Genomic DNA, 57,671 nt, shown 5'->3' with positions numbered 1-57,671 from the left:
CGATTCAAGCGCCGCGACCGGACCGATCGCGATATTTTGCACGGCCCCGCTTAACGTCGTTACCGTCAGCGTCGGGTCTAGCGTCTGGGGCACTTGAAGCGCCACGAGCAGCAGCGTCACCAAGACGGCCGACGGCAAGAAAATCCGGGTGTGCGATTTCACGAAATCCTCGAAGAAGTTCCCGATCGTCTCGCCCTTGCTCGTGATGCCCCGCACGAACGCGATCGCCACCGAGAAACCCGTGGCCGCCGACGTGAACATCATCATGATAATGACGGCCATCTGGGTGAAGTAGGACAGGCCCGACTCCCCGCTGTAATGCTGCAAGTTCGTATTCGTGATGAAGCTAATGATCGTATTAAAAGAAAGCGTCTGCTCCATGTTGTCGATGCCGCTCGGGTTGAACGGCAAGTATTTTTGCAATCGCAGGACCAGGTAACCGACCGCCACGAGCACGATATTCGTCAGCAGGAAGCTCAGCGCGTATTTTTTCCACGTCATCCCGCTTCTGTTCTTCAGTCCGATCAGCCAATAGATGAGTCTTTCGAACGGTCCGAAAATACGGTCCAGCCGGTTAGGTTCGTTGGAGAATACGTGATAGACGTAACTCCCGACCGGTTTCACCAGCAGCGCGAGCACCGCCAGAACGATGACGATTTGCAACAGGCCCATAGCCCTTCCTCCTCTAGAACTTCTCCGGATTTACCAAAGCGTATATTAAATAGATAAAGACGACTGCCGTGAAAATCGATACGACGATCATTGGCGATCCCCCCCCGATCCGTCGGCGATCCGGCTGCACCAAGCCAAAAATCCGTAGAACAACGCAAAGGTTCCCGCCAATAGCAACACCATATACAGATCAAGCATGGAATAGCCTCCTTACGATTTGACGATCAGGTCATCGGTAATGAGAAATGCGTAGTCCCGAGCGTTACTATGAATGACGTAGTTGACGCCCAGTCCTTTGTAGACGTGCCTCGGATTGTGGCTCCCCGTAACGACGTAGATCGGCTTGGACGTCCAGCTGCGGCAGATCTGCGCGTACCTGCAACAGAGGGTCAGGCTTTTCTCGAACAAATACACTTTGCCGACCGGCACCTCCGGAATCATCCAGGAGTCTTCCTTCGTCGTATTGACGACGATAACGCGCTCCGCGCCGAGCGCCATGATTCTCTCGTATTCGGACGCGTTGTTGACGATGGCCGCGAAAGGGATCCGTTTATGCTTCAGCATTTTCATGAATCGCTCGCCGGCTACGTTCGGGGCAGATACCAAGACGATATCCCGGTCACCCATCTTTCTACTCCTCCTGTCTTCGTACCCGGAGGAAGCAACGAAAAAAGCCGCGGGAAGAGGGACTCTTCTCGCGGCTTCGGGCATGGCGAAATATAACCGTGCCGTCACGATAAGTTGCCTCTCTCGGAACGCTTGCGAGGTTAGCTGCCGGATTCGGGCGTGAGAGTCGCCCTACCCGAAGCCGCGAACGGCTCCGGGATTCACCCCATGGACGCGCGGTCGGCGCAATCCGTTGGTTCCCCCGCTTCCCGGTTATTCCGGGAATTCAGCGAATCGTATGCATACGAGCAAACACGCCTTCAGCGTCCCATGACGCCGAAGTAGCTTTGCGTAGGTTATTCGGAAATGGATAAGCGTGAAACGAATCCATACTGAATAACAGAAAAACCGCAGAGGACGATTCGATAGAAGCTAAGCGCATCTGGGCGCTTGCCCGCTTGAATCGCGATTCCCCTGCGGCCGTTACGGTCACAAGTTCATCATCCTCTCTCCATGGCGGCATGCCGATCCCGAAAAGAAAGACCGGTTGCACGCTCTACGCTTACGAGGTTAGCTGTCGGATTCGGGCGGTGAGAGTCGCCCTACCCGGCGGGCCGCATCCTTGGTGCGGCGGCGCCGGGATTCACCCCGGACGGCGGATTCCCGGCTCTCACACCGGTCGTCCGCCATCGATGGTTCCCCCGTTTTCCGTATATTCACGGAAACTCAGCGATTACGAATGGAACAATATCCAATTGGCCAAGCAAACACGCCTCCGACGTCCTCTGACGATAGAGAAGCTTTGCGAAGGTTATTCGGAATGGAATAAGGAGAATCTTATTCACTCACGAATAACTGAATCGAATATTACGCCTGCCGCCATCCGTTGTAAAGGAATACCAGCATGTGCTATTTCGCCGCTTTTCGCCTCGCGACGCAATTGTACCGCTTACAAGATCGACGATCTTTACAATGCTCCTTCCAGCTCTCTATCTCTTCCGTTTTCGAAAATATCGCAATAGCCCAAATGCGCACATCCCATAGTCGCAAGCGATTACCCCGCTAGCCCCTTCCCATTTCTGGATTCCGCCTTCTCCGCTATGATATGATACGAAGGGACATAGAGAGGACAAGGGGGACTTGTAATGAGCACTTCGCGTTATCGCTTGACCCTTACGCTTCTCGCGCTCGTCGCGCTTTTGCTCGTCGCGACCGGTTGCGGAGGCAACAACAAATCCAACGAAGGCGGCAATGCCGCCGCCACACAGGAGGCTTCCCCGATGAACGGAGTAGACACTAGCGGCGATAACCCGATCGTAACGATCGAGATGGACAGCGGCAAGACGATCAAAGTCGAGCTGTATCCGAAAGTCGCGCCGAACACCGTCAACAACTTTATCTCGCTCGTCAAAAAAGGCTTCTACGACGGCACCATTTTCCACCGCGTCATTCCGAACTTCATGATCCAAGGCGGCGACCCCGAAGGCACGGGCATGGGTGGACCGGGCTACTCGATCGCCGGCGAATTCACGCAGAATCGCTTCGAGAACAACCTGAAGCACACGGAGGGCGTCATTTCCATGGCGCGCGCTCAGAACCCGAACAGCGCGGGCTCCCAATTTTTCATCATGGTCGCTCCCGCTCCTACCCTCGACGGCGCGTACGCCGCGTTCGGCAAAGTAACCGAAGGCATGGACGTCGTAAACGAGATCGTGAACGTGCCTACGGGCGCGAACGACCGTCCGAAAACGCCGCCGGTCATGAAGAAAGTGACCGTGGACACTCGCGGCGCGGAAGCGCCGGAACCGGAGATCATCAAGTAACGACCGCAAAATATACGCTCAGGGGCGATATCGCCGAAGAATCGGAGCTTCCTCCATTCCTCGTCGGCATCGCCCTCTTTTCCAAAGAAGGGACTTTCAGCGAATATGAACTTCCAGCAGCTGCTTGCCATCATTCCGCTCGTCGAGCGCGTGGCATCGTTCCAAGAATCCCATACGGTCGATTGCCCGGACAACGGCCATGCCCTTCTCGTCGTTCGGCAGGGGCACGTGACCGTTGCCTACCCCGATCAAGAGCCGATCGTCTGCTCGCAAGGCTTCGCCTGCCACCCCCTCTACGCCCCCTACCGCATCGAAGTGCCGAAAACGAAAGAAGCCGAGTACGTCATCATCCGCTATCGCGTATTGCCCGACCACAGCCTATGGATGCTGCATGGTCCGTTAAGTACGGTCAGCGAAGCGAAAATCCGCTACATGCTGGACGAGCTGCTGCGCACGATTCCGCTTTTAGACGGCCTATCCGAGGATGCGGCGGCTCTCCAACGGTTCAAAATGCGCGCCATGCTCGAGAGAGTGCTCTTCATTTTCCTGTACGAATCCCGTTTCCGGAACAAGCGGACGTCCGCGGCGGATGCGATCGACGAGACGCTTTCTTACATCAACGAGCACTACATGAACAAGCTCACGCTTCCCCTGCTGGCCGAACGGGCCGGCATGAGCGAAGGACACTATACCGTCCTCTTCAAGAAGCATACCGGGATGACGATGACCGCTTACTTGCGCAAGCTGCGGATCGAGAAGGCCTCGATCATGCTCCGGCAAACCCGGCTAAGCGCCAAGGAGGTCGCCCAGCGGACCGGATTCTCCGATTATTTTCATTTCAGCAGAGTATTCAAGCAGGAAGAAGGACTCTCCCCTACGGCATATCAACAAAGCCGATCTCAAATCTAATAATACGACATGCATAATCTTAAGATTGGATATGGTCTTGGGCGGCTTTCGCGTCTACTATTGTAAATGAGAATAATAATCATTCGCATAGTGGGGGAAAGAGAAATGCATTCATCGCTCAAACGTACGCTCTTCATTACGATTATAGGTTTGCTGGCTTTCGGGCTCGCCGCTTGCGGCAAGTCCAACGACGAAACGAAACCTTCGGCGTCCGCGTCGGCAACGAATTCGGCGCAGCCGACGACGGCATCGGAATCGCCATCCGCGTCGCCTAGCGGCGGCGAGATCACGGTGGAAGACGCGCTAGGCACGGTTACGCTTCCGAAGGCGCCGGAAAGAATCGTCACGATGGAATTCGGCTTCGCGGACGCGCTCGTCACGCTCGGCCTTCAGCCTGTCGGCGTCGCGGACGACGACAATCCGGACCTGTTCATGGACGCTGTCAAAAGCAAGCTTACGAGCTATAAATCCGTCGGATCCCGTTACGAGCCGAACATCGAATTAATCAGCTCGCTGCAGCCGGATCTGATTATCGTAGACTTGAACAAGCACAAAGAAGCGATCGAACAATTGAAGGGCATCGCTCCCCTTCTCGTACTCGACGACTTCCAAGCCGATTACGACCAAATGCTCCAGAACTATATGATCATCGCCAAAGCGGTCGGCAAGGAAGCCGAAGGCGAGAAGCGGCTGGCCGAGCATCGGACGATCATCGACGAAGCGAAGAAAAAGATCAGCGCTACCGGTCTGAACGTTCTGCCGGCGGTCGTCAGCCCGAAAGGCTTCTTCGCCCACTCGGACCACGCTTACACCGGCTCCTTCCTGGAGATGCTCGGCTTCAACGACCCGGTCAAAGATGAAGCTTCCTATCCTCAGCTGACGCTCGAGCAATTGGCGGAGACGAATCCCGGCGCCTTGTTCCTTATGCCAACGGAGGAATTGACGGTTGCGGACGAATGGAAGAAAAACGCGCTATGGGGTAAAATCGACGCCGTGGCGAACGACAAAGTGTTCATGGTGGAGAGACGCGATTGGTCGCTTGCCCGCGGATTGATCGGCTCCGAGAAGATGGTCGAGGATATCGTGAAGTCGTTGGGCCAATAATCGATGGCTTCAACGTTTACGGTTAGCGCGGGTTACAAGGAGAAGCAGAGCCGGTTTCGGTATCTGCTCTTCCTTTTTTCCGTTACGGTCGCTTTGCTGTTGATCGGCTTCATATGCAACTTGAAGTGGGGGGCCGCCCGGATTTCCTGGACCGAACTGTTCCACGCGCTCGCCTACCGGGGACACGAGAAGCAGCACTTGTACGTGCAGACGCTGAGGCTGCCGCGCGCCTTGACGGCTTGCATGGTCGGCATGCAGCTGGCGCTGGCCGGATTGCTCGCCCAATTGGCGACCAAGAACCCGCTTGCCTCCCCGCACGTATTCGGCATCAACGCCGGAGCGGCTTTGGCCGTCGTGTTCGGACTCGTGACCGTCGCCCGTTTCTCGCCGCTGGACTCCGTTTTATTCGCTTTCGCCGGAGCCGCGGGAGGCGCCCTGCTCGTCTGGTCGCTCGCCGGTACCGGCGCGAACGCTTACGTTCGGCTGGCGCTGGCCGGCATCACGATTCATTTCCTGCTCTCGTCGCTGACGGAAGGACTTATCATCCTGAATCAGGAATCCACGGACAGCATGATGTTCTGGCTCGTCGGCTCGCTCAGCCACGCCGCATGGCCGGACGTCCGCACGCTGCTGCCCTTCTTCGCGGCCGGCATGGTCCTGTTCGCCTTCATGCACCCGTCCTTCCGGCTTCTGCTCGTCGACGACGAAATGGCCGCCGGGCTCGGCGGGAAAATCGCGGCAATCCGCTCCGTCGCCTTACTGCTCGTCATCGTGCTGGCGGGATCGGCCGTCGCGCTGTGCGGACCGATCGGCTTCGTCTGCTTGATCGTCCCTCATATCGCGCGCGCGCTGGCCGGACATCATAACCTCGCCGTCCTCGCACCGCTAACGGCGCTGCTCGGAGGGACGCTGCTCCTGTTCGCCGACTTCGCCGGCCGGTTCGTCGCGTTCCCGTACGAATCTCCCGTCGGCATCGTGACGGCCGCCATCGGGGCGCCATTCTTCATCTACCTGGCCCGCAAGCAAGGAGGGGGTTCCCGATGAAAAAAGGCATATCGATCGCCGTCGCGTCGCTGCTGATGGTCGCGCTCGCCGTCGCCTCCGTGCGGGTGGGCGCCGTCCACGTCTCATTCGGCGATATTTGGTCCACGCTGATGCGGGAGCCGAACCGATCGTTCTACATCGTATACGAGGTGCGAATGCCCCGGGCGCTCGTCGGCATACTGGCCGGCTTCGGCTTGGCCGTCGCCGGCGTCATTCTTCAAGGCTTGCTACGGAATCCGCTTGCAAGTCCCGACGTTATCGGCATCACGAAGGGAGCGGGCTTCACGGCCGCGACCGTCCTCTTCCTGTTCCCGAAGTCGCCGAGCTTCGCGCTTCCCGTCGCCGCCTTCGCGGGTGCGTTCGTCGCCTTCGGCCTGCTTCTCTTGCTGAGCCGGAAGCTCACGCTGACCCCCGCCTCGCTCGCGCTCGTCGGCGTCGCCATCGGCGCGATTTTCCAGGCGGGCACGCAATATTTGATCGTGAAGCATCCAAGCGATATCAGTATGGCGCTGCTGTGGATGGCGGGCAGCATGTGGAGCCGGAATTGGAGCGATTTCTTCTCCCTCCTGCCGTGGATCGCCGCGTTGCTTCCCGTCGCTTGGATCAGCTACTCCAAGCTGAACGTCATGCAGCTCGGAGACGACGCGAGCGCCTCGCTCGGCCTGAACGTCGTCCGGCAGCGCTTCTGGCTGCTATTGCTCGCCGTCGGACTCGCCGGCATATCCGTATCCGCCGTCGGCGCGATCGGCTTCGTCGGCCTGATCGCCCCGCACATCGCCCGCAGCATCGTGGGCAACCGATACCAATGGCTCATTCCGCTCGCCGCGCTGATCGGTGCCGATCTGATGCTGCTCGGCGATTGCCTCGGCCGCGTCCTCATCGTGCCGCGGGAAATTCCCGTCGGCATCATGACCGCCGTCCTCGGCGCTCCGTATTTTATTTATTTGCTGAGAAAAGAACGATTGCGCCGGTCTTAGACAGGCGAGCTCGACCGGTGAGCCGGGCGAACGCTCACCTTCGCACTGAAATCTAAGTGGATAAAATACATCTAATATGCCGAGATTCGGTGAATCAAGCTTTTTAGTGGGAAATAGTACCTTTAATTGGCACTCCGTAAGCGAGTTATGGCCATTCTGGCCGAAATAAGCGTATGTTTTCCCCTTAGATTTCAGCAATGGCATGTTCTTTGAATTTAGCGGGATTTTTTCCATTTAGTTGTCGGTGGCATGCATAAGTTACTCTCCAATGAAACCCAAAGAAGCCGTCCCATCCGGGAACGGCTTCTTCATGCGGCGTCGGAGACACGCTGCCTGTCGCAATACATCTTTTACAACACCTTGACCGCATTCTCCTTGATCTGGTTCACGACGCCGACCAACTGCTTCTGCTTCGCCCCGTCGAACAGCTTGATGAAGCTCAGCGGCTTGTCGAACGGCGGCCTCATCAGCTCGGACACGTTGTCGATATACCCGTTCTGCGCGACGTAGTCGATCACCTTCTTCACGAACACGATCTGCGCTTGCGAAAGCGACTGATCATTGATGAAAGCCGAGAACGCCGCGTTCGCCGCCTCGATGTCCAGCTTGGCGATCTTGCGCACGAGCAAGCCGAACGGCGTATCTTTGTACTCCCTGCGGTAGTCCTCGGCCGTGCCGAGCTCCCCCGTGAAAATACGTTCCAAGCTGTCGTAATCTCCAGCCGCGAGCGGAATGTTATTGCGCAGTTTATAAATCGCCAGGTGGTCGCGGTTGCGCTCGATATACCGGTTGACCTTCAGCTTGTAATCCTCGAAGTCGTACGCCTGAGGCATCTCTTTGCCTTCCTGTACGAGCAGCACTTCATCGATCAGATTCGTATAGATCGGATTATTTCGGCTGCTATCATCGACGATAAACTTCATCAACCCGCGCAACTCTACCCTAACTCGCTCGAAGCTGAGCACATCGGGTTGCTCCCAGAACTCCTCCGTCGGGATCGCGTGAATGAGCGGCAGCTTCTCTTTGATCTGCGGAATCGTCGCGCGCTTCATCAGCTCGATGGCAAGCTCGGACAATAGCTTCTTGCTCTTCTTGAATTGCGGCGTCTGCTCGATGTGGGCGATCATCAGCCCATACATCAGGTTGTCGAACCGCTTAGCCGATTCATCCTGATCGTCCATGTAGACGATCGGCGCCAAGTGCTCGACCAGATTACGCTTGTCCGTATCCGAGAGGCACACGAACGCGTTCGCGCCCTTGTACTTCTCGACGTGCTGAAGCTTCAGCTTCACCGAGACGAGCTCCGTATTCAGCCCGTTAATCTGCTGCCTAACCGTATCGACCACGCCGCTTCGAACGGCTTGGTAAGGCTCGTCGACGTAGGCGGACTGCTGCATCGCGTGAATCAGCTTGACCCGCTTCGCGAATATCGCCTCGGACAAGCTGACCGCGTCGCTGCTGCCCGGCAACCCTTCCTGATGCTGACGGAAAAACTCGAAATTGCCCAGATAATCGAAAATCACGAACCGCGTCTTATGCTGCCCGTGTCCGAACAGATGCTTGCACAACCGCGTTCCCCGCCCGATCATCTGCCAGAACTTCGTTTTCGACCGGACGCGCTTGAAGAAGACGAGATTGACGATCTGCGGCACGTCGATGCCCGTATCCAGCATGTCGACGGATACCGCGACGTGCGGCTCTTTGTCCGCTATCTTGAACTCGTCGATCGCCGATTGCGCATAGCTGTCCTCCGAAATAATCTTCTTGGCGAAGCTGCCGTTATACATCGGATACAGCTTGTTGAACCGGTCTACGATGAATTGGGCGTGCTTCTTGTTCTGCGCGAAAATAATCGTCTTGCCCAGCCGATCGCCGCCCGCGACCTTGATCCCCTTCGTCATAAGATCTTCCAGTACATGGTCGACGGTCCCTTGGTTGAAAATATGCTCGTTCACCGCGGGGGAAGGAATGTAATCCGGCATCTCGCCGTCCTCGTCCGTAAAATCCTCCTCGTATCGCGCCCGATCCTCCGCCGAAAGCTCATCATACGAGATGCCCTCATCGAGAAACTTCATCGTAATCTCGATGTTATTGTAAGGCACCAGCACGTGATCCTTCTGCACCGCGGTTTCGTAATCGTACGCATACGTCGGCACGCCGCTCTCCATCTCGAAGAAATCGTACGTGTTACGGTCGACCTCCGTCTTCGGCGTCGCCGTCAGCCCGACGATCATGCCGTCGAAGTATTCGAAGATCGCGCGGTATTTTTTGAAAATACTGCGGTGCGCCTCGTCCACGATAATCAGATCGAAATGGGCAGGCGTGAACAGCTTCTTCCCGTCGTCGCTCTTCGCGGAGTCGATCGCGTTCAGCATCGTCGGATACGTCGAGAAGACGATGCGGGCGGTCTTGTCCTCCTTGTTGGAGAGCAAATTGCACAGCGACATGTCCGGCAAATAGTTCTTGAAGTCATCCTTCGCCTGCTTCACGAGCGCCGTCCGGTCCGCCAGGAACAAGACATTCGTCACATAGCCGCCGCGAGACAGCACATCCGTCAAGCTGGATGCCGTTCTCGTCTTGCCGGTCCCGGTCGCCATAACGAGAAGCGCCCGCCGATGCCCCTCCGCCAAGTGCTCGCATACCGCGCGAATCGCTGCCTTCTGATAGTAACGGTCCGTAATCTTGTCGTCGATCGCGATGTCCGCCAGCGGCTTGCGCTCGCTTCGGCGGTTCATCAGCTTCTCCAAGTCCGCCTTGGAGAATACGCTGCTCACCTTACGCTGCGGAGAGGATTCCGACTCCCACACATAAGTCTCGAAGCCGTTCGTGTTGAAAATGATCGGCCTTCTGCCGGTCATCCGCTTCAGACAATCCGCGTACAGCTTTGCCTGCTGCATACCGCTCAGAGGATCCTTCGACGTCCGCTTCGCCTCGATGACGGCCAGCGGCAAGCCGTCTTTGCCGTACAGGACGTAGTCGGCAGAGCCGACGCCCTCCCGATTCGGCATGCCCGTCAGCGGCACTTCCTCAATCGCGTCGTCGCCAAGCGTCCAGCCGAGCAGCTTCAAGTCGACGTCGATATATTTTTTCCGGGTCAAGAATTCGGAAATATCCTCGGGCGTAAACTTGCGCTCTTCCTTGTGCTGCGCTTTGTCCGCCGTCAGACGGTCGCTCATCGCCTCGATCTTGGCGCGTAAAGCCTCGATCTCGGAATCCTTCTGCTCGATCAAGCTATCTTTCTCCTTGATCTTCGCTTCGTCAAGAACGACCTTCTCGGCGGGAATGCTAGATTCGTCGAAATAACGCTCCTCGTAGGAAGCTCCATAACAATAGTCGATCCACTGCACGAACTCGAACAGCGACGCCAAGGAGAGGATGGCGTCGCTTCGTTGGATCGTTTTATCGGTATGCACCGCAAGATTGCCGAGCTTCACGATGTAGGGAAGCTTGCCCCACGTCTGGTTCTCCATCGCGAATCGGAAGGTCGGCTCGTGAATCATCGACTGCAGATTGTCCTTGTAGGGCATCTTAATCGAATTGTCCGCAGCATATACCCACTTTACCGCGAGTTCGAAAGCCTTCCGGCTCCCCACCGCCGCCATCGCCGGAGAAGTCGCCAGCACCCGCTCCGCCTCGACGCACGCGGTCGCGAACAACGCGTATTCCGATTGTCCTTGCAAGAACTCGAAGTTTGCAGACATTGGGTCACCTCGGAGGGATCATCGCATTCAACCGCCAGTTGCAAGGCCTTTTTGACTTAGAAATTATTGTTCATTTTATCACTCGATAAATGCAACAAAAGTTATTTACTGGAAGGACAATTTGTGACACAATTATACATGAAAGCCCCTATCTTGTCATACAAGAGATTCCTTATTGGGAATATAACTAATCAACAGGGATTAGATTCCCTACTCCTGACCTAGGAAGTAGCTAGGTAAAAATCGGAACAAAACTTAGGGGCTTTCAATCAATAATATCAGGATGTGTTTCTAAATGAACGATTCTAATAATATAGAGAGATTAGAAAGTCTTCTAAATAAAGTTTGGCTTACACGTAAGGCTCGAATAAAAGCAGAAGAGCGACTTGAACAATATGACTTCCTAGCACAAATACTTCTAAATTATTATACCTTGGTTATTACAGGATTAAGTATTTGGTGCTTGTATGATAGCAGTAACGCACAACTTATTTCTGTATTATCAATTATTGCATCTGTGTTGCTTTTTGGCTTATCCATTTTTGTAACATCGAGAAATTTTAAAGGTCGTGCCCTTGCATTCAAAAGTTGCTACATAAAACTTGACGAGATTTACAACGAGGGAGAATTATTTAAGAGTAATATAAGCGCTCTAACGACTGAAGATCTTACTAAATTGCAAAAAAAATATAACGAAGTTATATACAGTGTCGAAAATCATACTCCAATCGATTACCTTAATGTTCTTCAAAACGCAAATAAGATCGGAAATAAGCAATACGTTTATTTACTTTGGAGAAAAGTATCATTTGTATTCTTTATATCAGCTGTCATATTAGTTCCTTTAATCTTAGTTTATTTTGTGGTAAAGGCGTGAATTTGCTATGTCGGCGTCAGCTATATTTAATCGAAAGTTTACAGAGAAGTCAGTACGCAAATGCTACTTCAACAAAATCAAACACAAATGTTCACCAGGTATTGATAGAATCAATAGACTTTCTTTTGAAAATAGAATTGATGAATACATTAAGGTAATTTCAAACAAAGCCCTTAATGGAACATATAAATATATACCCTATAAAGAAAAACTGATCTCTAAAGGAGCAAGTCGACCACCACGACAGATCTCCGTCCCTGCGATAAGGGATAAAATAACATTGAGCTTATTAAATGACTTCCTATCAAAAGTATTCGAAAATGAAGTTAATCATAAAATCATTCAAACGACCGTCGATGAACTCAAGTCATCAATCGATTCTGGGATTTATGACCATTTCATTAAAGTTGACATCACGGAATTTTTTCCATCTATCCGTCACGACGTTTTATTAAAAAAGATAAAAGGGAAAATAAGAAAAAAATCAATAATCAATCTGGTTGAAGAGGCTTTGATTACACCTACCATCCCTTTTCCATCAAAGAATACTCACCAAAATATCAAAGGAATTCCTCAGGGTATTGCAATAGCAAGCATTTTAGCAAACATTTATTTGTCAAATCTTGATAACTACTTTTCTCATAAGGCTAATGAATATAAATATTTTCGATATGTCGACGATATTCTAATATTATGTAAAAAAAGTAATATTACAGTCGTCAAGGATGATTTAATAAAATCTCTGAAAGAACTACACTTAGAAATCAGTCCTACAAAATACAAAGAAGGAAAATTAACTGAAGGTTTCACATATCTGGGCTATTCATACAAGAATATTCAAAACAGATACGGTTTTTCAGTTCGTGATGAATCAATCAAAAAATTTGAAGAGTCATTAATAAAGGTATTTTCTGAATATAAATTCCTAAACAAGACAAAAACTGATAAATTTATTTGGAAGCTAAACAAGAAAATCACGGGCTGCATTTTTGAAAAGAAAAAGTACGGGTGGTTATTTTTTTACTCACAAATTGACGACAAAAAAATACTTTACCATTTTGATTGGTTTGTGCGGAAGTTATGCAAACAAGTTAAAGTTGATCCAAATGTAAGAAAAAGAATTAAACGGTTCGTAAGAACATTTCATGAGATTATTTATAACCTAAAAAATACCAAGTATATTCCAAATTTCGATGAAATGGATATCAAAGAACAGAGAGCCATTTTACGCAATGTTTTTGATATTCGTGATGTTAAAAATCTAAAAAAAGAAGAGGTAGAGATTCAGTTCAAGAAAAGTGTATTCAAATTCATTAAAGAACTAGAAAAAGATGTACAAGATATTTCGTAGCGGTATAACCACCTTTCCGGCGATTCAATAACTCGCCGGTTTTTCTTATACCGCTTGCTTCTACAACAAATTAAGTGTTGCTATTCTATTTTAGCTTTTTAAACATCCCCGAAACCTTGTAACCTCTTATATTACGTTACTCATCAAAATACTCGCTCATCAAGCTATCGAACAATTGCTGCGTCTCGTCGATCGCCTTTTTCACGAAAACCTTCTGCTCCTCGATCTTGGCGACGATCTCGGCGAATTGGTTTTGGAGGGGGAGGGGGGGGAGGGGAATATCTAATTCTTGAAGCTGATGTTTAGTAATAGCTTCTCGTGTTGCTCCACCTGCACCACCAATTGCTAATAAGAAATTCTGAAAACTATCAGTCGTGAACAGTTTGTTTATATATTCTGATGTGCCCTTTTCTTCTTTTACCCTTACAATTGAAACGTGTTGATTAACTCTAGCTGGAAGGACATCAGTTGGAACAATACACGAGCGAGCAACTGATGCACCTGTTATGTTTATCAATATATCGTTAGCTTTTACAATTACATTATCTAACTGTGTTGCTTGTTCATCATCTAAATGTGCCAGTTGATCATATTTAAACACACCATTATGGACATTCATGCTTCTAATTAAACAGATACCTTCATTGTGATAGCTTTCTTTTCCTCCTTTAGGTGTTGCACCAGAGCCAATTTTTGTTGTGATGCCTTTCAATTTTTCAACTAGCCATTCTTTTTCATTCCTTACTGGGTCACCAAACATTTCGTGAAAAGTTGATTTAATCAGATTGTCTAGCTCTGCAAGCTGCTCTTTGCGAAGAGAAAGCAATTTGGCAGCAATGTCCAACGCGTCGGTAATATGATTTTGTTCATCAAGTAATGGGAGTGGGACTTCAAAAAGCTTCACACTCTTAGCCGAAAGATTTGGCTGAGAACTTCCATTATTCGCTTTCTTTTGTTGCTCGATAAATTGTATTGAATCCATGCAATAAGTTAAATATTTACTAGAAATAATTGCGGTATTGGGTCTTATAATGACTAGCGAAGATGCAATCGCTCCAGAATTGATTGAAACTATTGCATGTTTACCCAACGAACCCCTTAAACAATAGACGATATCATTATTTATTAGTTTTCCGGAACCTAACTTGTTGTACTTTTCCTCACTAATATAGTTCATATCAGAGAAATCTATTGCATTGTTGGAAATATGTCCCGCATTAATAAAAGGAATCCCTTCAACTATAAATTCATCAGCGGTGGGGTAATTCTTACCACGGTCCCCATTAATAAAGTCACATACATCCCCCAGCCGTACCCTCTCCCACCTACTCACCCATAAGCCCCCTCAACTCCGCCATCTTGGAGGCAATGTTATCGCTCAACACATCTAACCGGGCCATGATCACCGCGGGAGCGTCGTACTCGACTTTCTCGTATACGATTTCCTTGTACCGGTTGATCGACAGATCGTAGTCGTTCGCTTCGATGGCGGACTTGTCCACGAGGAAGCTCTGTTCTGTCGCTTTCCGACCCGCTTCGGCATCTAAATCATGGAATCGCGCGACGATGTCCGGAATATCGTTCGCCTCGATCGCGTTCCTCTTATCATCAAGCGAGAAGCCGTCGGCCTTCATGTCGTAAAACCATACTTTGTCCGTGCCGCCGGCTCCCGTCTTCGTGAAGATGAGAATGGCCGTACTGACGCCGGCATAAGGCTTGAACACGCCGCTCGGCATGGAGATGACCGCTTGCAGTTGATGCCCTTCGACCAACTCCTTACGCAACGTCTTGTGCGCTTTGGTCGAACCGAACAGGACGCCGTCCGGCACGATACAAGCGCAGCGACCGCCTTTGCGAAGCATACGCAAGAAGAGCGCCACGAACAAGAGCTCCGTCTTCTTCGTATCGCACACGACCTTCAAGTTATCGTGAATGCTCTCGGTGTCCACTGTACCCGTAAACGGCGGATTGGCTAGAATCACTTCATATTCGGACGTGATCTCATTCTGCTTCGAGACGCTGTCCACGTAATCGATGTGAGGCGTCGTGATCGAGTGCAACATCAGGTTCATCGCCGACAGCCGCAGCATCGTCCGGTCCGTATCGAACCCCGAGAACATTTTTCCGGCAAAATGCTCCCACTGCCCGCTCGTCATCTCCGCTTCGTAACGCCCGCGAACGTATTCGGCCGCCGACACGAGGAATCCCGCCGTTCCGCATGCCGGATCGCAGATCGTATCCTCCGGCGTCGGAGCCACGAGCTGCACCATCATGTCGCGAATGTGCTTCGGCGTCCGGAACTGTCCGTTCTGCCCCGCCGTCGCAAGCTTCCCGAGCATATACTCGTACAGATCGCCCTGCATATCGAGGTCCTTGATGTCGTGCTCGTACAACTCGTCGAGGCCCGTGATGATCTTCTGCAGCACCTGCGGCGTAGGGATAAGGAAGATCGCATCCTGCATATAGCGGGAGAACGCGGTCGTATTGTCGCCATTCATCGCTTTGATAAAAGGAAATACTTTCGTACCGACGATGTCGAAAATAATCCGAGAATCCTTGTTCTTGAACTTGCTCCAGCGCATCGATTGGCCTTCTTCATCCTGCGGGAAGATTTTCGCGGCTTCGCCGCCTAGAGCTTCGATGCTTTCGGCTTCGAGCTCTTTCTCATCCAGCGATCGAATGAACATCAAATACGTCAGTTGCTCGATGACCGTTAGCGGATTGCTGATACCGCCCGCCCATATATCCGTCCATATTTTATCGACTTTATTGCGAATTTCTCCTGTTAGCATCTCGGTTGCTCCCGTCTATTCCTGCTTTGTTCGACTATCCATTATTCCACAATTCCACCGGATTGTCCTTCGTTCGACGCCAATATCCCCGAGGAAAAGATATCCGGCTCAAGACGCCTCCCGCAACCGATCCGCGAGCACCTTGACCATGCCCTTCAGCACGTCGATCTGCTGGAAGCAGAAGGAGAACACTTGGTGGCGCTCAATCCGCAGCAGCAACGTGCGCTCCGTCGCCGTGCAATCCGCCGAACGGGGACCGCTGTCGATGATGGCCATCTCGCCGAAGCATTCGCCGACGCCGAGATGGGCGAGCGTCTCCGCGCCCCGATGCACGCGGACGCCTCCTTCGATAATGCCGAACATCGTATCGCCGTACTCGTCCATCCGGCAGATCGTCTCTCCCGGCTCATAGGAGACCTCCTCCACCCGATGCGCGAGCCGAATGAAGTCGTCCTGCGATAGGTGCGCGAACAATTCGATCTTCTGTAAGACGAGCACGCGGCGCAAAATCGTCCGGTTATGCGGCTCGTTCGAGATGATCGTCGTTTCCATTGAAGCGGCTGCCTCCGCGACGTTATCTCCGATAACATCCGCCGCCCCCTCCGGAAGCGGCCGGGTCTGGTTCGCGGCCATCGCCGAACGAAGCTTGCGCGATAGCCGCTTCATCATCTCAAGCGCCAGCTCCGTCCGGTCAAACAACGCCTCGTAGAAATCGGACGAATCCAAGCGCAGCAGGCGCAAATCCGTCTCTGCCCGAATCGTGGCCGTGCGCAGTCTCCTCGTCAGCACCGCGGTCTGGCCGAAGCTGTCGCCCGCCTCCCTCTCGTCCACTTTGGCGCCGTTCCGATATACGCCCGCTTTCCCTTCTTTCACGAGGTAAAGCGAATCTCCTGGATCTTTGGCCAGGAACACGTATTCTCCCTCCGGCACGTCGACAATCTTCAAATAACGGACGATCGGCAGCAAATCCTTGCTCGTAAACCCTTCGAACAACGAAGCGTTCTTGAGCGCGCGCATGGCCCACATCCGGTCGCGCAGTGCGTCCCCCGACGCGCCTTCGTCAGCCTCGTTCCAGCCCTCGGCGGCGCCCGATTCGATCATTGCATACCGAACGAGCTCCCGCAGTCCTTCGTCGCCGTTCTCGCTAAGCCAGCTTAACTGGTCCTCTTTCGCCATACCGCCCTTGCCCGCCGCCGATTCCTTGTTCGCGAGCATCCACCGAGTCAGCTCCAAGCGCAAGTCTCCATGCAGCAACTGGTCGATCACTTCCGCGGCGTTCGCCTGCCGTCTCGCGTCCCCTTCCGACCAACCGGAAAACACCGCGTCGATCGTCTTCGGGTCGTAGACGAGCCCGAGCAATTGGAATACGCGGCGAATCATCATGAACCGCAGGCGTTCGACCGCGTTCAGCACCTCCGCGTCCGCCGAGTCCTCTGGCGTCCAACCGGCCCGCTCCGCGAATTGACCGTAATCTCCCAGCTCCATGAACGCCAGCCGTTCTATGTCCTTGTAATCGACGACGGTGTCCTTCGTCCTCATGCCGACCATCGCTTCGAGCAGCTTGTCCCTCATTTCGTGGCCGACGGTCTCGTAATTGCGCAGCAGCACGGCGAACGCCGACTGCGTCCCGATGCGCTCGAGCACCTTGGGCACGTGCAGCGAAGGCGAGTCCCCGCTTAAATAAAACTCCAGCATCGGCAAGACGACTTTCCCTTCGAACGCCGCCAACGCGTCGATCGCCTCCCGCCGGGTCCGGCTATCCCGAAGAAGCGGAACGATGTGCGTCACGAGCTCCGCCACGGCCAGCTTCGCCGCCGAGCGCAGAGCGTTGCGCCGGACGTCCGCAGATTCGTCCCGAAGCAGCGGGATGAGCGGCTTGTAAAATTCGCGAACCCCGATCGTGCCGAACAGAGCCGCCATTGCCTTTCTGTCGGCGTCGCTTGCGCTCTCGATCAGCGCCTTCAGCGTGCCGACGGCCCGGAACATTCCCTCGATGCCGTAATATTTAATCAGGCCCGCGATCGCGCCCGCCCGAACGTCCACGTCCCTCGCTTCCAGCTTGGCGGAGATCGTCTCCAAGTTATGCTCCTCGCCGTATGCCGCCAGCGCGATTAACGCTTGCGAACGCACCGCCGGATCTACGACCGGCGTGTCGATCAGCCATATCAGCTCGCCTTCCAATCCCGCCGGCTTGACCCGTTCCGCATAGAGCAGCGCTTCCACTCCGACTTCGGGGGACGGGTACCGCATCAAGTCCGGAAGATGCGGCGTCAGATCGACGTCGCCCAGCTTACCCAGAATGCGCAGCGCGTACAACGCCTGTTGGCGGTCGCGGCTCCGGAGCGCTCCGATCAGCAGCTCCCGGCTGGCTGGATCCATCAGGTCGAGTTCGTCTTCGTGCAGCTCGCCACCTTGATCCTTGAGCGTGGACAACAGCATGCTCAAGTAGGCCCCCTTGACCCGGATCGCCGCGTAGATGCCGACGCCGATGAGGCCCGCGACGATGAAGCTGAACTCTCGCGCGCTCAATATCGGCGACAACGCGATCAGGCTCACCGCGGCGACTCCCTTCGCCCCGTTGCGAACGACGCCGTCCAGGAAGCTTTTGGCGCGATTGCGCCACTTCGGGGAGATCGGGAACATGATCAGTTGATTGACGGACGAATTGATCGTGTCCCCGAGCACCTTATCGCTTCCCTTCACGACGACCGCCATCGCCAATACGGGCGCGAACAGGATGCCGAGGCTACCGGCGAACAACGCGATCGGGAAGACGAGAATCGACGTCATGACCCCGAACCTGTTGACGAGCTTGCCCGCCAAGAATAATTGAACGAGCAGCGCGCACAGCCCCGAGAAGCCATAGAAGCTTCCCATGAAACCCGCCAACGCGTCCTTCGACATCGTTTCTCTCAGAATGACCTTGAACTGGTAGTCGATGAAAGTGAGCGACAGGACGAGCGACGCCGACAGAATCGCCACGTACTTGAGATGGGGAACGTTCTTGAACATGCCCGCTTTCGACTCTTTCCTCCGTTTGCTTTCGCCTGGAGAACCGTTCGGCTTGGCACCCGTCCCTTGCTGCTTGTCCGCGACTTCTTCCCCGTTCGGGCCGAGACGCCCGACCGCAACGACAGCCGCCAACGCCAACAGCTGAAGTCCCGCGTAGAAAAAAAGCAGATTAGGCGTGCCCGTCAGCGGCGCGATCAGCTTCAAGCCGAAGCCGCTGACAATGCCTCCCACGATGCCGCCGCTCCCGACGAGCGGAATCGTCCGCTTCGCTTTGCGCTGGTCGAGCACGGATGAAGCGAATTGCCAGAAGCAGACGATCATGAGGAAGTTCATGACGTCGTATCCGACGTAGATGACCGGATACACCCACGTCAGATCGAGTCCGACGCCCATGCGGGACAGCAGCACGAGCAACGAAGACGCCGGAACGAGGAACAGGATGAACCGGCTCAGGCGGACCCGGCTTCCGTACCGTTGGAACAGGAACCCCGCGAGAATGAGCGAGACCGCCTGCGGCAAATACATGAACGAGAGCTGCGAGGCGTCAAACCTGGAAAGGAACAACGCGTCCGCCGCCGTCCTGCCGATCGTCGATGCCGATACAACGCAGAACAAATAAAAGAACAACCCGACGACGCGGGCGTTCTCCTTCCTTTCTTCCGGGGTGCCCCCGAATACGTTCCATCCGCCTAGCTTCATGATCGACATCGTTCTTCAACACGACTCCCTATCGCTATATTAGGAAAATTGTACTATAAAAGCGGGCTAAGAGGCATTAAAAAACGCCGGAACCCGGCGTTTTTCCTATAATATTTTCGATAGAAACTCCCGCGTGCGTTCATGCTTCGGACGATCGAACAGCTCCGCCGGCTCCGAGATTTCGAGGATGCGGCCCTGCTCCATGAACACGATCCGGTCTCCGACCTCCCGGGCGAAGCCCATCTCGTGGGTGACGACGACCATCGTCATCCCTTCGCTCGCCAGCTCCTTCATGACCGCGAGCACCTCGCCGATCATCTCCGGGTCGAGCGCGGACGTCGGCTCGTCGAACAGCATGATCTTCGGCTCCATCGCGAGCGCCCTCGCGATCGCCACCCGCTGCGATTGGCCGCCCGAGAGCGAAGCCGGGTATGCGTCCGCCTTATCGGCGAGCCCGACCTTCCCGAGCAGCTCTATTCCCTTTTTCCGAGCTTGCTCGGCAGACCATTTCCGCACCTTCATCGGAGCCAGCATGATGTTGTCGATGACCTTCATGTGAGGAAACAGATTGAACTGCTGGAACACCATGCCCATGTCGGCGCGGATGTCTTCGATGTTCGCTCCCTTGCCCGTCAGCGAACGGCCTTCGATCAAGACGTCGCCTCCGCTTGGCTTCTCGAGCAGATTCAAGCAACGAAGGAACGTCGACTTGCCGGAACCGGAAGGCCCTATGACGACGATGACTTCTTGCCGCCCGATCTCGATATCGATGTCGCGCAGGACGACGTTATTTCCGAACGACTTGTTCAAGCCGCGTACTTGAATGATCGGTTCCATCCTTCTACATTCTCCTCTCGATGTAGGATAACAGCTTGCTGAGCGAGTACGTGAGAATGAGATAGATCAACGCCGCGGTCAAGTAGGGCTCCCATACTTTCATGTACTGGGCGCCCATCGCTCTCGCCCAATACATCATCTCCGGCGCCGTAATGAACGCGACGAGGGAGGAATCCTTGATCAACACGATGAACTCGTTGCCGAAGGCGGGAATCATCCGTTTGACGGCTTGCGGCAGAAGGACGTAACGCATCGCCTGCAGCTTGGTCAACCCGAGAGAATGCGCCGCCTCCGCCTGCCCTTTGTCGAGCGACTGAATGCCGGCACGGTAGATTTCCGCCGTATACGCCGCCGCGTTCAAGCTCAGCGCGACAACGGCCGCAGCGACCGCGTTCGTCTTGCCATAGATCGCGACGACGAGGCCGAAGTGGACGATAAAGATTTGCACGATCAAGGGAGTCCCGCGGAAAAAGTGAATGTAGCCGTCCGCCGGCCAACGCAAAAACCACCATCTCGACATTTTGCAGGCGCTTACTCCAAGCCCTAAGATCGACCCGAACAGGATGGATAATAGCGATATGCCGATCGTATAGAGTGCGCCTTCGAGGATCAATGGTAAATATTCTCCGATGATATCAAATCTGAAGTCGCTCATCTTGATTCTTCCTCTCCGTTGCTTTCCGCTTCCATTCTTTCCGTTGAAAAAAGCATGCGCAACGTTGCCTCACGCATGCTTTCCCAGTCGTCGTATTCGGTTTACTTTTGCTCCAGCAACGCCGTCATGTCCGGGTCGCCGCCGATCCACTTGCCGTAAATTTCCTTGTACTTGTCGCTTTCCAGCACTTTCTTGATCGCCGGATTCAGCTTCTCCGCCAGCTCGCTGCCTTTCGGGAACGCGATCCCGTAGTATTCGGAAGTGAAGCTGTCGCGATCGAGAATGCCCGTATACTTCTTGTCCGCATTGTTCTTCAAGTATTCCTGAATGACCGCGATGTCCGCGACGACGGCATCGGCGCCGCCGCTGTCCATCTCCATGAACGCCAGCGCGTTGCTCTCGAACCGCTTGATGCCCTTGCTGTCCTTGCCCAGGATATCGGTCATCAGCTCGTCCGCGGTCGTGCCGCTTTGCAGCGCGATCTTCTTGCCTTGAAGGTCTTTCGCGCTCTTGATGTCGCTGCCTTCCTTGACCATGATCATGTTCGTCGACTCGAAGTAAGGAACCGAGAAATCGTACGACTGCTTACGCTCTTCGGTGATCGTGATCGCCGAAATACCCGCGTCGTACTCCGTGCCTTGCTTCACGCTCTCGAGCAGCGCGTCCCACCCGACGTTCTTCACTTCGTATTTCAGTCCCGCTTCATCCATTACGGCTTTGAGGAAATCGATATCGAACCCGACGATCTCGTCCTTGTCCATGTTCTCCATCGGCGGATAAGTCGCGTCCGACGCGATCCGGTAAACCTTGTCCGAACCGGAACCGGAATCTTCGTTTTTCTTGCCGCATCCCGACAAGACTAGAACCAGAGCCAAACTAGCGATCAGAACGGCCAACCCCGCTTTTCTCATCTCGCATCCTCCCAGACACCTATTCGATTTCTTAAAGTTTAGCAGGGGGCTCGGAAACTTGGCAATAGCAAGTTTCATTTCATGTCATTTAATATGCCACGTGTAAATCGCTTACAGCAAAATAACGAAAAAGAAGATGTCGGAATCGGCATCTTCACCTAACATGACTATGACACACAGACGCTAATTACCGAAAATCGGCGAACGGCACTTCGAATTCCGGCATGCCGGCCGCGTACGGCAAATACTCGTACTGGCCGAAATAAACGACGATGCCATTATGCTTCAAAAAATAATCGCGGTCCGGTTCGATCGTCTTGAACGGCACCATCAATTCGAAACCGAGCGATTTGATCCGGCTCTTGATCTTCGCGTTAATGACGTTAACGTAATCGGCGTTCCCGCCCGCCGCGTCCTTCAGCGGGACGATATCGCCCGTTGCCAGATCGAACGTGTACGTCGTCCGAACCGTCGAGCCGTGGGCGCCGCCCGTGTATATATAGTAGTCGACGTACAGGCTAAGCTTGCCCTTCTCGTTATACGTAACCGTGTAGTCCCCTTCGAACGCGTACGGATTGACCGGCACGTACGAATCGTCGCCGAGCGCCTCTTCCATCGACGCCTGTCCCTCATCCGCTTGTAGCTCTGCGTCTTTCTTTAACGTCGCGTTGATCTTGTTCTGAACGGCCGCGTCGGCGAATCCGGACAATACCGGATAATTCACGAGCAGGTCGAACTTCTTGCTTGACTCCTCGATCGACGCCGTCGAGATTCGCAGATCGTTTTCTTTTATCGCCTCGATGCCGATCCGCTTCGTCGCCGGATCGTACGAGACGCCGTATCCCATCTGCTCCAGCAGATGGCGAAGAGGCACGTACGTCGTGCCGTTCTGCACGATAGGGCTCAGCCGGTAGTCGGATTGGCCGTTTAACGAGGCGATGCCGCTCGTCAGGTCGAGAACGATCGTCCGCCCCCGCCCCGTCACGGTGACCTTGTTCGTCGCCTTGTCCCATTGCGTAACGAGCCCGATGCTCTTGTTCAAGCTGCGGAGCGCGATATATCTCGAGTTATCCAGGTCGAGCGCCGCGATGTCGCTCCGCGCCCCGTCTACCTCGATCGGTTGATTGATGACCTTGTAAGAGGAAGCGGCGCTCGCCTTGTCCGTTCCTGCAAGCAGCGGCGCGCATAGCAGCGCGGCCGCGGCCGTCAGGGCCAAGGTCTTGCGAGCCCCTCGGCGTATTTTCGTGTTGTTCATGTATTTCGTTCCTCCCTGCATGATGTCCGGCTCTCCCGGCGGGGCGCCTGCTCTCAAATAGACGAAGCCAAAGTCCGACTTGTTCAATGCGAGACGCGATTATTTTCCGCCATCATTTTCCGCTATTATTCCCTGCCGTTCCTCGCCGTTCGACAAAGCCCGGGACTGAAGATGCACGATCCGGCATGCCATCGGACTAAAGCCTCTCGGTCTATATTCTTTGTTATTTTTCCCAAATTTCCATTAGTATTGGGTGTATTCTATCAAACTTCCGCAACTTTCGTTGGAAGATTATAGAATGAAGACTACTCTAATGTATGTATGTTAGAGAAGCTACCATGGGAGGATGGAGAAAAATGCAGGTAAGCATGCCGAACCGAAAGTCGGCTCGAACCGCAGTAGCCGCGACGCTAACGCTGTCGCTGCTCGCTTTCCCGTTAGGAGCCGCGGGCGTTTTTGCCGCGGACGGAGGAAACGGAAGCTCCGTAAAGCTCAGGATCATGGAAACGACGGACATTCACACCAACATCATGCCCTACGACTACTACAAGGACGCCGTATCCAATACGGTCGGCTTGGCCAGAACGTCCACGTTGATCAAGAACGCGCGCGCCGAAGCCAAGAACACGTTCCTCGTCGACAACGGCGACCTCATCCAAGGCACGCCTCTCGGCACGTATAAGGCGCTGGTCTCTCCGATCAAGGGGGACGACGTACATACGGTGTACAAGGCCATGAACTTAATGGGCTACGACGCGGCCAGCTTCGGCAACCACGAGTTTAATTACGGCCTCGATTTCATCGGGCAGGCGATCAAGGGCGCAAACTTCCCCTATGTGAATGCCAACGTCTACATCGACGACAAGGACGGCAACCCGGACAACGACGCGAACTATTTCGAGCCTTACAAGATCATCGCGAAAAAAGTGACGGACGAGTCCGGGCAGGAACAGACGCTTAACGTCGGCGTCATCGGCTTCGTGCCTCCGCAGATCACGAACTGGGACAAGGCTTGGCTCGACGGCAAAGTCGTCGCGAAGGACGTCGCCGCCACCGCCAAGAAGTTCGTTCCCGAGATGCGGGCGAAGGGCGCCGACATCGTCATCGCCATGGCGCACGCGGGCTTTAACGGCGCCGCCCAGCCGGATACGAACGCGGAGGATGCCGTGCTCCTGCTCAGCCAAGTGCCGGGCATCGACGCGATCACGTTCTCCCACACCCATAAAGTGTTTCCGGCCGCGGACGAGAAATCGCTCGACGCCTTGTTCAAGGACGCGAGCGGCAAAGTCTACGCGGGCATCGACAACGCCAAAGGCACGATCAACGGCGTGCCCGCCGTCCAATCCGGCTACGGCGGCAGCCACCTCGGCTTGATCGACCTGACGCTCGAAAAGCAGGACGGCAAATGGAAGGTCGCCGCCTCCCAATCGTCCACCAAGGCCATCTACGACGCGGTCGCCAAGAAACCGACCGTCGACGTCGACCCGGCGGTCGTCGATGCGGTCAAAGCGGACCACGAAGCGACGATCAAGTACGCGAACAACCCGATCGGCTCGACGACTTTGCCGATCCACAGCTTCTTCGCGCTCGTCCAAGACGATCCGTCCATCCAGATCGTCACGACGGCCCAGAAGCTGTACGTCGAGAATTACGTCAAGAATAACCTGCCGCAGTACAAGGACACGCCGATTCTGTCCGTCGGAGCTCCGTTCAAGGCGGGACGAAACGGCGTGGAAGAATATACGGAAATCAAGGCCGGCCCGCTCGCGATCAAGAGCGCGGGGGACTTGTACCTGTACGACAACACGCTGAAGGCGATTCTGGTGAAAGGCTCGGTCGTCAAGGAATGGCTCGAGATGTCGGCGGGCAAATTCAACCTGATCGATCCGGCCAAGACGGAAGAGCAGCCGCTGCTGAACCCGGCGTTCCCCGTCTACAACTTCGACGTCATCGACGGCGTCACGTACCAGATCGACGTGACGAAGCCGGCCAAGTACAAGCCGGACGGCACGATCAACGACGCTTCGTCCAGCCGGATCGTCAAGCTGAAGTACCAGGGCCAGCCGCTCGATCCGAACGCGGACTTCATCGTCGTCACCAACAACTACCGCGCGGGCGGAGGGGGCAACTTCCCCGGCGTGAAGGGCAGCAAATTCGTGATCGACTCCCCGGACGAGAACCGTCAAGTTCTGATGGACTACATTAGCGCGAGCAAGGTAATTACCCCTTCGCTCGATAACAATTGGTCGATCGCACCGATCGCCGGCGACGTGAACGTCACGTTCACTTCTTCGCCGAAAGCGGCCGAGTACGCCAAAGCGACGAGCAACATTCGCTATTTGGACAAAACGGACGACAAGGGCTTCGGCGTCTTCTCGCTCGACTTGAGCCAACTGTTCGCCGACGTCCCCGCCTCTCACTGGGCCGCGCCGTCCATTAACGCTCTAGCCGCGAAGCAAGTCGTCGCCGGCAAGACGGACACGCTGTTCGCGCCGAACGACCGCGTTACCCGCGCCGAATTCGCGACGATGCTGGCGAAGGCGCTCAAGCTGACCGCGACCAAGCCGGCCGCGTTCAAGGACGTACCCGCTTCCGCCTGGTACGCGGCGTCCGTCGCCGCGGCCGCCGAGAACGGCTTGGTCGGAGGCGTCTCTCCCGGCAAGTTCGCGCCGAACGAACCGATCACCCGCGAACAAATGGCGGTCATGGCAAGCAACGCGCTGGCGTACAAAGCCGGCAAGCCGATCGTCGCCGGCGCGGGCAAGACGTTCGCGGACGAAGCCGCGATCAGCGCCTGGGCGAAAGCCGGCGTGAACGTCGCCGCGAGCCGCGGTATTCTGAGCGGCAACGGAACGGGCAAATTCCTGCCCCGCGCCCTATCGACCCGCGCCGAGGCCGCGAAGGTCGTCTATACGCTGATCAGCGACATTTCCGTGCAATTGCTCGGCATCAACGACTTCCACGGCCAATTGGACTACAAGAAGGACGTGAAGGACGCCTCCGGCAAAGTCGTCTCTTCGCTCGGAGGGGCGGAGTATTTGGCCGCTTATCTGAAGCAGCGCGAGGCGTCCAACCCGAACACGCTGCTCGTCCACGCCGGCGATATCGTCGGCGCGAGCGCCCCGGTATCCGCCTTGCTGCAGGACGAGCCGACGATCGATTTCCTGAATAGGGTCGGCTTCGATATCGGCACGCTCGGCAATCATGAATTCGACCATGGCGCGACCGAAGCGCTTCGGCTCATCAATGGAGGCGCCAATCCGAAGACGGGCAAAGCGTTCACCGGCGCCGACTTCCCTTACGTCGCGGCGAACGTGCTCGGTCCGGACGACAAGCCGATACTCGACGCCTACAAGGTGCTTGAAATCGGCGGGGCGAAGATCGGCTTCATCGGTCTCGTCACGAACATTACCCCTTCCATCGTGAAGGCGGAGAGCATCAAAGGCATAACGTTCACGGAGCAAGCGCCGGCCGTGAACAAAGCCGTCAAAGAACTGCAAGCCCAAGATGTCCATACGATCGTCATCCTGGCCCACGATCCGTTCGAGGGCAAGAGCGACGCGCCGACCGGGGAAGTCGTCGACTTGGCGAACGCCGTGGACGACGACGTCGACGTCATCTTCGCCGGCCACAACCACGGCGGCGTGAACAAGACGATCGACGGCAAGCTGATCATCGAGGCGTTCTCTTACGGCACGGCATTCTCCGACGTCGACCTGGTTATCGACCGCGCGACGCTGAACGTCGTCTCCGCGAAGGGCGCGATCGTCGACGTCAAACGCGAAGGCATAACGCCGGACGCGGAAATCGCGAAGATGATCAAGGACTACCAAGAAGTGAACGCGCCGGTCATGAACGCTCCCGTCGGCAAGACGGCGGCCGCGATTACGCGCACGGCGAACGCGTCCGGCGAATCGGCGCTCGGCAATCTGATCGCCGACGGCATGCGGGAAACGATGAAATCGGATTTCGCGTTCATGAACTCCGGCGGCATCCGCAACGACTTGCCGGAGGGCAACGTGACCTACGGCAATATGTTCAGCGTTCAACCGTTCGGCAACGTGCTCGTGAAAATGACGCTGACCGGCTCGCAAATGAAAGAGCTGCTCAACCAGCAATGGGGGGCGACGGGAACGAAGATCGGCCAAATATCGGGCTTCGCCTACAAGTACGATGACAGCAAGCCGATCGGCCAGCGCATCGTCGAGATTAAGAAAACGGACGGAACGCCGCTCGACGACGCCGCTTCCTACACGATCGTCGTCAACGACTTCATGGCGACCGGCGGAGACGGATATACGCTGCTGCTCAAAGGCACGAACCGCGAAGCCGGACCGGTCGACCTCGACGCGACGATCGCCTACGTTCAAGCGAAGTTCAAGGACGCCGCGATCGAAGCGAAGACCGAGAACCGCTTCTCCAAAATCAACTAGCCTTCCTTAAACGACAGGATCCCTTTTCCACGAAAATCCGCCCCGAACGCAGGAATCGACTCTGCGATCGGGGCGGTTTTTTATCGTCAAGCCCCTTCCTTCTCCAGGGGCAGCAGTTGGGAAGGATCGAGCGCAAGTCGAACGGCTCCGCCTTCGGCCGCGCGCAAGCTCCGGCCGTCGTTCAGCTTGTCTATCGTCAGCCCGACGCCGGACGCGTTCACGGCATAACGAATGACGTTGCCAAGCACGTGCACCGTCCCGATCGTCCCTTCCGCCTCGCGGCCGGCGCCGCCGGCCGACTCTCCTTCCGGCAGCAGCTTCACCGATTCCGGCCGAAGCGCGAAGCTGTCCGCCTCGCCGACCTCGGCGCCGAACAACCGGACGGCTTCCGCCCTGGACAACACGTTATAGCTGCCGATGAACCGGGCGACGAACTCGGTGCGCGGCTCCGAATAGATCGTTTCCGGCGTCCCGTCCTGCACGATGCGCCCCTTGTTCATGACGCAGATTCGATCCGACAGCGTCAGCGCTTCTTCCTGATCGTGCGTGACGAAGATCGTCGTCATCTTCAGCCTCTTCTGGATCTCGCGGATCTCCGCCCGCAGGTTCTTGCGAATCTTCGCGTCGAGCGCGCTGAGCGGCTCATCCAGCAGCAGCAGCTTCGGCTGAACGGCGAGCGAACGGGCGAGCGCGACGCGCTGCTGCTGCCCCCCGGACAAGTGCCGCGGGTAGGCGTTCCGCTTCTCTTCGAGATCGACGAGCGCGAGCAGCTCTTCGCTTCTTTTCTTCCGTTCCGCGCTGCCGACTCCCCGCATTTTCAGCCCGTATTCGATATTCCCTTCGACCGTCAAGTTCGGGAACAACGCGTAGGATTGGAACACCATGCCGACCTCGCGAGCTTTCGGCGGCACGTTCGTCAGCTCCCTCCCGCCGAGACGGATTCGCCCGCCGTCCAGATCGGATAATCCGGCGATGCAGCGCAGCAGCGTGCTTTTGCCGCAGCCGGAAGGACCGAGAAGCGTCACGAGCTCGCCTTCGCGCATCGTGAAATCGACGTCGTCCAGCACGAGCGCGTCTCCGAACGTTTTGCGAATGCCAAGCAGCTCCAAGTACGACGGATTCATCCGCGCACCTCCCCATTGAACTTCTTGCCGAGCTTCATCAGCGCCGCCGACAAGGCGAGGATGAAGATAAAGTACGTGATCGCGATCGCGCTCGCCAGATGCCCGCTTTCCGCGACGCGTTGGTATAAGTACACTTGGACCGTCTGAATATGGCCCCCGACGAGCATGTTCGTCAACACGAACTCGCCGAACAGAACGGAGAACGACAACAAAGCCGAGATGAGCACGCCCGGCCATATGTTCGGCAGAACGACCGTCCGGAACGCCCGAACGCGTCCGGCTCCGAGCAATTCGGCCGCGTGAAGCAGCTCTGCGGCGGACACCGCGAGAAGGCTGTTGCGGATGCCCTGGTACATGTACGGAAGAACGACGACGAAATAAGCCCCGATCAGCAAGTAGGCGGTGCCCGCCAGATCGACCGGCCCGGAGGAGTACGTTCGGATCAGCCCGACCGCCGCCACGACGCCCGGAACCGCGTAGGGCAGCACGACGAGACCTTTCATGAAAGACTCCCATTTCGGCAAATAGACCGTAATGACGAAGACGGCCGGCAGCATGACCGCCAGGCTCAGCGCCACGCTGACGAGACATAAGTAAAGCGACGTCCATAACGCTTCGAGAAACCGAACGTCCTCGAACATTTCCTTGATCCACTCTAACGTCCAGCCCTGCGGCAATACCGTCGTCTGCCACTCCTTGGCGAAGCCGTACAAGAACGTTCCGAGCAAAGGAAGGAGCAAATACGCCATCAGCAGCAGCATGAGCGAACGGTGCGCCCACCCGGCTTTCTTCTTCGCGTTCATCCCGCTTCCCCCTTCGCTTGGGCTTGAGCCTGGGCGATCGCTTTCTTTCCCGCCGTTTCGCGTTTCGCGCGAAGCCTCTTGGCATTCGGACTCGCCTCGAATTCGGCGGTGAATCGCAGCGATCGCTTCGTCATGAGATGGTTCAAGAACACGGCCAGCAGCGTGGACAAGGCAAGCAGCACCGCCAGCGCGCTGCCAAGCTCCGGCTGGTTGACGATATCGCCAGCGACGAGCGAGCCGATCCGGATCGCGAGCAGATTGTAGTTGCCCCCGACGAGCGCATAGGCGGTCGCGTAGGCTCCCATCGCGTTGGCGAACAGTATGCCGAGCGTCCCGAAGATGGCCGGCGCCAGCATCGGCAAGCCGATCGTCCGCCAGAACTGCCAGCGGCCCGCGCCCAGCAAGGCGGCGGCTTCCCTCCATTGCTCGCGGATGCCGTAGAAGGACGGATATAAGAGAAGCAGGGCAAGCGGAACTTGGAAATAGACGTAGACGAGCACGAGCCCCGTCCAGCTGTACAGGTCGAACCCGGCGAACGCGTTCCAGCCCCATTCTCTGAACAGCAACGTGAACACGCCGTTATTGCCGAGCAAAATAATATAAGCGAACGCGAGGGGAACGCCCGCGAAGTTCGAGGTCATGTTGGACAACAGGAGCAGCCGGTCGCGGATCGCCGGGGCGAAACGCGTGATCGAATAGGCGCACGCGAGTCCGACGGCGATGCCGACGATGCTCGAATACGCCGAGATAAGAAGACTGTTCTTGATCGCCTGCAAATAATAAGCGCTATGCAGGATTTTATCGTAATGCTTCAACGTGATGCCGGACCCGTCGGATACGGAGAAGCTGCCCTTCACCATGGACAAGATCGGCGCGAATTGGAACGCTAGCACCATGAGGGCGAAAGGAACGAGTCCGAGCAACGCCCATCGGCGCCTATTCTTCATGCCTGCCACTCTCCCGGGACGGAACGAAACGGGCGCCTCCGCCGCAAGGGCGAAGGCGCTCCCGTTTCCTAGCGTCGCTTAGTTGATATGAACGAGAACGCGTTCCTGCCACTGCTCCGGAATCGCCTTCGCGGTCGCTTCCCATACCTTGTAATCGCCGACCGGCTTGGCGTTCGCGTACTCTTCCTTCGGCAGCAGCTTCGCTTGAACGTCTTCCGGCAGCTTCACGCTGTCGCGAATCGGCCTGGCGTAGCCTTTGGCCAAGTTGATCTGCCCCGCGTCGCTCAGGATGTACTCCCTCGTCAGCTTCGCGGCGTTCGGATTCGGCGCGTACTTGTTAATGATCGTCGCGTATCCGCTCACGACGCTGCCTTCCTTCGGAATCGTGACCGCGTATTGTTCTTTGCCGAGTTGATCGCTATAGTTCAGGGCGTTAAAATCCCACAAGAGCGTCACTTCGACTTCGCCCTTCTCGATATTGGCGAGCGAAGCTTCCACGTTGGCGATCCGGCCTTGCGTCGCCAGATCCTCGAAGAACGCGAGTCCCGGCTCGATATTCGACTCGTCGCCGCCGAGGGCGATCGATGCGGCGAGCACGGCCATTTGCGCTTGCGCCGCTTTCGTCACGTCTCCGACGACGATTTTGTATGTGCCGTTCTTCAGGTCTTCCCAGCTTGTCGGCGGATTCGGCACGAGCTTCGTGTTCGTCATGAACGCGATCGTTCCTTGGTAGCCGATCACCCAATGCCCGTCGGCGTCTTTCGCCCAGCCCGGGATTTCGTCCCAATGCGACGTTTTGTACGCTTGCGTGACGCCCTTGGCGATCGCGACCGGACCGAAGGCGATGCCGACGTCCCCGATGTCCGCGGTCGGCTTGTCCTTCTCCGCCTCGAACTTCGCGATTTCCTCCGCGCTCGACATATCCGTATCCGCGTGGTCGAGACCGTATTTCGACTTCATGTCCGCCCACGTGTCTTTCCAGTTCGCCCACGAGTCCGGCATGCCGACGCTGACGACGGTACCTTCTTCCTTCGCCTTCGCTTCGATCTCGGACAGCGACAATTCCTTCGCTCCCGCCTTCGTCTCGTTATTCCCGTTCGAATTACCGCACGCCGCCGTCACGGCCACCATCATGGCCAATAACAACGCTGCCGCGCCTTGCTTTTTCGCCTTGTTAAACATCGTTCCTCATCCCCCGATTCGCGTATTTGTCGTCTCGAAGCCTCAGCTCGTGTCTAGTCCTACTATAGAACCGCTCTATTTTCTCGCGATTAACGGCAATGGTAGGGTTTGTAAAAAGTAGAAAGGTATCGGGGAACGAAAAAAGCACCCGCGAGGGTGCTAAGGTGCTTGGGTGCTTTTTTCGTTCATTTACCGTTTTCGTCTTTCGCCTTGAGGGATCGTTCGACTCCAGCGAGATCATCATAATGGAAATCTCCATTAAATACGCTCGCTACTCGGGAATTCAGCCTGAGTTAGTGGTTTTATGCAGTAATTTAGCGGCCTAAGCGTCGAATCGGGCAGTTTCAGCCGGATTACCTGTATATTTCCATTAATAATCGATTCTCTCTTCGAATTGCGCCTGAATAATGTATTTTTCCATTAACCTGCCCGAGGTCGAGGTTCTTTTATTACTGCCTCTCGCAACAAGAAGCTTGAATCCGTTCTTCGGATTCCCGCTTATTTTCTTCCGTAGTCGGCTTTGATCTCGCCCCACGACTTCGTCTGCCACTTCAGCACATTGTTCTTGTAGGCGTTCGTCCGCAGCCAGCTGACGGCCCGGTCGACCATGTCCCATATTTCTTTGGTCGATTCGTCCCGCGGAAGCGTCGAAGACACTTCCTTCTGCTTGACCCACTTCAGCGCGTTGACCGAGTCGCTGTAGACCGTCTTGTCGCTGCCGAGCTTCTTCAAGTACGCCAGCCCGTGGACGATGGCAAGGAACTCGCCGAGATTGTTCGTTCCTTTGCGGATCGGACCTACCGCGAAGATCACTTCGCCCGTCCGCGTATCCACGCCCTTGTACTCGACCGGGCCCGGATTGCCGTTCGTGCCGACGTCGACGGAGATGCTGTCGTAGTCGATCTCGCCGACCGCTTCGGCGCTCGCCGGCGAGGCCGAGCTTCTCGGCTTGGCTCCGGCGGATGTCGTTCCGGATTTCCCGGCGCCCCAATGCTTTTTCCAGCCTTCGCGATACGCGGTTTCCGCGGCCGCCTTCGTCTCGTAGGACTTGAACTTCGCTTGGTCGAATCCGTTCGTCTGCTCTTGGCATTCCGCCCAGCTGGCGTACACGCCCGGCGTTCTTCCTGCCCACACGACGTAAAATTTCTGCTTCGCGGCCATGTTCCTCTACCTCGTTCCGAAAATGTTAAATCAGCAAGCCGTCGTAATGATCGGCCGATCGTTCGTAATGATGATCGTATGCTCGAACTGCGCGGCCCGGCTTCCCGTGGGCGCCTTGAGCGTCCATCCGTCCGATTGCTGATCGACGAAAGTCGCTCCGTCGGACAAGAACGGCTCTATCGTGATCACTTGGCCGGCCTTCAGCACCCTCCGGTCCCGCGCTTCGTAATACGGCAGAATTTCGAAGGGCTGCTCGTGAAGGCTTCGGCCGACGCCGTGGCTGCACAAGTTCTGAATGACCTTGTAGCCGCCCTTGGCCGCCTCGCTTTGGAAAATGCGCCCGACTTCGTTCAGCTTCACGCCCGCTTTGAGCGCGGAGATCGTCTTCATCATCGTATCGTGCGTGTACCGGCACAGACGGTCGACGGCAGCCGCCACCGGCGGCAGCTGGAACGATTGTCCGGCATCGGCGTAATAGCCGTTCAACTCCGCCGAGACGTCGACGTTCACGAGATCGCCCGGCTGCAGCACGCGGTCGCCCGGAATGCCGTGGGCGACTTCCTCGTTCACGCTGATGCACGTATAACCCGGAAAAGCGACATCCTTCATCGGCGCCGATACGGCGCCGTGATCCGCCAGCATGCGCTGCCCGATCCCGTCGAGCTCCCTCGTCGTCATCCCCGGCCGCGCGCTGTTCTTCATCGACTCGATCGTCATCGCGACGATTTTGCCTATTTTCATTAATTGCTCGATATCATGCTGAGATTGTATGGTCATGGTTCTTTCTCCTTTCGATACGCGAAATCATGAAGAAATAGATCACAACGGCGCCCACGTCGGTCGCCGCGATAATAATGCCCATCGGCAACGCGTCGTCTCCTCCGGCAATGCCGACGACCGGAGCGAGAAGCCCGCCGATCAGGAACGACAGCAGCCCGAGCAACGCCGAGGCGCTGCCCGCCGCGTGCCCCTGGTCCCGCATCGCGAGCGTGAACCCCGTCGCGCCGACGATGCCGACGCTGGAGACGACGAAGAAAAGAGGAACGAGCAACGCCGCGAGGCTCGCTTCGGTCGCGACGGCGATAAGCACGAGGCAGCCCCCGGCTGCAGCCGTCAGCATGCCGATCAGAAACAACCGCTTCTCGCCGAAACGGCTCGCGAGACGGCCTCCGAATTGCCCGGCGACGATGATGCCGAGTCCGTTAATCGCGAAGAAAAGGCTGAACATCTGCGGCGAGACTCCGTAAATGTTTTGCAGGACGAAAGGGGAGCCCGAAATGTACGCGAACATCGCCGCGGTGATGAACGCCTGCGCGAGCGCGAAGCCCATGAACGTGCGATTGCGGACGAGGCCGCGGAACGTGAGCAACGTCTGGCGCATGCCCCCGGTCATCCGCTTGCCCGCGGGCAGCGTCTCCGGCAAACCGAACCAGATCGCGAGAAGCGTCAGCACGCCCCATCCGGCCAGCACGGCGAACAAGCCTTCCCACGGCATCGCCTTCAGGAGCTGCCCGCCGACGACCGGCGACAAGATCGGAGCCGCGCCGTTCACGAGCATCAGCATCGCGTAAAACCTCGTCAGCTCCGGGCCGGAATATAGATCGCGGACGATAGCCCGGGAAATGACGATGCCCGCCGAGCCCGCCAGCCCTTGCACGAACCGCAGCGCCACCAGCACGCCGATCGACGGACTGAACGCGCACAGCACCGACGCCACCGCGTAGACGAACAAGCCGATCAAGAGCGGCAGCCGCCTGCCCCGGAAGTCGCTGAACGCGCCGGCGAACAGCTGGCCGACCGACAAACCGACCATGCAGGCGGTCAAGCTGAGCTGCACGGATGACGAGCTCGTATTCAAGCTATCTTCCAGCATCGGCAAAGCGGGCAAATATAAATCGAGAGATAACGGTCCGAACGCGGAAAGGGAACCGAGCAGGACGATCAGCCAAACGAACTTAGCCTTGCCCGCTTCCCGGACTCCCGGCGTTATTTTCGCATAATCTTGTTGCTTCATTCTTGTAACACCTCAAGTCTCGTTGTTGCACTCTTTATCATAGTACGACGGATTTCGAACAACAAGCTTTATTCCCAATCCTTGGCGGCTGAGCTATAATACAGTTGTTCCCAACGACGCCCGGCTACGCTCATTCGAGGACGCATTTCGGCGATGAACGCTCCAGCCTCGTGCCCATTAGCGGTGCGGGAGGATGTTATTTCGGCGAAAACGCCAACTCCGTGCCCATTAGCGGTGCGGGAGGACGTTATTTCTACGAAAACGCCGACTTCGTGCCCATTAGCGGTGCGGGAGGACGTTATTTCGGCGAAAATGCCGACTTCGTGTCCATTAGCGGCGCGGGAGGACGTTATTTCTGCGAAAACGCCAACTCCGTGCCCATTAGCGGCGTGGGAGGATGTTATTTCTGCGGAAACGCCAACTTCGTGCTCATTAGCGGCGCGGGAGGACGTTATTTCAGCAAAGTCAGGAGACCCCCATGGACATCATTCCGATTCCCATACATCTGATCGACGAAGACAAAGACCAACCGCGCTACCAATTCCAAGAACAGGCGCTACAAGAGCTCAAGGAAAGCATCGCGGAGCTCGGCTTGTTATCCCCGATCAAAGTCCGCAAGACGGACGACGGCCGCTACAAGATCATCTACGGCAACCGCCGCTACAAGGCTTGCACGATGCTCGGCTTGGCTACCGTTCCTTGCATCGTTTCCATCGTCACGGACGAGATGGAAATTTATTTGGAGCAGATCGCGGAGAACTTGACGAGGGAAGGCTTCTCCCCGATCGAGGAGGCGGAAGCGTTCAACAAGCTCCTCACCGACGCTCGCTTCAGCAGCTCGACCAAATACATGTCCAGCAAGCTCGGCAAGCCGGAAGCCTACATCAAGAACAAGCTAGACCTGCTGAAGTTCAGCCCCGCCGTCCGCAGGCTGATCGTGGGTGGAACGGACATCCGCAAAGACCAGCTCACGGAGGACCAACTCCTGCCTCTCAAGGACTTACCGATGGAATACCGGGACTCGCTCGCGCTTACGATGGCCGCGGACGAAATGCCGATCACCGACGTCAAACGTATCGCCAAGCTGTTCAAGGACAAGGAAATTTCCGACGCGACGAAGGGCAAGCTGCTCTTCAAGACCGGACCGCAGCTTCTCGAGACGTGGGCGACGCACGAGCACAACAAGAAAGAGCGGGCCAAGAGCGCGGAGCCGGCTCCCGCCGCGAACAATGCCGAGACTCCCGTGGCAGCGATCGCGGAAGCGCCCGCGCCTCCCGAAGCGGGCGGGGACGACGGGGACAAGCCTCCCGTTACCCGTCCTGCCGCCCAGAGGCGCACGCCTCCCCGGATCGAAGCGCCGATCGCCTTGGACGAAAAAGCGGACGAGCCGTTCGAACCCGTCAATCCGGTCGAAGAAATGCTGAACGTCATGCTCGGCACTTTGCCCGCGCCGATCTCGTTGTCGCCCGCGGACATTCCGAATCTCGAGGGCGTCGAACGCCAACAATTCGTCCGCGACGTCGACGCGCTCGTGGATGACTTGGAGCGGCATCTCGCGGAATGGCGCGCGATCAAGGATCGGCTCGCCGTTCGCACGTAACAGGGACGCATGTTGATATGTCTATCTCTTATTGAAGATGGGCTTGTGAGGTAAGGTTGTACACGGTACTATTGGTCGTAAATAGAATGCACCCACGCGTGAAGCACACGCCGTTACTCTTCCCGGAGAGAACGGCGTTTTTTTATTTTACCGAAGAGGCGGAGGATTGGCATGGGAATGAATCGGGGGCATGGTAAGTCCGAAGGGGAGCTTGAGTACGAGAAGTTGCTGGAACGTCAGAAACTGACGGCAAAGGGGGCGCGTTTGGAGCAACTGAACAAGCAGTCCGAGGGCGAGAGGAAACTGCTTACGGAAATCGTGTGGCCGGTTCGCCGCTCGTTCGAGGGCATCGTGCTGGAAAAGGAGTTCGTGACGATGACGGGAACGAAGGCTTACATCGACGCTTACGACGACAACGTCCGCTTCGGTCTAGAAGCCGAAGGATTCGCGTCGCATGCGGAGAACATCACGCGGCCTCGTTACGACTTCGAGAAAATGCGGATACGTTCGATGGGCGCGTTGGGCATTCTTTACGTGCCTTTTTCCTACGACGAGATGGACAAGAAACCGGACTTGAGCCGCCGCACGCTTTTTGAGTTGTACGGAAAATTCGGAGGAGGCTTCGCGAAGGACAGAAGCGCCGCGAAGTTGACGCTCTTCGAGAATGAAGTCATCCGGCACGCGATGTGGCTCGCCCGACCGATCCGCTTACGCGATGTAAGCGAATGCTTGGAGATCGGCGAAGATACCAGTCGCAAAATCGTAAGATCGTTAGTGTCGAAAGGAATGCTGCGTCCCACGACGCATAGCATGCAGCGAACCCACTCCTACGAGTTAGTCGACTCCGCCGCCGTGTACCGAAGATAAGATTTTAGCCGGATTTTTTCCGGCTACTCGGCGCGGTTGGGGCGTCGGCAGCGCTTTAGCCGGATTTTTTCCGGCTACTCGGCGCGGTTGGGGCACCGGCAGCGCTTTAGCCGGATTTTTTCCGGCTACTCGGCGCGGTTGGGGCACCGGCAGCGCTTTAGCCGGATTTTTTCCGGCTACTTGCCGCGATTGGGGCGTCGGCAGCGCTTTAGTCGGATTTTTCCGGCTACTTGCCGCGATTGGGTCGTCGGCAGCGCTTTAGCCGGATTTTTTCCGGCTACTCGGCGCGGTTGGGGCGTCGACGGCGCTCTAGCCGGATTTTTTCCGGCTACTTGCCGCGGTTGGGGCGTCGACGGCGCTCTAGCCGGATTTTTTCCGGCTACTTGCCGCGGTTGGGGCGCCGGCAGCGCTTTAGCCGGATTTTTTCCGGCTACTCGGCGCGGTCGGGGCGCCGGCAGCGCTTTAGCCGGATTTTTTCCGGCTACTCGGCGCGATCGGGGCGTCGGCGGGTAGCGTCAAGAAGTTTGCGTAGTAGGTTTTTCCGCCGGGACGATGGACATGAAATATAGTTGTTTGTCTTACTGGAGGGCGTAGCTCAAGCGAAGTCCTTGTTCATTCGCTCGATCGGATTCGTTGTGTAGATCGCGGGGCCACGTCAGCGGCGGATACTCGTAGAAGGTCAGAAGCGTTGGGAGCTACTCTTCCCAAGACTTTATCTCTTTTGGGTACTGCTTGCGCCATTTGTCCTTAAAACCGTCGAATATAGCCCTAGCAACGTCTTCGTCCATTGCTGTGTACATCTGCTTTAGATCTTCCAAAAACTCGGTCTTATCCGCGAAAATCTGTACGATCGAGCCGGGCCCGTAACCGTCGCACAAGAAAAAACCTTCCGAAGAGAGCGGGGAATCCCGCGTCTTTCCGGAAGGTTTTTGACCTTCGGCTAATTCTGTATGATTTCTTTGATCCGCTTGATCGAATACCCCGTATCCCGCGCGACATCCATGATGTTGGCACCCGGGTTCGACTTGATGTAGTCCTTGACGACCTGCGCTTCGGCCAAGTAAAGCTGCTTGCAATCCTGGCATAACGTATCCGGCCTTTGGACTTGCAGCTTCCCGCATCGGTTGCAATTCACCAATTCCATGTCGGCACACCCTGTCGATTGTATACTGTCCGTTCGCCCGTCCGTTTCCTTATTGTACCATTCGCGGCGGCGTTCGTCTCCTACAACCCGGAAGCTTCGTGAAGCTCCATGATGTTATAACCGTAAATCATGAACGCGGACAGCACTGCGGACAGCAGCACGTAAGCGGCAAGAACCTTCCACTTCAGCTTCGCCGGCGCCTCGTAATACGCCCGGTTATAGCCGAGCGCCTCGTCGATCTGCGCGAGCCGTTCGCCGGACTGGCTCATGACGCCGGCCAGCAATTGCGAAGGAATCGGACGGTCGGGATCGCCGTCCTCGTACATAACCGGCTGATGTTCCCATTGCTACAGAAGCGCGAGCGTCTGGTTCGCGTAATGCTCGTCCATCTTCGCCTGCTCCCGGACGAGCTTCTTGTCGTCGTCCCAGAACGGGATGAAGCGGGCGTTCTCCTTGCCCATTCTCGACTTCGCCGAGGCGAGTTGCTCTTGCATCGAGCGCTTCAGGTCCCACGTGCTCGTGAGGGAAGGCCATTGCGAGATTTGCTCCCGGAACGCCTCGATCTTCTTCTTCTCGCAGGACAACAAGCCGTTGCGATAGCTTTCCTTGCCGCGGTTCCACCAGCCGAAGATGCCGATGATCAGAATGAGGAAGATGAGCGGACTCATGGAAATTACCGCGTAAACGCCGAGAATGAGCAAGCCGATCAGCCATATTTTCGTGGAGAGCACCGATACGATTCTGCCCCCGTCCAGCGGCGTGACCGGAATGAGGTTAAACAAGTTGATCATCGCGCCCAGGAAAACGACGAGCGCCCAGAACGGCTCTCCCGTGTATTCGTACAGCGCCACGGCGGGCAAGAAGGAGATCAAGCCGGCCAGCGGTCCTCCGTACGCCACGTAAGATTCGGTAGCCGCGTCCTTCAGAGGTTCCTTCATGTTGACCATCGCCCCGACGAACGGAATGAAAAACGCGGGGGACGTTTTGACGCCTTTGCGCTTGGCGGCGACGAGATGCCCCATCTCGTGCACGAAAATCAAATAAACGATCGCCACGCCGAACTTCCATCCGTACAACGCGGCGTAAGCGCCCAAGCTGACCATCATCGTCACGAACGTACCGCCGAATTTCGTCCATTTCAACAACGCGATCGCCCACTTAAGCTTCGCCAGCAAGAACACGCCGATGCCCGCCCAGATCGAGCGGCTGCGACTTTTATCCACTTCGTAACTTCCTTTCGGGTAAGCTTGCATAGGATGATAGCTGATGTAAGTAATACGCGCCTGAAGGCGCGAAGGTTTCCTCCGGAATTCGCGGCGCGGAAGAGAATGCGATTACCGACCGCGAGATCGGCGGAAGGATCGTGCTATAATAATGGGATTAGAGTCACCGAAAAGCATGGGAGTTAATCGCCAATGATACCTACTTACGAAATCGACGACGATCAATGGGACGCGTTGGTTCGGGACGCCGCGAAGGTTTTCGACGACGTGACCATCAACAGGGGCTTCCAGTACTATAAGCAAGGCCGCGTCGTGAAGCTGACGATGCCCGAGCCTAGACAGATCGCCGCGCTCGTGGAAGGCTCGGAGTTGTACCGCGTCTCCGCGAACCTCGAGTGGCTCGAACGAAGCCGTTGCAATTGTCCCGTCAGCTATAATTGCAAGCACGCGTTCGCCGCTCTCCTCAAGTACGCCGACGTGCACGGCCGCCCCGTTCACGCCCTCGTCAACGCCAGGAGCCGGGAGATGCCGAAGGCGGCGCCGAAAGCGAACTCCTATCACGAGGCGAAGCTGCAAGCGGCGAAAAAAGCTTCGGAGGACGAATCGGCGCTTCGGGAGCTGGCCGCGCGTCTTCCTTCGGCGGGCGCGGAAGAGTGGCACCGCTATTTCGCCGCCGCGACCGAGAGGCTGATGCAAGGCGCGAGGAACGCCCAGTTCGTGGACGACGTCTTGGCGGCCATCGTTCGCTTGAAGCCGTCCATGCCGCGACGCGCCGAGGATATGTTCGCTATGCACGCCAGATTGTTCGTCCTGTCCAAGCTCTCGAAGCAGCCGCAGGATCAATCCGGCTACGTGTATTCCTATCTCGCCTTCCATACGCACCATGCCGCGGAAGACGTGCACCAATCGATCGCCAAGACGTTCGAGGAAGGCATCCTTGCGTCCGCCGAAGACGGCGAGAGCTACGCCGGGCAGACGATCGCTTACTTGCGCAAGGAAATGCTGAAGGAGACAAACGACGCGAAATATTTTCTTCAGCATTACCTCGGCGCGTGGCTATATCGTTCGTTCGCGCCGGATGATGAGCGTCGCGCGTGCGCGGACGAGCTGCTTGAGCTTGATCGCTCCGACGACGGGATCGCGACGGCGTCGGCCGCCGCCTCTCTCGCGATCGCGGTCGCGCGCGCCGCGATGCTGCAGCGGATCGACGACGAAGCCGCGCGGAAGGCGCTCCGGCAAACGCCCCAAGCCGGCGCCCTCCCTTCCGAAATTCTTTCCTATTTCTTCGCGTTGCCCGCGCGGGCCGAACAATGGCAACGGCTCACGGATTGGCTGGAATGGGCCGCCCCGAAGATGAATTTCAGACGCAACCAAGACGTTCGTCCCTACGCGGAGTATTGGGAAATCGCCGCCCGTCACCTTCCGGAGGCGGAGGAGCGAATGTGGGACGTCCTCGCCTCGCGTCTTCCGCAATCGCGCCAGCTCTACGAAGAGAAGCTGCTCGCGCGGGGACGTTGGGAGCGTTGGATGGACTACCATCTCAGCCAGGGCAGCGATCCGCTGGAGTTCCGCGTAACCGACCTGCAGCCCGTGGAGAAGAACGCGCCGGAGCTTCTGTTGCCCTTCTACCACCAAGCGATCGAGAGATACGTGCTCCAGAAAAACAGGGACGGATACAAAATCGCGGTCAGGCTGCTCAAGCGGCTCGCGAAACTATACAAGAAGCTGAAGCAAGAGCGGCGCTGGGAGCTGTTCTTGGAAGGGTTCGCCAGCCGCAATAGCCGGCTTCGCGCGCTTCAGGAAGAGCTGAAGAAAGGAAACCTGCTATCATGAGCCTAATTAACGCCAACGATACGATCCATATTCGAGTCGTGCTCGGAGCTTACGGAGATGCGCTGATTCATGGCTATCGCGGCGAATACGACTCGCTCCCGGGAACGAGCCTGAAGCACCATCTGTTCGCCTGGCACGAGGAATCGTTCTACGGCACGGAGCTGGAAGTTCGCCGGTTGGAAGGGCTCGAGCTCGTCCTGCTGCCCGCCGAGATGGTCATTCCGTTCTTCGGAAAGCTCAAGCTGCTTCGCCACGTCGACTGGGAATGGGACGGCACGGCCGCCAAGCTAGTCAAGGCGGCCGCCTTCCTCTCCGGCTGCGTCGACGACAGGGGATTCGTGCCGAGCTACGACGCCTTCCGCCACGGCAAGCTGCAGTGGACGTGGGACGACGAAGCGCTGTCCGCGGGAGATCTTGCCGTGCTTCGCGCATGGGACGAGCTCGCCCGCGATTCCGACGGTTCGCTCGGCGGGCCGGACGAGGACGAGGCGGCCGACGAAGACGGCGACTTCATGGCCGGCTTGCGCTCCGCGTTCTCCGCCTCCGTCTTCCACTCCCACTACGGCACGGAGACGACGGCGGCCGATCTGCGCAGGGAGCACCCTCTTCTCTTCGCCAAGAGCAAGCCGTTCGACGACGGCTGGGACGAGAAGGAATGGCTCGTCGGCATCGGCTGGAAGGCGGATCACGCGTCGTTCCGCCCGGCTTTGCAGCTGCTGGAGCCGGACGAGGACGACGGCGAATGGCGCGTTCGCCTTCTGCTACAGGATAAGCGCGACCCGTCCGCGACCGCCGCCGTTCGCCTGTCCGAGGACGGCGAAGCGTTCGGCTCCTGGCCGGGCGCCTGGACGGACAACGTGCGGCAGCGGTCGGCGAACTGGTTGGAGCGGCTTCGCGCCGTCCTTCCGGCGGAACGCTTCGCCCTTGCCGGAAGGGACGTCTTCGCCGATCCCCTGGACGACGAAGAGGCCTGGCGGTTCTTGACCGCGGACAGCCAGCGATTGCTGGAGGCGGGATGGCACGTGCTGCTGCCCGCCTGGTGGGAAGCCGCGAGCCGCAAGAAGCCGCGCCTTCGGGCGAAGGTCGGCTCCGCGGCCGGATCCGGCGAGGCCGGACGGGCCGGCGGATCGTTGTTCGGCCTGGATTCGTTGATCGACTTCGACTGGCGCATCGCCATCGGGGACGTCGACTTGACCGAAGCGGAGTTCGCCCAATTGGTCGCCCGCAACGAGCGGCTCGTCCGGTTCCGCGGCCAATGGATCGAGCTCGATCCGGCGCTGCTGTCGCAAATCCGCAAGGCGATGGCGAGCGTCGACAGGAAGATGGGCTTGTCTTTCCAAGACGTGCTTCAGCTTCATCTGCTCGGAGGCTCCGACTTCAACCCGGACGCCGCGGCCGATTCGGAGGAGGATGAGGCGGCGAGAGAACATCGGATCCGGCTCGAGGTCGAGCTGAACGGGCATCTCGCCCAATTGATCGGGCAATTGAACCAGCAGGACGGTCCGCCGCGGTTGCCCGTACCCGCCGGCCTGCGGGCCGAGCTTCGCGAATATCAGCGCGAAGGCTTCTCCTGGCTCGGCCTGCTGCGCCGGTTCGGGCTTGGCGCTTGTCTCGCGGACGATATGGGGCTCGGCAAGACGGTGCAGCTGATCGCCTATTTGCTCCATCTTAGGGACTCTGCCGCGGAGTCGATTGCGGCTGCCGACGGTGCTTCGTTAGGCTCGCCGTCGCTCATCGTCTGCCCGACGTCCGTGCTTGGCAACTGGCAGAAGGAACTCAGCCGTTTCGCCCCCTCCCTGCGCGTCATGCTACACTACGGCAACAGACGGCTAAGCGGAGAAGACTTCGCGGAAGCGGCGCGGCAAGCCGACGTCGTCCTCACTTCGTACGCGACCTGCTCGCTCGATCAAGAGACGCTTCAGAACGTGACTTGGGCTTCCCTTAGCCTTGACGAGGCGCAGAATATCAAGAACGCCCAGACGAAGCAATCGTCGGTCGTTCGCACGCTGCAGGCGAAACACCGCATCGCGCTCACCGGGACGCCGATCGAGAACCGGCTTTCCGAGCTATGGTCCTTGTACGATTTCATGAACCCGGGATACTTGGGCAGCTTGAGAGAGTTCAACGAGAAATTCGCCTCGTCGGTCGAAAGAGACCGGGACGAGGGGCATACGGCGGAGCTGCAGCGGCTCATCAAGCCGTTCATGCTGCGGCGGAAGAAGAAGGACCCCGCCATCCAGCTCGATCTTCCCGACAAGAACGAGATGAAGACGTACGTGAACCTGACGGCCGAGCAAGGGGCGCTCTACGAGCAGGCGGTCAAGGAATTAATGGAGAAAATGCAGAAGCTGGAGGGCATCGAACGCAAGGGCGCCATACTCGCCGCCCTTACCCAGTTGAAGCAGCTGTGCGACCATCCGATGCTGCTGACGAAGGAGAAGCTGCCGGAAGCCGGAGACGGCGCGGACGAATGGGATGCGATTCCCGAGGTCGAAGGCAGCCTCGCCGGCGGTTCCGGAGACGGCGAAGATCTAGACGCCGGTTCGACGGCCGTCGCGGGAATCGTCTCCCGTTCGGCGAAGCTGGAGCGCCTGCTCGCCATGGTCAAGGAGCTACGGGAGGAAGGCGACCGCTGCCTGATCTTCACCCAGTACGTCGGCATGGGGGAGATGCTCAAGTTCGTGCTCGAGCGAGAGCTGGGAGAACCCGCGCTGTATTTGAACGGAAGTACGTCGAAGACGGCGAGGGACCGCATGGTCGAACGGTTTCAATCGGGAGAAGACGGGCAACCGGCCGTCTTCATCCTCTCGCTCAAGGCCGGAGGCGTCGGCCTGAACTTGACCGCGGCGAATCACGTGTTCCACTTCGACCGTTGGTGGAATCCGGCCGTCGAGAACCAAGCGACCGACCGCGCTTATCGGATGGGTCAGACCCGCGACGTCCAGGTGCATAAGTTCATCTCCCTCGGCACGCTCGAAGAGCGGATCGACGAGATGCTCGAAAGCAAAACGCAGCTCAGCGACAACGTCATCTCATCGTCCGAAGGCTGGATTACCGAGCTGTCGACGGACGAGCTCAAAGATCTGTTCGCGCTACGCCGCGAGTTCGTCGGCTAACCGACGCAACGGTGCCGGAGGACGTTATTTCACAGAATCGAGGGAATCCGAGGTCGTTAGTGGTCTGGGAGGACGTTATTTCGGCGAATCGAGGGACTCCGAGGTAGTTAGCGGTGTGGGACAACGTTATTTCCGCGAATTCCGGATTCGCTTTCCCATCCCAAAGCAAAAGGACATCGGTCGCGCGCCGGTGTCCTTTTGCTTTCCTACCTTTCGAAGTACCGTCTATCTGGCGCTTGCCTTCCCGATCCGCCTGCGAGCCGCGGCGTTGACCGCGATCACGAACACCGCGCCTCCGATCAGGGCGACGGACACGCGAGTGACCGCACCCGCGCCGACGCCGGCCGCGATCGTGCCGACCGTCATGCCGAGCGCGATGCCGATCGCCGCCACCGCAACCGCGATCGCCTTGCCCGCCTCCGACACCATCCCCATTCTGATGCTCCCGGCGAAGGCCATAGATGTCATAATGCCGGCGACGCCTAGCATGAGCATCCCATCACCCACTCTATCGAAAGTTACTCTCTTAATAGAGGTTATTCAAAGAGCCCGATTTTGATCACGAAGCGAATCGGGAAGCCGGTTCGGCATCGAATCTTTTAACCTTCTCGGTGCCGAAAATCGAACTCTTTGAACTCTTACTAATAGAATGGGCAATCCTCAGCTATTTAGACCTGCTTTCCCGCAAAATAATCTCGCAAAATTCTTCTACGGTTCCGAGCCGCGGGAACGAGCACTTCCCCCTCCTTCAATCGGAGACGAAGCACGTTCTGCGCCGGGTCGTACGCCTCGACTTGTCGCATGTTGACGAGCGTGCCGCGATCCGTTCTGACGAAGCCCGCCTCTCTCAGAAATTCGGCGAAATCTTCCGCCGAGGAGATCGTCCGGAATTTCTCGTCGTAAGAGTAGATCGTCAAGTCTCCCGTCCCGTCGGTCTGCATGTACAAGATTTCCCCCACGTCGAGAAGGCGGCATTGTCCCTTGTCGTTAAGTAGTCCGAGCAGCATGGCTATCCCCCGATCGCCCGGCGCGTCGAATTCGACTTCCTTTTACGCCGCGAAATCATACTTATGAATCGCTTTTCTCCGGATAATGGTATTCACTTGTCTTGATTATAGTTCAAAATAATACTTTTGAATACTATTATTGAACACAATGCGATCTTTACGCTCGTGTTGGCGACGGCGCTTTTTGTCTACACTGAAAGCCAAAGAGGTGTGGACGATGGAACAAGACGTATTGAAGCTCGTCGGACGACGCATTCGCGGCTTGAGGAAAGAACGGGGAATGTCGCAGGAACTGCTCGGGGAGAAAGGCGGATTCCATTATTCCTATATCGGGCAAATCGAAAGAGGAGAGAAAAATATTTCTCTCCTTAACCTCGCCAAAATCGCGGACGCCTTGGACGTCGGCTTGGCCCAATTATTCTCTTTCGTCGACGTGGAGGAGAAGCGAACGGAATCCGAAGCGGACGTTCAGGAAATCCTGACGACGCTGCGCGGGCAACGGCCGGATCAGGTGAAAATGGTCCGCAACGTCGTGCGCGAAATTCTCGGCGAGAACGACCGGTACAGAACGTCCCCATCCCGCGAATAATCGGCTTAGCGCGCCGTCTTGCGCTTGGCGAGCTCGCGGCGCACGATCGGGGCGACCTCCGTCGCGAGCAGCTCGATCGCCCGCGCGATATGCGAGAGCGACTGTCCGCCGATATCGATCTGGGCCATGTAGCGGACGTGACCGAATTGTTCGTGCTGGTACAGGATCTTCTCCGCGATCTGCTCCGGATTGCCGACCGCGAGAGCCATGTTGGGCGCCGCCATCATCTCCAGCTCCTGCGGCGTCATCCCGAACCGCTGCCCGCGTTCGCGCATGAGCGTACCGAAATAATGCATGTAATGCGGATAGAACTCCCGCACCGCTTGCTCCGTCGTCTTCGCGACGTAGCCGTGGGTCGCCACCGCGACCTTCAAATCCCGTTCCCGATGGCCGGCCTCGATGCCCGCCCTCCGGTAAAGATCCGCGAACGGCTTGAACCGCGCCGGATCCCCGCCGAGGATGGCGAGCGACATGCCCGTGCCGAGCCGGCCCGCGCGGACCGCGCTTTCCGGCGTGCCGCCGACGCCGATCCAGACCGGCAGCTTCTGCTGCAGCGGCCGCGGCGTAATCGGCGAGCGGTCGAGCGCGGACCGGTAGCGCCCGCTCCACGTCGCGTCGGACTGCTCGTTCAGCCGCAGCAACAGCTCGATTTTCTCCGCGAACAACTCGTTGTAATCGTTCAACTCGTACCCGAACAGCGGGAACGACTCCACGAACGCCCCTCGCCCCGCGATGATCTCCGCCCGTCCGTCGGATAACAAATCGACGGTCGAGAAATCCTGGAACACCTTCACCGGATCGGCCGTGCTGAGCACCGTCGTGGCGCTGACGAGCTTGATCCGCTTCGTCGCTTGGGCGATCGCGGCCAGAATGACCGGCGGCGAAGACGCGACCATGTCGTGGCGGTGGTGCTCCCCGATGCCGAATACGTCCAGCCCCGCCTCGTCGGCCAGCCTCGCCGCTTCGACGATCTCCTTCACCTTCCGGTGAACCGCGTTCCCTTCCGTCCCGTTCGCCGTATCCCCGAACGTATACAATCCGATCTCGAAACCGTCCTCGCGATCGTTCGTCTCCTCGCCCATTGGAACACTCCCTTATTCGTTGCAGATTCCTCAAGTGTAACGAACGTCCGCCGGAATTTCCAACCGACGTTCGCCGGTCGGATAGCCGCAGAAGAAGAACGTGACCGCAGGCATGCGCGACCGAATGTTTAATATGCTATATTCATAGTAACTTCAACGCGTAGACGATTCGGAAATAGATATGGTGAAGCTTATAAATTCCGAATCGCGGACAAAGGAGGCGCCATCCTTGAACAAGATCCTGAACGCATCGTTAGCCGTCGCGCTCCTCCTCGCGTCCGCCTGGGGAACGGTCCGGGCGATCAGCCCGTACGCCGAAGCGGCGGCGGGAAATTCGTCCCAAGAGCAACTGCGCAAGCAGATCGTTAACGGCCTTAACCAGCGACTCTCCACCCTTCAGGTCACTTACTCGGGCACCGCCTCCACCCTGAAGAACACGATCAAGGCAACGCTCGACGCTGCGGTCGCCTCCGACGACTATTTGCACTATATCGTGAAGACTTATGGCTATAACGCGTCGATTACAGGTTCGAAAGCGACGATCACGTTCAAGTTCACTTACTGGGAGACGGCGGCCCAGACGGCGAACGTGAAGAAGAAGATCGCCGAAGCGCTGCGCGGCATTCTGAAGGCGGGCATGAACGACCACCAGAAGGAGAAGGCGATTCACGACTGGATCGTCACCCACCTCGCATACGATAGGAGTCTGGCTTCCCATTCCGCTTACGACGGACTGTTCAAGGGCAAGACCGTCTGCCAAGGCTACGCTCTCGTCACTTACGAGATGATGAAGCAGGCCGGCATTCCGGTCAAAATCGTCGAAGGCACGTCGAGAGGCATCGCGCATACGTGGAACCTCGTTCAAATCGGCGGCAAGTGGTACCAGCTCGATACGACTTGGGACGATCCGGTGCCGGACGTCGCCGGGCGGACGTCTTACGATTACTATAACCTGACCGACGCCCAGTTGAAGCCGGACCACAAGTGGAAGCCCCAATCCGCATACCCGCTCGCGGTCACCGGCTACGACTCGGTGCTGACGACGCTTCCGGCCAAGGACGCGGCTCGCAAAACGTTTTACGAGCAAATGTACGAGAAGCTTGGTTTCCTCTACTTGACGGACGACTACTCGGCAGCGAACGCGGACGAACTGGCGAACAAGATCGCCACCGCCGCGGCGCTGCGGCTGAAGGAGCTCACGATTCGGTACGAGAGGGGCGTTACCGTCCGGTCGGATATGAAGAAAGCGTTCAACGCGCAAGAAGATTTGGCGGGCTTCAGTTACTCCTACGAGGATTTCCCCCGCACGCCGGAGAACGACAAGCTTCTTCGCATCAAATTCAAATACGACGAATAGAGCATCGCTTATACGAAAAAAATGCCGATTTAAGTGCTTTCGAGCATCTAAATCGGCATTATTTGTTCGATTGGGCTTAAGCAACAACTTCAATTTATCTCTTCCGTTCTAGCCGCGCGGGATCGGGCATACCTTTAACAAACTCGCGACGGAATGAGGGATTTTTGGCATGCGTTCCATGAGAAAAAAGCTTGCGATCGCGCTTGTCCTCTTATTGTTATTAACCGGAGCCGCCTCGGCGGCCGCGGATACGGCGGCGGCGCCCGGCTCGCATCCCGCTCTCGCTTATAAAGCTTACCTGAAGCTCGACGGCATCACCGGAGAATCGAACGCTAGCGGTTACGAGAATTGGATCGTCCTGACCGGCCTCCAATTCGATATCGCGAATTCTCTCGCTTCGTCGCAAGGCGGCGGAAGCGGCGGCGGCAAATCGACGTTAAGCCAGTTCGCCGTCACGAAGAAAACCGACGCCGCGTCGGTCCCGATCGTTCTCGCTTCCCTGTCGGGAACGTCCGTCAAGACCGGTCGCATCGTTCTCGTCCCGCAGGGCGAAGGCGCCTTGCCTCATCTGACGATCGATCTCGGCTCCGTCCAGATCGCAGGCTATTCCTTCGATAACGCCGTCGAAACGATCATGCTCAAATTCGATACGATCAAGCTGAGCTATTTCCCGACGAATCCGAACGGCAGCAAGGAAACCCCCGTCACGGGCGGTTGGAGCGTTTCTCAAAATAGGAAGCTGTAGGCGCGTGCGGACTCCTATCCATGCTAAAGCCAAAGACCCGCCACATAGAGGAAAATGTTTCCTCTATACCCTCGGCTTGCCGCCCTGTTCGCCAATATAAAGGAAATCATTTCCTCTATTACGCTCGATTAATTCGATATGATCGGCAGCTTCACATGGCTCGGATATCGCTCCGAATGATAGATCGTCTGTCTGGCGATAACCGGCCGTGGATCGTCGTACGGATTCATTCCCGTATTCGTGTTCGGGAACGAGACGAACTTGCTGGACGACGTCACCGTAAACCGAATCCGGTGGCCGCGCGGGAACGTATGGGCGATATTTTGCATGAAAATCTCGTACCTCTCCACCTCGCCCTGCGTCAGCAACTCCGGATTGTCCAATCCGTTGCGATACTTCGCCCTCACGATATAGTCCGACAGCCGGATCGAGTTGCCCGACTCGTCCACGTCGCTCAGCGTGACGACCCAATCCGTGTCGACCGCCGAGCTCGCGGCGTACAGCTCGCAGCTCAGTTCGCCCGCCACGGTCAACTCGTCCGCCAGCGGTTCTCCCGTGTAGACGAGAATATCGTTCCTTAGCTCGTGCTTGCGCATGTTCTCCGGTTCCCGCTCCCCGCTGCTCGCGACCGGGTCGTCCGGATTGTAGACGAACGTATCGAACTCGGCGTTCGCGCCGGAACCCCTCGCGGAACCGTCTCCAATGTACGCCTCGCCTTCGCCTTTGTCCTCTTCTCCCGCCCCGTCCGCGAACGATGCCGCCGTCCGCAGCGTGCCGTCACCGCTCGAGGCATTCGCCCGTCCGCCGCTGCCGAGATAGAAAGGCTCGATTTTCGCTTCGACCGGCGTCCAATCGTCCGACGCCCGCCACTCGTTCGCGCCGACGACGTAATACGTCGCCCTCGGTCCCATCTCGATTCCGTTCGGCACGCCCTTCAGGAACCGATCGAACCACTTGAGCACCGACACGTCGTAGTCGTAGACGACGGCGTCGTTGCCGAAGGCGACGCCCTGCAGGTCGCGCGCCCGGTTCGGGCCGTGCTCCCACGGACCGAGCCAGATTTTCCGATGGGGAACGTCGTGTTGGGTCAGCATTCTCCACGTCTCCGAGACGCCGGCGCCGTCGCCGTCGTACCAGCCGGAGATGACGAACATCGGCGCTTTGACTTGATCGCCCCGCTCCGTGAACGTGCAATTCCGCCAGAAGTCGTCGTACTCCGGATGCTCCGCCCACAAATCCCACGGCCCCGAAGCTCTGCCGATCGTCTGGCGCGGAATGTCCCGGATCGGACGCGCGTCGACCGCGGCTTCCGGACTAACCGTCTTCCCCGCGAAAATATCGAAGTCCGTGCGGGTGCCGACCGATTGCGCCAACGTCCAGCAGAGCAGCGGCCACGAACAGACGGTGCCGCCCTTGCGCACCGTATCGACGAACGGCGAGCCGACGTTCACTTCGTTCACGACCGCTTTTAAGTTCGGATGGCCGCTCGTCGCCGCCGCAGTCACGACGTAACCCAAGTAGGACGCGCCCCACATCCCGACTTGCTCGTCGGACCAACTCTGCGTGACGATCCAATCGATCGTGTCCGCGCTATCGTCCCTCTCGTAGTAGAACGGGACAAGTTCCCCTTCGGAATCGGCCCGGCCGCGGACGTCCTGATTAACGACGGCGTAGCCTTTGTTCGTCCAACGCTTGAACGATTCCTTACGCAGGTTGCGATCGTAACATGTCCGAACAAGGATCGTAGGCCAACGCTCGCCGGGTTTACCTCCTTCCGGAAGGTAGACGTCCGTCGCCAACCGAACGCCGTCGCGCATCGGAACGAGATCCGTGCCGAGCTCGTCGACGCCGTAAAGCGGCCGGGACAGTCTGGGATCGCCGTACACGTTCAGCGGCGTAAGAGGCTCGAGCCCTTCCGCGACGAGAACCTCCATCCCGTAACGGTTGGGCGACACGAAAGCGACCGGTTCGCCGTCCAACGTCACGACGTCCAGCGCCGTCTCCCGCCTGCGCGCCCACACCTGTGACGTGCGTTCCTCCCCCGAGATCGTCGCCGTATAGCGAATATGGGAGCGGTAGACGTCGCCGTTGCCGAGGACGACCTCTTCCCCGCTCCACTCCGCGTCCGCGTATGCTCCGAGAGATTGCCGAATGTGTCCGAAAGGCATCGCGTACGGCGTCTTGTCCGCCATGACGTTCGGCTGCATCTGCGTTCTCCGCCTTGGATCGACCTTGGCGCACATGATTTTTCCGTCCTCGAACCGGACCTTCCCCTCGAACACGCCCGCGCAATAGAGATGGAACGTCCGTGCCGTCAGCTTCTCGATGTTCATCCCGTCGTTGCCCCCTACCGCCATACTTGCTCGAATACGCGCAACCAATCGCCGCCCATGATGCGGGAGACGTCCTCGTCGGAGTACCCTCTCGCGACCAAACCGCGCGTGAAGTTAATGAAGGTTCCGTACGATGTTCTGATTGTCATTATACCAGAGTTGCGAACCGGGAATCGCAAGCCGAGCTTGAACGATATTCGCCAAAGTTAACTTTCGTTAATCGTTAGCGGGATTAAGCTTTGCTAGAATGGGTGGCGGATAGACAGGTTGATAGGAGGAATACCCGTTATGGCGCGTTTAAGCGTTCGCCGGAACCATCTTGCCCTTATGCTCTCGTTAAGCATCGTTTTGTCTCTATTCGGCTGGTTGCCCCGCGCGGCGGCGGCCGCCAACGAACAGCCGGTCATCTCCGAATCGGCGGACCGGACTTTGCAACTAAACGGAACCGACGCGGCCGTATCGGCTTCCGGCATCTATTTGAAAGACTTTACGGCGGAACTCTGGGCGAGATCGGATTCCGCCGCTTGGAGCGAAAACGGATTTCTCCTCTCGTCCCAGAACCCGAACGGATTTATCTTGTCTCCCGTGAAAGGCACGACAACGATGGACGTTTACCTGATCGGTTCCACCGGGGGTAAGTTCAAACTTAGCGCCAGCTTTCACGTCGACGACATTACGCAATGACACCACTATGCCGTCTCTTTTGCGAACAATGCGGTAATGGCCACGCTATACTTGGACAGAGCCCCGGTCGGCGTAGCCTATGCCTATGGATGGGTGCACCTCGGCATCCCTAATCAGGTGGATCTCGCTGCTGGCAAAGACGTATATTCCGGTAACCGCGGCAGCGCCGAGATCGACGAGGTGCGTGTCTGGAACTCCGTTCGCCCCGAAAGCGACATCGTCAAATACAAAAACCGCAGGCTCTCCGGCAACGAGCCGGGATTATCGCTTAACTGGAACTTCGATACCGTCCTTCCCTCCTTAACGGAGGGAACGATTGCCTACGGAACGCGGGACGGAGCCGTTCCGAATGTCCTGTACGAGGACGACGGAACGGTTCCGGTGCCGATATTGGAGTTCAACGACAATGATGCGGCTGCCGACGCTTATACGCTGAGCCTGTCCGTCGCTAACGGAATGCTGAGCTTATCATCGACGAGCGGGCTGACTCGCGTCGACGGAGACAACGGTAGCGCAAGTATGACATGGTCAGGCTCTCGCTCCGACCTGATCGCGGCGCTTAAGACGCTCTCCTATCGTTCAGTCGCCGATTACTACGGTAACGACGCGCTGGCCGTCAGTGTCGCGGATAGCGGAAGCGCGGACGATCCGGCTCCTGCGACGGGAACCTATTCGATCCCGTTAACGATTCATGCCGTTAACGATTCGCCTTCTTTTGTCGCCGGCACCGACGTGATGGCACAATACGACGAGCCTCCCGTGGCGATCCCCGGCTGGGCAACCGGCATTACGGCCGGACAGTACGAGAACCAGGGACTTTCCTTCGCATTGACTACAGACCGCCCCGACTTGTTCCGGCAGCAACCCGCTATCGATCCGAGCGGCACGCTCTCGTTCCAACCGGCGCTAGACACGGCGGGGACGGCGAACGTCGCCATCGTCATGAAGGACGACGGCGGTACGGCTATGGGCGGAGCGGACGCCACGACCGGAAATTTTCGAATTACGGTCTCGCGTTCGAACCGGTCTCCGCTGATCGCCGAACGCAGCGCCTTGCGCAAGCGACCCCGATGCGGCCGATACGTTGTTGACGGCCGATCTCAGCGTTAGTCACGGCAAGTTGACGCTTGCCGACGCGAACGGTCTGACGCTCGAGGACGGCGCGAACGACAGCGCGCACGTCGCTTACGCCGGATCGGCGGACGACTTGAACGCGGCGCTGGACGGGCTGACCTACGTTCCCGATCCGGATTATGCAGGGTACGATTCGATAACCTTCACGGTATCGGATACCGGTAACGGCCATATCGAGAACAAGAAGTCGACGACGCGGGTTTACCCGATCCAAGTCGATCCGGTGAACGACGCGCCTTCGTTCTTCGGCGGCATGGATCAAATCGTCGAGGCGAACGCCTCCGCGCAATCCGTTCCCGGTTGGGCGACGGGCATGTCGGCCGGACCCGCGAGCGAGACCGACCAGCAGTTGACGTTCGAAGCCATCGCCGACCGTCCGGAGCTGTTCTCCGCGCAGCCGGCGATCTCCGGAGACGGAACGCTCAGCTATACGCCCGCGGAGAACGCGAGCGGCGTCGCCGAAGTAACCGTCACGTTGCGCGATAACGGCGGGATAGCAAACGGCGGAATAGATGCCTCAACGGAGAAGAAGTTCAAGATTAGCATTTTGAACAGGCTTGTTGTCGGCGCGCAGGACGCCGAAGTCGCCATGAAGGACGGGGAATTCATCGACCCGACGAACGATTCGTTGATTTTGCGGGCGACGAACGGAACTTGGACAAGCTCCCCGCGTCGCGAGGACGTCGTGATTAGCGGTATGCCGGAGGGATTGGATTATTCGGTAAGCAAGACGGACGCCGGCGAACTGCAGATTACGCTGAGCGGAAGCGCCGCTTCGGCCGTGACTAGCGATATCTCGCTCGGCATCGTCGTTCGCGGGTCTGCCATAAGCGGAACGGAAATGCTGGATGCCGAAGAAATGACGGCAACGCTGCTGGCGGCAGTATTTGATCCGACCGATCCGACCGATCCTTCTGGTCCGACTACGCCGCCTGTTACTCCTCCGGTAACTCCGCCGACGTCGGAACCTAGCGACGCGACGGAAGCGGAGCCGGAGGCTCAAGCCTTCGACGTCTATGCAGACCGTTCCTCGGAGTGGACGCTCAATAACGTCGTCAAAATCGTCTTCCCCGCGGGCACGATCCGGATAACCGGCCAAGTATCCGTATCGATCGCATCGCCGGCACAAACGCCGCCGGTCGGAAATCTTCAAGCGCTTAGCCCGACGGTGGAGCTGACGAGTACGACCGGAAGCCGGTTCTCCGCCCCTGTGACGTTGATTTTTCTCTTCGACGCAACTCTGGTCGCGAACGGTTACAGGCCTGCCGTTTATTATTACGACGAGACGCTGGCGAGATGGACGTTCGTCGGCGGCGAAATCGGATCGGACGGAACGGTGACCATACAGGTAAACCACTTTACGAAGTTCGCGGTGTTCGGCGCGCGGACGATCGCCTTCCCCGATCTGCAGGACCATTGGGCATCCGCCTACGTCGACCGTTTGGCCGGAATGAACGTCGTTCAGGGCGACTCGACCGGACGCTTCCAACCGAACGCGTCCGTAACAAGAGCGCAATTCACGAAAATGCTTGCTGCCGCGCTCGGACTGACCTCTCCCGAGACCGGCGAAGCCGACCGCTTCGCGGACGACAATGACCTGCCCGCATGGTCTCGGGAAGCGATCACCGCTCTCGCGCAAGCAGGATGGATGCGCGGTTCCACGGGGGCGAACGGAGCGAAGCAGTTTAAGCCGAACGTGCCGATCAGTCGGGCGGAGATGGCAACGATCCTGGCTTCCGCCCTTAAGGCGGACAAGGGCTCGGCGGGCGACATGAACGCGGCGGGCGAAAGCGCGCTTGCGTTCAAGGACGCCGACCGCATCCCCGCATGGGCGCGGGAAGCAGCGGGCGGCGTCGTCGCCGCCAAGCTCATGAACGGCAGCGTGGACCGCGACGGCAAGCTCGTTTTCCGCCCAGGCGACATCGCCACGAGAGCGGAAGCCGCCGCCACGATCTATAAGCTTCTTCAAGCCTTATATAAGTAAAATCGAAAAGACCGTCAGGACAATTCCTGACGGACTTTGGCTTATGTCTGCCGCTCGTAGCACGCTCATGACCCGAACAATTGTTTCTTTAGCTCGCGGTTCCGCTCGATGAACACGTCGTTGTGCGAGGACACCATCGCGTACGATTGCGCCTCCGGCGTAATATGCTGCTTCGCCTTGTTCACCGCGTTGGCCGCGTCCTGGAACGCGCCCGCGATCAGATTCAGCTTGCCTACGTGGGTCAGCGCGTCCCCCGCCGCGTAGATGCCTTCGACGGAAGTCTCGCTCATCGGGCTGCCGTTAATGGCCCATTCGTCCTTCATGTCGATTCGGACTTCGCTGTTCGCCAGCAAGTCTTTGTCGTTCTCGTAGCCGTAATTGATGATGACCTCGTCGACCGCCAATTCTACCTGAGCGCCGTCGTCGTTATTCTTGAGGAGAACGCGGTCGATCGATTCTTGCCCCGGCTCCGCGATCAGCTTGTCGATCTCCGTATTGAGAAGGCAGACGACCGTGCTGCTCAGCAATCGGGACACTTCCGCCTCGTGCCCCTTCAGCGCATCCTTGCGATAAGTCAAATACACCTTCTTCGCGATCGGCTCCAACTCGTTCGCCCAGTCGATCGCCGCGTTGCCGCCGCCCGAGATGAGCACCGTTTTGCCTTTGAAGCGGCCGAGCGACTTCACCGTGTAGTGGAGATTGCCGACCTCGAAACGATCCGCGCCTTCGAGCTGCAGCTTCGTCGGTTTCAGGATGCCGTAGCCGATCGCCAGTATGACGGTTTTGGAGTAGTGCATGGCTCCCGAAGACGTCTTCAGCGCGAAAATCCCGTCCTCGCCTTTGTGAATCGACGTCACCTTCTCGCCGAGAACGACCTCGGGATCGAACGTCCGCCCTTGCGCGATCAACTGCTCGATCAACTTTTCCCCGGTCGTCGGAGTCAGTCCGCCGACGTCCCAGATCATTTTCTCGGGATATACGTTCACCTTTCCGCCCAGGTAAGGCTGAAATTCGATAATTTTGGCCCGCATCTCGCGCAAACCGCTATAGAAAGCGGAGTACAGTCCGGCCGGACCGCCTCCGATAATCGTCACGTCGAAAATATCCCGTTCGCTCATGTGAATCCATCTCTCCGTTCTTGGGTTGGCCCGGCCTGGCCGCGGGGTTACGTTGATTCCGGCGTCGCGCGGGCTTTCACCCCGATCTGCTCGAGCTATTTCGCCGATTCGGCCGCCGCGCGGACTTTTAGCCCGATTTATTCGGACTACTCCGCCGATTCGGACGCCGCGTGGGCATTTAACCCGACTTATTCGGGCTATTCCGCCGATTCGGTCGCCGCGCGCGCATTTAACCCGACTTATTCGGGCTACTCCCCCGATTCGGCCGCCACGCGGACTTTTAACCCGATTTCTTCTGGCTATTCCGCCGATTCGGACGCCGAACGGGTCATAACTCGATTTATTCGGGCTATCCCACCGATTCGGCCGCCGCGAGGGTTCGCCAAGCTATGTATGTCATGCCATCGTGCCTGCCTTTCGTTGCTTCCATCCTATCACATTCTCATTGAGAATGAAAATCATTATTATAGAATTTTCACCAACCTGCAAACTCACTCGATCACCCGAGCGCTTTCCGCAAAAACCTCCCCGAATGCGACGCTCTTACTTGCGCCACTTGCTCCGACGTTCCAACCGCTACGATCGTTTCGGAGCTTTAACTTCTAAAAGGTACTTTATCCTTGCCTCCCGTTTCCACATGCAAGGCGCTCCCCCTCATCTTCGTAACTCCATGTATAAAAGGCAACTATTTTTCTCCTATTCGGACTGTTCATTACATTTCTTGTAAAATGATCACCTAATTGCAGGTTATTATTGAAAATCCGCCATTCCGCCTTATTTACGTGTACTCTCCGCATCTAGTTTTCAGAGAAGAGGCTATTCTCCGAAATTAGTTGATCTTCTTACACTTGCCTCGTCTCCGGCTGCATACCAAGCAAAAACGCCTTCGGCGTCCTCTGGGCGCTGAAGAAGCTTTGCGGAGACGATTCAGAAATGGATAAGCGTGAAACTTATACATTCTGGTAG

At 57.1% G+C, this 57,671-nt stretch carries 45 protein-coding genes, 1 pseudogene and 2 riboswitches (1 of these 48 running past the window's edge); of the genes and pseudogenes, 18 read left to right on the top strand and 28 right to left on the bottom strand.

What is annotated here, in order from left to right; translation table 11 throughout:
• From kdpA to ACFPPD_RS11205, 3 genes are all read right to left on the bottom strand, one after another.
• Positions 1-672, bottom strand: the beginning of a protein-coding gene (kdpA, locus tag ACFPPD_RS11215; protein ID WP_209749337.1) for a potassium-transporting ATPase subunit KdpA. Its footprint begins 1,008 nt before the window's first position; the window shows 672 of its 1,680 coding nt (coding positions 1-672); the start codon lies at positions 670-672; its stop codon lies beyond the left edge, outside the window.
• 13 nt (positions 673-685) lie between these two features.
• Positions 686-763, bottom strand: coding sequence for a potassium-transporting ATPase subunit F (locus tag ACFPPD_RS11210; RefSeq protein WP_378082274.1), 78 nt, complete (start codon positions 761-763; stop codon positions 686-688).
• Positions 764-882: 119 nt separating this feature from the next.
• The gene (locus tag ACFPPD_RS11205; protein ID WP_209749335.1) at positions 883-1,299 is read right to left on the bottom strand and encodes a hypothetical protein; all 417 of its coding nucleotides are present in this window, start codon (positions 1,297-1,299) and stop codon (positions 883-885) included.
• Between the two features lie 113 nt (positions 1,300-1,412).
• Positions 1,413-1,580: riboswitch (cyclic di-AMP (ydaO/yuaA leader) on the bottom strand.
• 243 nt (positions 1,581-1,823) lie between these two features.
• A riboswitch (cyclic di-AMP (ydaO/yuaA leader) is annotated at positions 1,824-2,020 on the bottom strand.
• Between the two features lie 403 nt (positions 2,021-2,423).
• On the opposite strand from ACFPPD_RS11205, the gene ACFPPD_RS11200 reads away from it, so the two are divergent.
• From ACFPPD_RS11200 to ACFPPD_RS11180, 5 genes are all read left to right on the top strand, one after another.
• Positions 2,424-3,101 carry a peptidylprolyl isomerase gene (locus ACFPPD_RS11200; protein WP_209749334.1) on the top strand — a complete coding sequence of 226 codons (678 nt, stop codon included), beginning with the start codon at positions 2,424-2,426 and terminating at the stop codon, positions 3,099-3,101.
• 105 nt (positions 3,102-3,206) lie between these two features.
• The gene (locus tag ACFPPD_RS11195) at positions 3,207-4,010 is read left to right on the top strand and encodes an AraC family transcriptional regulator (protein ID WP_209749333.1); all 804 of its coding nucleotides are present in this window, start codon (positions 3,207-3,209) and stop codon (positions 4,008-4,010) included.
• Between the two features lie 105 nt (positions 4,011-4,115).
• Positions 4,116-5,114 (top strand): ABC transporter substrate-binding protein, encoded by a 999-nt coding sequence (locus ACFPPD_RS11190; RefSeq protein WP_209749332.1) that lies wholly within the window; start codon positions 4,116-4,118, stop codon positions 5,112-5,114.
• 3 nt (positions 5,115-5,117) lie between these two features.
• The gene (locus tag ACFPPD_RS11185; RefSeq protein WP_209749331.1) at positions 5,118-6,158 is read left to right on the top strand and encodes a FecCD family ABC transporter permease; all 1,041 of its coding nucleotides are present in this window, start codon (positions 5,118-5,120) and stop codon (positions 6,156-6,158) included.
• Positions 6,155-7,135, top strand: a complete 981-nt coding sequence (locus tag ACFPPD_RS11180; protein ID WP_209749330.1) for a FecCD family ABC transporter permease — start codon at positions 6,155-6,157, stop codon at positions 7,133-7,135. Before ACFPPD_RS11185 ends, ACFPPD_RS11180 begins: the two co-directional genes overlap by 4 nt.
• 350 nt (positions 7,136-7,485) lie before the next feature.
• Here the strand turns inward: ACFPPD_RS11180 and ACFPPD_RS11175 are convergent, their stop codons facing one another.
• Entirely contained in the window at positions 7,486-10,836 is a 3,351-nt protein-coding gene (locus tag ACFPPD_RS11175; protein WP_209749329.1) for a DEAD/DEAH box helicase family protein, read from the bottom strand.
• A gap of 295 nt (positions 10,837-11,131) precedes the next feature.
• On the opposite strand from ACFPPD_RS11175, the gene ACFPPD_RS11170 reads away from it, so the two are divergent.
• Together ACFPPD_RS11170 and ACFPPD_RS11165 are read left to right on the top strand one after the other, a co-directional pair.
• Positions 11,132-11,713 carry an SLATT domain-containing protein gene (locus ACFPPD_RS11170; protein ID WP_209749328.1) on the top strand — a complete coding sequence of 194 codons (582 nt, stop codon included), beginning with the start codon at positions 11,132-11,134 and terminating at the stop codon, positions 11,711-11,713.
• Between the two features lie 7 nt (positions 11,714-11,720).
• Positions 11,721-13,064 (top strand): reverse transcriptase domain-containing protein, encoded by a 1,344-nt coding sequence (locus ACFPPD_RS11165; protein WP_209749327.1) that lies wholly within the window; start codon positions 11,721-11,723, stop codon positions 13,062-13,064.
• 136 nt (positions 13,065-13,200) lie between these two features.
• Here the strand turns inward: ACFPPD_RS11165 and ACFPPD_RS11160 are convergent, their stop codons facing one another.
• The 7 genes from ACFPPD_RS11160 to ACFPPD_RS11130 form a co-directional block, all read right to left on the bottom strand.
• Complete coding sequence (locus tag ACFPPD_RS11160) at positions 13,201-14,397, bottom strand: restriction endonuclease subunit S (protein ID WP_209749326.1); 1,197 nt, start codon at positions 14,395-14,397, stop codon at positions 13,201-13,203.
• Positions 14,390-15,856, bottom strand: a complete 1,467-nt coding sequence (locus ACFPPD_RS11155) for a type I restriction-modification system subunit M (RefSeq protein ID WP_209749325.1) — start codon at positions 15,854-15,856, stop codon at positions 14,390-14,392. The genes ACFPPD_RS11160 and ACFPPD_RS11155 overlap by 8 nt, the downstream gene beginning before the upstream one ends.
• Before the next feature lie 108 nt (positions 15,857-15,964).
• Positions 15,965-19,576: an Npt1/Npt2 family nucleotide transporter gene (locus ACFPPD_RS11150; protein WP_209749324.1), complete on the bottom strand. Its 3,612-nt coding sequence runs from the start codon at positions 19,574-19,576 to the stop codon at positions 15,965-15,967.
• Between the two features lie 96 nt (positions 19,577-19,672).
• Positions 19,673-20,395, bottom strand: a complete 723-nt coding sequence (locus ACFPPD_RS11145) for an amino acid ABC transporter ATP-binding protein (RefSeq protein WP_209749361.1) — start codon at positions 20,393-20,395, stop codon at positions 19,673-19,675.
• Positions 20,396-20,408: 13 nt separating this feature from the next.
• Positions 20,409-21,059 (bottom strand): amino acid ABC transporter permease, encoded by a 651-nt coding sequence (locus ACFPPD_RS11140; RefSeq protein WP_209749323.1) that lies wholly within the window; start codon positions 21,057-21,059, stop codon positions 20,409-20,411.
• Positions 21,060-21,160: 101 nt separating this feature from the next.
• Positions 21,161-21,970, bottom strand: a complete 810-nt coding sequence (locus tag ACFPPD_RS11135) for a basic amino acid ABC transporter substrate-binding protein (RefSeq protein ID WP_209749322.1) — start codon at positions 21,968-21,970, stop codon at positions 21,161-21,163.
• Between the two features lie 187 nt (positions 21,971-22,157).
• Positions 22,158-23,225: a stalk domain-containing protein gene (locus tag ACFPPD_RS11130; protein ID WP_209749321.1), complete on the bottom strand. Its 1,068-nt coding sequence runs from the start codon at positions 23,223-23,225 to the stop codon at positions 22,158-22,160.
• Positions 23,226-23,593: 368 nt separating this feature from the next.
• On the opposite strand from ACFPPD_RS11130, the gene ACFPPD_RS11125 reads away from it, so the two are divergent.
• Positions 23,594-27,658 (top strand): bifunctional 2',3'-cyclic-nucleotide 2'-phosphodiesterase/3'-nucleotidase, encoded by a 4,065-nt coding sequence (locus ACFPPD_RS11125; RefSeq protein ID WP_378082272.1) that lies wholly within the window; start codon positions 23,594-23,596, stop codon positions 27,656-27,658.
• Between the two features lie 86 nt (positions 27,659-27,744).
• Here the strand turns inward: ACFPPD_RS11125 and ACFPPD_RS11120 are convergent, their stop codons facing one another.
• The 7 genes from ACFPPD_RS11120 to ACFPPD_RS11090 all read right to left on the bottom strand — a co-directional run bounded on the left by ACFPPD_RS11120 (position 27,745) and on the right by ACFPPD_RS11090 (position 34,889).
• Positions 27,745-28,782, bottom strand: a complete 1,038-nt coding sequence (locus ACFPPD_RS11120) for an ABC transporter ATP-binding protein (RefSeq protein WP_209749319.1) — start codon at positions 28,780-28,782, stop codon at positions 27,745-27,747.
• Entirely contained in the window at positions 28,779-29,585 is an 807-nt protein-coding gene (locus ACFPPD_RS11115; RefSeq protein WP_209749318.1) for an ABC transporter permease, read from the bottom strand. The genes ACFPPD_RS11120 and ACFPPD_RS11115 overlap by 4 nt, the downstream gene beginning before the upstream one ends.
• A complete protein-coding gene (locus ACFPPD_RS11110) occupies positions 29,582-30,532 on the bottom strand; it encodes an ABC transporter permease (protein ID WP_209749317.1) in 951 nt (316 codons plus the stop codon). The genes ACFPPD_RS11115 and ACFPPD_RS11110 overlap by 4 nt, the downstream gene beginning before the upstream one ends.
• 78 nt (positions 30,533-30,610) lie before the next feature.
• Positions 30,611-31,714: an ABC transporter substrate-binding protein gene (locus tag ACFPPD_RS11105; RefSeq protein ID WP_209749316.1), complete on the bottom strand. Its 1,104-nt coding sequence runs from the start codon at positions 31,712-31,714 to the stop codon at positions 30,611-30,613.
• A 498-nt stretch (positions 31,715-32,212) separates the two neighbouring features.
• On the bottom strand, positions 32,213-32,875 hold the full coding sequence (rnhA, locus tag ACFPPD_RS11100) for a ribonuclease H (RefSeq protein ID WP_209749315.1): 663 nt from the start codon (positions 32,873-32,875) through the stop codon (positions 32,213-32,215).
• A 30-nt stretch (positions 32,876-32,905) separates the two neighbouring features.
• Complete coding sequence (gene map, locus ACFPPD_RS11095; RefSeq protein ID WP_209749314.1) at positions 32,906-33,652, bottom strand: type I methionyl aminopeptidase; 747 nt, start codon at positions 33,650-33,652, stop codon at positions 32,906-32,908.
• Positions 33,630-34,889 (bottom strand): multidrug effflux MFS transporter, encoded by a 1,260-nt coding sequence (locus ACFPPD_RS11090; RefSeq protein WP_209749313.1) that lies wholly within the window; start codon positions 34,887-34,889, stop codon positions 33,630-33,632. The genes map and ACFPPD_RS11090 overlap by 23 nt, the downstream gene beginning before the upstream one ends.
• A gap of 478 nt (positions 34,890-35,367) precedes the next feature.
• Between ACFPPD_RS11090 and ACFPPD_RS11085 the strand changes: the two genes are divergently transcribed.
• Entirely contained in the window at positions 35,368-36,489 is a 1,122-nt protein-coding gene (locus ACFPPD_RS11085; protein ID WP_209749312.1) for a ParB/RepB/Spo0J family partition protein, read from the top strand.
• A gap of 171 nt (positions 36,490-36,660) precedes the next feature.
• On the top strand, positions 36,661-37,356 hold the full coding sequence (locus ACFPPD_RS11080; RefSeq protein ID WP_209749311.1) for a hypothetical protein: 696 nt from the start codon (positions 36,661-36,663) through the stop codon (positions 37,354-37,356).
• 604 nt (positions 37,357-37,960) lie between these two features.
• Here ACFPPD_RS11080 and ACFPPD_RS26980 read toward each other — a convergent pair.
• From ACFPPD_RS26980 to ACFPPD_RS11065, 4 genes and pseudogenes are all read right to left on the bottom strand, one after another.
• Positions 37,961-38,192: pseudogene (locus tag ACFPPD_RS26980) on the bottom strand (transposase); the annotation flags it as partial.
• Positions 38,193-38,296: 104 nt separating this feature from the next.
• Positions 38,297-38,500 carry a hypothetical protein gene (locus tag ACFPPD_RS11075; protein WP_209749310.1) on the bottom strand — a complete coding sequence of 68 codons (204 nt, stop codon included), beginning with the start codon at positions 38,498-38,500 and terminating at the stop codon, positions 38,297-38,299.
• An 80-nt stretch (positions 38,501-38,580) separates the two neighbouring features.
• Complete coding sequence (locus tag ACFPPD_RS11070) at positions 38,581-38,826, bottom strand: hypothetical protein (protein WP_378082214.1); 246 nt, start codon at positions 38,824-38,826, stop codon at positions 38,581-38,583.
• 21 nt (positions 38,827-38,847) lie between these two features.
• Positions 38,848-39,723: a site-2 protease family protein gene (locus tag ACFPPD_RS11065; RefSeq protein WP_378082213.1), complete on the bottom strand. Its 876-nt coding sequence runs from the start codon at positions 39,721-39,723 to the stop codon at positions 38,848-38,850.
• A 192-nt stretch (positions 39,724-39,915) separates the two neighbouring features.
• Between ACFPPD_RS11065 and ACFPPD_RS11060 the strand changes: the two genes are divergently transcribed.
• Together ACFPPD_RS11060 and ACFPPD_RS11055 are read left to right on the top strand one after the other, a co-directional pair.
• Positions 39,916-41,556: an SWIM zinc finger family protein gene (locus tag ACFPPD_RS11060; RefSeq protein WP_209749309.1), complete on the top strand. Its 1,641-nt coding sequence runs from the start codon at positions 39,916-39,918 to the stop codon at positions 41,554-41,556.
• Positions 41,553-44,672, top strand: coding sequence for a DEAD/DEAH box helicase (locus tag ACFPPD_RS11055; protein WP_209749308.1), 3,120 nt, complete (start codon positions 41,553-41,555; stop codon positions 44,670-44,672). The genes ACFPPD_RS11060 and ACFPPD_RS11055 overlap by 4 nt, the downstream gene beginning before the upstream one ends.
• Positions 44,673-44,897: 225 nt before the next feature.
• Here ACFPPD_RS11055 and ACFPPD_RS11050 read toward each other — a convergent pair whose 3' ends face one another.
• Positions 44,898-45,107 (bottom strand): hypothetical protein, encoded by a 210-nt coding sequence (locus ACFPPD_RS11050; protein ID WP_209749307.1) that lies wholly within the window; start codon positions 45,105-45,107, stop codon positions 44,898-44,900.
• 233 nt (positions 45,108-45,340) lie between these two features.
• Positions 45,341-45,679, bottom strand: a complete 339-nt coding sequence (locus tag ACFPPD_RS11045) for a LytTR family DNA-binding domain-containing protein (RefSeq protein ID WP_209749306.1) — start codon at positions 45,677-45,679, stop codon at positions 45,341-45,343.
• Positions 45,680-45,896: 217 nt separating this feature from the next.
• Here ACFPPD_RS11045 and ACFPPD_RS11040 point away from each other — a divergent pair, with 217 nt between their 5' ends.
• On the top strand, positions 45,897-46,268 hold the full coding sequence (locus ACFPPD_RS11040) for a helix-turn-helix domain-containing protein (protein WP_209749305.1): 372 nt from the start codon (positions 45,897-45,899) through the stop codon (positions 46,266-46,268).
• Between the two features lie 5 nt (positions 46,269-46,273).
• Here the strand turns inward: ACFPPD_RS11040 and ACFPPD_RS11035 are convergent, their stop codons facing one another.
• The gene (locus tag ACFPPD_RS11035) at positions 46,274-47,350 is read right to left on the bottom strand and encodes an LLM class flavin-dependent oxidoreductase (RefSeq protein WP_209749304.1); all 1,077 of its coding nucleotides are present in this window, start codon (positions 47,348-47,350) and stop codon (positions 46,274-46,276) included.
• Positions 47,351-47,579: 229 nt separating this feature from the next.
• Here ACFPPD_RS11035 and ACFPPD_RS11030 point away from each other — a divergent pair, with 229 nt between their 5' ends.
• The gene (locus ACFPPD_RS11030) at positions 47,580-48,707 is read left to right on the top strand and encodes a transglutaminase domain-containing protein (protein ID WP_209749303.1); all 1,128 of its coding nucleotides are present in this window, start codon (positions 47,580-47,582) and stop codon (positions 48,705-48,707) included.
• Between the two features lie 178 nt (positions 48,708-48,885).
• Positions 48,886-49,452 carry an Hcp family type VI secretion system effector gene (locus ACFPPD_RS11025; RefSeq protein WP_378082206.1) on the top strand — a complete coding sequence of 189 codons (567 nt, stop codon included), beginning with the start codon at positions 48,886-48,888 and terminating at the stop codon, positions 49,450-49,452.
• Positions 49,453-49,580: 128 nt separating this feature from the next.
• Here ACFPPD_RS11025 and ACFPPD_RS11020 read toward each other — a convergent pair whose 3' ends face one another.
• The gene (locus ACFPPD_RS11020) at positions 49,581-51,785 is read right to left on the bottom strand and encodes a CocE/NonD family hydrolase (RefSeq protein ID WP_209749301.1); all 2,205 of its coding nucleotides are present in this window, start codon (positions 51,783-51,785) and stop codon (positions 49,581-49,583) included.
• A 14-nt stretch (positions 51,786-51,799) separates the two neighbouring features.
• On the bottom strand, positions 51,800-51,934 hold the full coding sequence (locus ACFPPD_RS11015; protein ID WP_209749300.1) for a membrane dipeptidase: 135 nt from the start codon (positions 51,932-51,934) through the stop codon (positions 51,800-51,802).
• Between the two features lie 139 nt (positions 51,935-52,073).
• Here ACFPPD_RS11015 and ACFPPD_RS11010 point away from each other — a divergent pair, with 139 nt between their 5' ends.
• From ACFPPD_RS11010 to ACFPPD_RS11000, 3 genes are read left to right on the top strand one after another with little or no spacing between them, the layout of a single operon-like run.
• Positions 52,074-52,469 carry a hypothetical protein gene (locus ACFPPD_RS11010; protein ID WP_209749299.1) on the top strand — a complete coding sequence of 132 codons (396 nt, stop codon included), beginning with the start codon at positions 52,074-52,076 and terminating at the stop codon, positions 52,467-52,469.
• A gap of 36 nt (positions 52,470-52,505) precedes the next feature.
• A complete protein-coding gene (locus ACFPPD_RS11005; protein WP_209749298.1) occupies positions 52,506-53,579 on the top strand; it encodes a hypothetical protein in 1,074 nt (357 codons plus the stop codon).
• On the top strand, positions 53,554-55,587 hold the full coding sequence (locus ACFPPD_RS11000) for an S-layer homology domain-containing protein (protein ID WP_209749297.1): 2,034 nt from the start codon (positions 53,554-53,556) through the stop codon (positions 55,585-55,587). Before ACFPPD_RS11005 ends, ACFPPD_RS11000 begins: the two co-directional genes overlap by 26 nt.
• A gap of 65 nt (positions 55,588-55,652) precedes the next feature.
• Here the strand turns inward: ACFPPD_RS11000 and ACFPPD_RS10995 are convergent, their stop codons facing one another.
• Entirely contained in the window at positions 55,653-56,705 is a 1,053-nt protein-coding gene (locus ACFPPD_RS10995) for an NAD(P)/FAD-dependent oxidoreductase (protein WP_209749296.1), read from the bottom strand.
• Between the last annotated feature and the right edge of the window lie 966 nt (positions 56,706-57,671).

This window comes from Cohnella suwonensis (genome assembly GCF_042655365.1).
Lineage (GTDB): Bacteria > Bacillota > Bacilli > Paenibacillales > Paenibacillaceae > Cohnella > Cohnella suwonensis.
The sequence above is the reverse complement of the archived record's forward strand: the minus strand, read 5'-3'. Positions and strand labels throughout refer to the sequence as shown.

Excerpts from the sequence above, each read along its gene's own strand:
- ACFPPD_RS11210 (WP_378082274.1), bottom strand. The coding sequence starts at position 763 with ATGATCGTCGTATCGATTTTCACGGCAGTCGTCTTTATCTATTTAATA.
- ACFPPD_RS11205 (WP_209749335.1), bottom strand. The coding sequence starts at position 1,299 with ATGGGTGACCGGGATATCGTCTTGGTATCTGCCCCGAACGTAGCCGGC.
- ACFPPD_RS11200 (WP_209749334.1), top strand. The coding sequence starts at position 2,424 with ATGAGCACTTCGCGTTATCGCTTGACCCTTACGCTTCTCGCGCTCGTC.
- ACFPPD_RS11195 (WP_209749333.1), top strand. The coding sequence starts at position 3,207 with ATGAACTTCCAGCAGCTGCTTGCCATCATTCCGCTCGTCGAGCGCGTG.
- ACFPPD_RS11190 (WP_209749332.1), top strand. The coding sequence starts at position 4,116 with ATGCATTCATCGCTCAAACGTACGCTCTTCATTACGATTATAGGTTTG.
- ACFPPD_RS11185 (WP_209749331.1), top strand. The coding sequence starts at position 5,118 with ATGGCTTCAACGTTTACGGTTAGCGCGGGTTACAAGGAGAAGCAGAGC.
- ACFPPD_RS11180 (WP_209749330.1), top strand. The coding sequence starts at position 6,155 with ATGAAAAAAGGCATATCGATCGCCGTCGCGTCGCTGCTGATGGTCGCG.
- ACFPPD_RS11175 (WP_209749329.1), bottom strand. The coding sequence starts at position 10,836 with ATGTCTGCAAACTTCGAGTTCTTGCAAGGACAATCGGAATACGCGTTG.
- ACFPPD_RS11170 (WP_209749328.1), top strand. The coding sequence starts at position 11,132 with ATGAACGATTCTAATAATATAGAGAGATTAGAAAGTCTTCTAAATAAA.
- ACFPPD_RS11165 (WP_209749327.1), top strand. The coding sequence starts at position 11,721 with ATGTCGGCGTCAGCTATATTTAATCGAAAGTTTACAGAGAAGTCAGTA.
- ACFPPD_RS11155 (WP_209749325.1), bottom strand. The coding sequence starts at position 15,856 with ATGCTAACAGGAGAAATTCGCAATAAAGTCGATAAAATATGGACGGAT.
- ACFPPD_RS11150 (WP_209749324.1), bottom strand. The coding sequence starts at position 19,576 with ATGTCGATCATGAAGCTAGGCGGATGGAACGTATTCGGGGGCACCCCG.
- ACFPPD_RS11140 (WP_209749323.1), bottom strand. The coding sequence starts at position 21,059 with ATGAGCGACTTCAGATTTGATATCATCGGAGAATATTTACCATTGATC.
- ACFPPD_RS11135 (WP_209749322.1), bottom strand. The coding sequence starts at position 21,970 with ATGAGAAAAGCGGGGTTGGCCGTTCTGATCGCTAGTTTGGCTCTGGTT.
- ACFPPD_RS11130 (WP_209749321.1), bottom strand. The coding sequence starts at position 23,225 with ATGAACAACACGAAAATACGCCGAGGGGCTCGCAAGACCTTGGCCCTG.
- ACFPPD_RS11125 (WP_378082272.1), top strand. The coding sequence starts at position 23,594 with ATGCCGAACCGAAAGTCGGCTCGAACCGCAGTAGCCGCGACGCTAACG.
- ACFPPD_RS11120 (WP_209749319.1), bottom strand. The coding sequence starts at position 28,782 with ATGAATCCGTCGTACTTGGAGCTGCTTGGCATTCGCAAAACGTTCGGA.
- ACFPPD_RS11115 (WP_209749318.1), bottom strand. The coding sequence starts at position 29,585 with ATGAACGCGAAGAAGAAAGCCGGGTGGGCGCACCGTTCGCTCATGCTG.
- ACFPPD_RS11110 (WP_209749317.1), bottom strand. The coding sequence starts at position 30,532 with ATGAAGAATAGGCGCCGATGGGCGTTGCTCGGACTCGTTCCTTTCGCC.
- ACFPPD_RS11105 (WP_209749316.1), bottom strand. The coding sequence starts at position 31,714 with ATGTTTAACAAGGCGAAAAAGCAAGGCGCGGCAGCGTTGTTATTGGCC.
- rnhA (WP_209749315.1), bottom strand. The coding sequence starts at position 32,875 with ATGGCCGCGAAGCAGAAATTTTACGTCGTGTGGGCAGGAAGAACGCCG.
- map (WP_209749314.1), bottom strand. The coding sequence starts at position 33,652 with ATGACCATACAATCTCAGCATGATATCGAGCAATTAATGAAAATAGGC.
- ACFPPD_RS11090 (WP_209749313.1), bottom strand. The coding sequence starts at position 34,889 with ATGAAGCAACAAGATTATGCGAAAATAACGCCGGGAGTCCGGGAAGCG.
- ACFPPD_RS11085 (WP_209749312.1), top strand. The coding sequence starts at position 35,368 with ATGGACATCATTCCGATTCCCATACATCTGATCGACGAAGACAAAGAC.
- ACFPPD_RS11080 (WP_209749311.1), top strand. The coding sequence starts at position 36,661 with ATGGGAATGAATCGGGGGCATGGTAAGTCCGAAGGGGAGCTTGAGTAC.
- ACFPPD_RS11075 (WP_209749310.1), bottom strand. The coding sequence starts at position 38,500 with ATGGAATTGGTGAATTGCAACCGATGCGGGAAGCTGCAAGTCCAAAGG.
- ACFPPD_RS11070 (WP_378082214.1), bottom strand. The coding sequence starts at position 38,826 with ATGTACGAGGACGGCGATCCCGACCGTCCGATTCCTTCGCAATTGCTG.
- ACFPPD_RS11060 (WP_209749309.1), top strand. The coding sequence starts at position 39,916 with ATGATACCTACTTACGAAATCGACGACGATCAATGGGACGCGTTGGTT.
- ACFPPD_RS11055 (WP_209749308.1), top strand. The coding sequence starts at position 41,553 with ATGAGCCTAATTAACGCCAACGATACGATCCATATTCGAGTCGTGCTC.
- ACFPPD_RS11050 (WP_209749307.1), bottom strand. The coding sequence starts at position 45,107 with ATGGGGATGGTGTCGGAGGCGGGCAAGGCGATCGCGGTTGCGGTGGCG.
- ACFPPD_RS11045 (WP_209749306.1), bottom strand. The coding sequence starts at position 45,679 with ATGCTGCTCGGACTACTTAACGACAAGGGACAATGCCGCCTTCTCGAC.
- ACFPPD_RS11040 (WP_209749305.1), top strand. The coding sequence starts at position 45,897 with ATGGAACAAGACGTATTGAAGCTCGTCGGACGACGCATTCGCGGCTTG.
- ACFPPD_RS11035 (WP_209749304.1), bottom strand. The coding sequence starts at position 47,350 with ATGGGCGAGGAGACGAACGATCGCGAGGACGGTTTCGAGATCGGATTG.
- ACFPPD_RS11025 (WP_378082206.1), top strand. The coding sequence starts at position 48,886 with ATGAGAAAAAAGCTTGCGATCGCGCTTGTCCTCTTATTGTTATTAACC.
- ACFPPD_RS11020 (WP_209749301.1), bottom strand. The coding sequence starts at position 51,785 with ATGAACATCGAGAAGCTGACGGCACGGACGTTCCATCTCTATTGCGCG.
- ACFPPD_RS11015 (WP_209749300.1), bottom strand. The coding sequence starts at position 51,934 with ATGACAATCAGAACATCGTACGGAACCTTCATTAACTTCACGCGCGGT.
- ACFPPD_RS11010 (WP_209749299.1), top strand. The coding sequence starts at position 52,074 with ATGGCGCGTTTAAGCGTTCGCCGGAACCATCTTGCCCTTATGCTCTCG.
- ACFPPD_RS11005 (WP_209749298.1), top strand. The coding sequence starts at position 52,506 with ATGGCCACGCTATACTTGGACAGAGCCCCGGTCGGCGTAGCCTATGCC.
- ACFPPD_RS10995 (WP_209749296.1), bottom strand. The coding sequence starts at position 56,705 with ATGAGCGAACGGGATATTTTCGACGTGACGATTATCGGAGGCGGTCCG.